Source organism: Hominiventricola aquisgranensis (assembly GCF_040096225.1).
Classification (GTDB): Bacteria; Bacillota; Clostridia; order Lachnospirales; family Lachnospiraceae; genus Hominiventricola; species Hominiventricola aquisgranensis.
In genome coordinates, this window is sequence record NZ_JBBMFC010000010.1 from 57,672 (window position 1) to 104,415 (window position 46,744).

General features: G+C 40.0%; 44 protein-coding genes and 3 pseudogenes (1 of these 47 running past the window's edge). 40 read left to right on the forward strand and 7 right to left on the reverse strand.

The window, feature by feature from the left end; all coding sequences use genetic code 11:
- The 10 genes from WMO62_RS07165 to WMO62_RS07210 form a co-directional block, all read left to right on the forward strand.
- On the forward strand, positions 1 to 4,920 hold the 3' portion of the coding sequence (locus WMO62_RS07165; protein ID WP_435390468.1) for a helicase-like domain-containing protein. It extends 3,780 nt beyond the left edge of the window; only the last 4,920 of its 8,700 coding nucleotides appear in the window; its start codon lies beyond the left edge, outside the window; it ends in the stop codon at positions 4,918 to 4,920.
- A gap of 166 nt (positions 4,921 to 5,086) precedes the next feature.
- Positions 5,087 to 6,115: a PDDEXK nuclease domain-containing protein gene (locus WMO62_RS07170; RefSeq protein ID WP_002596362.1), complete on the forward strand. Its 1,029-nt coding sequence runs from the start codon at positions 5,087 to 5,089 to the stop codon at positions 6,113 to 6,115.
- Positions 6,116 to 6,219: 104 nt separating this feature from the next.
- On the forward strand, positions 6,220 to 10,248 hold the full coding sequence (locus WMO62_RS07175) for a YodL domain-containing protein (RefSeq protein ID WP_014081126.1): 4,029 nt from the start codon (positions 6,220 to 6,222) through the stop codon (positions 10,246 to 10,248).
- Between the two features lie 3 nt (positions 10,249 to 10,251).
- Positions 10,252 to 10,479 carry a transposon-transfer assisting family protein gene (locus tag WMO62_RS07180; RefSeq protein ID WP_014081125.1) on the forward strand — a complete coding sequence of 76 codons (228 nt, stop codon included), beginning with the start codon at positions 10,252 to 10,254 and terminating at the stop codon, positions 10,477 to 10,479.
- Positions 10,480 to 10,664: 185 nt separating this feature from the next.
- Positions 10,665 to 12,779 carry a penicillin-binding transpeptidase domain-containing protein gene (locus tag WMO62_RS07185; protein ID WP_349144244.1) on the forward strand — a complete coding sequence of 705 codons (2,115 nt, stop codon included), beginning with the start codon at positions 10,665 to 10,667 and terminating at the stop codon, positions 12,777 to 12,779.
- Positions 12,727 to 13,968 carry a DUF6070 family protein gene (locus WMO62_RS07190; protein ID WP_349144245.1) on the forward strand — a complete coding sequence of 414 codons (1,242 nt, stop codon included), beginning with the start codon at positions 12,727 to 12,729 and terminating at the stop codon, positions 13,966 to 13,968. The genes WMO62_RS07185 and WMO62_RS07190 overlap by 53 nt, the downstream gene beginning before the upstream one ends.
- Positions 13,968 to 15,239, forward strand: coding sequence for a DUF6070 family protein (locus WMO62_RS07195; RefSeq protein WP_014081122.1), 1,272 nt, complete (start codon positions 13,968 to 13,970; stop codon positions 15,237 to 15,239). Before WMO62_RS07190 ends, WMO62_RS07195 begins: the two co-directional genes overlap by 1 nt.
- Before the next feature lie 27 nt (positions 15,240 to 15,266).
- Positions 15,267 to 16,532: a DUF6070 family protein gene (locus tag WMO62_RS07200; protein WP_349108792.1), complete on the forward strand. Its 1,266-nt coding sequence runs from the start codon at positions 15,267 to 15,269 to the stop codon at positions 16,530 to 16,532.
- A gap of 59 nt (positions 16,533 to 16,591) precedes the next feature.
- Entirely contained in the window at positions 16,592 to 17,032 is a 441-nt protein-coding gene (locus WMO62_RS07205) for a hypothetical protein (protein ID WP_014081120.1), read from the forward strand.
- Positions 17,033 to 17,052: 20 nt separating this feature from the next.
- Positions 17,053 to 18,561, forward strand: a complete 1,509-nt coding sequence (locus tag WMO62_RS07210) for a WD40/YVTN/BNR-like repeat-containing protein (protein ID WP_014081119.1) — start codon at positions 17,053 to 17,055, stop codon at positions 18,559 to 18,561.
- Between the two features lie 90 nt (positions 18,562 to 18,651).
- Here WMO62_RS07210 and WMO62_RS07215 read toward each other — a convergent pair whose 3' ends face one another.
- From WMO62_RS07215 to WMO62_RS07235, 5 genes are all read right to left on the reverse strand, one after another.
- The gene (locus WMO62_RS07215; protein WP_014081118.1) at positions 18,652 to 20,448 is read right to left on the reverse strand and encodes a BlaR1 family beta-lactam sensor/signal transducer; all 1,797 of its coding nucleotides are present in this window, start codon (positions 20,446 to 20,448) and stop codon (positions 18,652 to 18,654) included.
- Between the two features lies 1 nt (position 20,449).
- The gene (locus tag WMO62_RS07220) at positions 20,450 to 20,836 is read right to left on the reverse strand and encodes a BlaI/MecI/CopY family transcriptional regulator (protein ID WP_014081117.1); all 387 of its coding nucleotides are present in this window, start codon (positions 20,834 to 20,836) and stop codon (positions 20,450 to 20,452) included.
- A 231-nt stretch (positions 20,837 to 21,067) separates the two neighbouring features.
- Entirely contained in the window at positions 21,068 to 21,415 is a 348-nt protein-coding gene (locus WMO62_RS07225; RefSeq protein WP_014081116.1) for a helix-turn-helix domain-containing protein, read from the reverse strand.
- 217 nt (positions 21,416 to 21,632) lie between these two features.
- A complete protein-coding gene (locus WMO62_RS07230) occupies positions 21,633 to 23,036 on the reverse strand; it encodes a relaxase/mobilization nuclease domain-containing protein (RefSeq protein WP_014081115.1) in 1,404 nt (467 codons plus the stop codon).
- A complete protein-coding gene (locus tag WMO62_RS07235) occupies positions 22,985 to 23,326 on the reverse strand; it encodes a MobC family plasmid mobilization relaxosome protein (protein WP_002596375.1) in 342 nt (113 codons plus the stop codon). Before WMO62_RS07235 ends, WMO62_RS07230 begins: the two co-directional genes overlap by 52 nt.
- A 551-nt stretch (positions 23,327 to 23,877) precedes the next feature.
- Here WMO62_RS07235 and WMO62_RS07240 point away from each other — a divergent pair.
- The 29 genes and pseudogenes from WMO62_RS07240 to WMO62_RS07380 all read left to right on the forward strand — a co-directional run bounded on the left by WMO62_RS07240 (position 23,878) and on the right by WMO62_RS07380 (position 45,347).
- The gene (locus WMO62_RS07240) at positions 23,878 to 24,207 is read left to right on the forward strand and encodes a helix-turn-helix transcriptional regulator (RefSeq protein ID WP_002596376.1); all 330 of its coding nucleotides are present in this window, start codon (positions 23,878 to 23,880) and stop codon (positions 24,205 to 24,207) included.
- A 541-nt stretch (positions 24,208 to 24,748) separates the two neighbouring features.
- On the forward strand, positions 24,749 to 24,931 hold the full coding sequence (locus tag WMO62_RS07245; protein ID WP_002596377.1) for a DUF6462 family protein: 183 nt from the start codon (positions 24,749 to 24,751) through the stop codon (positions 24,929 to 24,931).
- 107 nt (positions 24,932 to 25,038) lie between these two features.
- Entirely contained in the window at positions 25,039 to 25,221 is a 183-nt protein-coding gene (locus WMO62_RS07250; protein WP_002596378.1) for a hypothetical protein, read from the forward strand.
- A gap of 46 nt (positions 25,222 to 25,267) precedes the next feature.
- Positions 25,268 to 26,500, forward strand: coding sequence for a site-specific integrase (locus WMO62_RS07255; RefSeq protein ID WP_002596379.1), 1,233 nt, complete (start codon positions 25,268 to 25,270; stop codon positions 26,498 to 26,500).
- A 179-nt stretch (positions 26,501 to 26,679) separates the two neighbouring features.
- Positions 26,680 to 27,165, forward strand: a pseudogene (locus tag WMO62_RS07260) (lysine--tRNA ligase); the annotation flags it as partial.
- 292 nt (positions 27,166 to 27,457) lie between these two features.
- On the forward strand, positions 27,458 to 27,994 hold the full coding sequence (locus WMO62_RS07265) for a VanZ family protein (RefSeq protein WP_049946793.1): 537 nt from the start codon (positions 27,458 to 27,460) through the stop codon (positions 27,992 to 27,994).
- 49 nt (positions 27,995 to 28,043) lie between these two features.
- A complete protein-coding gene (locus WMO62_RS07270) occupies positions 28,044 to 28,472 on the forward strand; it encodes a hypothetical protein (RefSeq protein WP_055291182.1) in 429 nt (142 codons plus the stop codon).
- A 145-nt stretch (positions 28,473 to 28,617) separates the two neighbouring features.
- Positions 28,618 to 29,796 carry a zinc-ribbon domain-containing protein gene (locus WMO62_RS07275; RefSeq protein WP_349144246.1) on the forward strand — a complete coding sequence of 393 codons (1,179 nt, stop codon included), beginning with the start codon at positions 28,618 to 28,620 and terminating at the stop codon, positions 29,794 to 29,796.
- Positions 29,697 to 30,212, forward strand: a pseudogene (locus WMO62_RS07280) (hypothetical protein); the annotation flags it as partial. The gene WMO62_RS07275 and the pseudogene WMO62_RS07280, both read left to right, overlap by 100 nt.
- Positions 30,199 to 30,399, forward strand: coding sequence for a helix-turn-helix transcriptional regulator (locus WMO62_RS07285; protein ID WP_349144247.1), 201 nt, complete (start codon positions 30,199 to 30,201; stop codon positions 30,397 to 30,399). The pseudogene WMO62_RS07280 and the gene WMO62_RS07285, both read left to right, overlap by 14 nt.
- A gap of 1,116 nt (positions 30,400 to 31,515) precedes the next feature.
- Positions 31,516 to 33,198 (forward strand): EAL domain-containing protein, encoded by a 1,683-nt coding sequence (locus WMO62_RS07290; RefSeq protein ID WP_349144248.1) that lies wholly within the window; start codon positions 31,516 to 31,518, stop codon positions 33,196 to 33,198.
- A gap of 123 nt (positions 33,199 to 33,321) precedes the next feature.
- Complete coding sequence (locus tag WMO62_RS07295) at positions 33,322 to 34,404, forward strand: GGDEF domain-containing protein (protein WP_349144249.1); 1,083 nt, start codon at positions 33,322 to 33,324, stop codon at positions 34,402 to 34,404.
- 4 nt (positions 34,405 to 34,408) lie between these two features.
- Positions 34,409 to 34,639, forward strand: coding sequence for a hypothetical protein (locus WMO62_RS07300; protein WP_349144250.1), 231 nt, complete (start codon positions 34,409 to 34,411; stop codon positions 34,637 to 34,639).
- A gap of 7 nt (positions 34,640 to 34,646) precedes the next feature.
- Positions 34,647 to 36,155 carry a methyl-accepting chemotaxis protein gene (locus tag WMO62_RS07305; RefSeq protein ID WP_349144263.1) on the forward strand — a complete coding sequence of 503 codons (1,509 nt, stop codon included), beginning with the start codon at positions 34,647 to 34,649 and terminating at the stop codon, positions 36,153 to 36,155.
- 61 nt (positions 36,156 to 36,216) lie between these two features.
- Positions 36,217 to 37,989, forward strand: a complete 1,773-nt coding sequence (locus WMO62_RS07310; protein WP_349144251.1) for a diguanylate cyclase domain-containing protein — start codon at positions 36,217 to 36,219, stop codon at positions 37,987 to 37,989.
- Positions 37,990 to 38,079: 90 nt separating this feature from the next.
- On the forward strand, positions 38,080 to 38,289 hold the full coding sequence (locus WMO62_RS07315; RefSeq protein WP_349144252.1) for a helix-turn-helix domain-containing protein: 210 nt from the start codon (positions 38,080 to 38,082) through the stop codon (positions 38,287 to 38,289).
- Between the two features lie 612 nt (positions 38,290 to 38,901).
- Positions 38,902 to 39,204 (forward strand): annotated as a pseudogene (locus WMO62_RS07320) (VirB4-like conjugal transfer ATPase, CD1110 family); the annotation flags it as partial.
- Positions 39,205 to 39,648: 444 nt separating this feature from the next.
- Entirely contained in the window at positions 39,649 to 39,930 is a 282-nt protein-coding gene (locus WMO62_RS07325; protein WP_007887522.1) for a hypothetical protein, read from the forward strand.
- A gap of 571 nt (positions 39,931 to 40,501) precedes the next feature.
- The gene (locus WMO62_RS07330; RefSeq protein ID WP_349144253.1) at positions 40,502 to 40,939 is read left to right on the forward strand and encodes a hypothetical protein; all 438 of its coding nucleotides are present in this window, start codon (positions 40,502 to 40,504) and stop codon (positions 40,937 to 40,939) included.
- A 32-nt stretch (positions 40,940 to 40,971) separates the two neighbouring features.
- Positions 40,972 to 41,160: a hypothetical protein gene (locus tag WMO62_RS07335; RefSeq protein ID WP_118111386.1), complete on the forward strand. Its 189-nt coding sequence runs from the start codon at positions 40,972 to 40,974 to the stop codon at positions 41,158 to 41,160.
- 617 nt (positions 41,161 to 41,777) lie between these two features.
- Positions 41,778 to 42,233, forward strand: coding sequence for a hypothetical protein (locus WMO62_RS07340; protein ID WP_055196136.1), 456 nt, complete (start codon positions 41,778 to 41,780; stop codon positions 42,231 to 42,233).
- Positions 42,234 to 42,309: 76 nt separating this feature from the next.
- Positions 42,310 to 42,450 (forward strand): hypothetical protein, encoded by a 141-nt coding sequence (locus WMO62_RS07345; RefSeq protein ID WP_015561468.1) that lies wholly within the window; start codon positions 42,310 to 42,312, stop codon positions 42,448 to 42,450.
- Between the two features lie 3 nt (positions 42,451 to 42,453).
- The gene (locus tag WMO62_RS07350) at positions 42,454 to 42,897 is read left to right on the forward strand and encodes a DUF3592 domain-containing protein (protein WP_349144254.1); all 444 of its coding nucleotides are present in this window, start codon (positions 42,454 to 42,456) and stop codon (positions 42,895 to 42,897) included.
- Between the two features lie 39 nt (positions 42,898 to 42,936).
- A complete protein-coding gene (locus WMO62_RS07355; protein ID WP_147334845.1) occupies positions 42,937 to 43,596 on the forward strand; it encodes a hypothetical protein in 660 nt (219 codons plus the stop codon).
- Positions 43,597 to 43,622: 26 nt separating this feature from the next.
- Positions 43,623 to 43,793, forward strand: a complete 171-nt coding sequence (locus WMO62_RS07360; protein ID WP_349144255.1) for a hypothetical protein — start codon at positions 43,623 to 43,625, stop codon at positions 43,791 to 43,793.
- Positions 43,794 to 43,941: 148 nt separating this feature from the next.
- Positions 43,942 to 44,574, forward strand: a complete 633-nt coding sequence (locus tag WMO62_RS07365) for a hypothetical protein (protein ID WP_349144256.1) — start codon at positions 43,942 to 43,944, stop codon at positions 44,572 to 44,574.
- 6 nt (positions 44,575 to 44,580) lie between these two features.
- A complete protein-coding gene (locus tag WMO62_RS07370; protein ID WP_349144257.1) occupies positions 44,581 to 44,712 on the forward strand; it encodes a hypothetical protein in 132 nt (43 codons plus the stop codon).
- Positions 44,709 to 44,864, forward strand: coding sequence for a DUF4176 domain-containing protein (locus WMO62_RS07375; protein WP_308728439.1), 156 nt, complete (start codon positions 44,709 to 44,711; stop codon positions 44,862 to 44,864). The genes WMO62_RS07370 and WMO62_RS07375 overlap by 4 nt, the downstream gene beginning before the upstream one ends.
- 48 nt (positions 44,865 to 44,912) lie before the next feature.
- Positions 44,913 to 45,347 carry a hypothetical protein gene (locus tag WMO62_RS07380; protein WP_349144258.1) on the forward strand — a complete coding sequence of 145 codons (435 nt, stop codon included), beginning with the start codon at positions 44,913 to 44,915 and terminating at the stop codon, positions 45,345 to 45,347.
- Between the two features lie 366 nt (positions 45,348 to 45,713).
- Here the strand turns inward: WMO62_RS07380 and WMO62_RS07385 are convergent, their stop codons facing one another.
- Positions 45,714 to 46,022: a hypothetical protein gene (locus tag WMO62_RS07385; protein ID WP_349144259.1), complete on the reverse strand. Its 309-nt coding sequence runs from the start codon at positions 46,020 to 46,022 to the stop codon at positions 45,714 to 45,716.
- An 81-nt stretch (positions 46,023 to 46,103) separates the two neighbouring features.
- On the opposite strand from WMO62_RS07385, the gene WMO62_RS07390 reads away from it, so the two are divergent.
- Positions 46,104 to 46,268: a hypothetical protein gene (locus WMO62_RS07390; RefSeq protein WP_349144260.1), complete on the forward strand. Its 165-nt coding sequence runs from the start codon at positions 46,104 to 46,106 to the stop codon at positions 46,266 to 46,268.
- Between the two features lie 221 nt (positions 46,269 to 46,489).
- On the opposite strand, the gene WMO62_RS07395 is transcribed toward WMO62_RS07390, so the two are convergent.
- On the reverse strand, positions 46,490 to 46,744 hold a 255-nt coding region (locus tag WMO62_RS07395; protein WP_349144261.1), incomplete at its 5' end, for a transposase.

The window sequence follows — 46,744 nt, forward strand, 5'->3', positions numbered from 1 at the left end:
AAAGAGAAATTCCGACGAAATATAGAAGCAATCCGTACTTTGGAAAAGGTGGAGAGCGAGAACCGTATCGCCACACGGTCGGAACAGCAGATTTTATCACAGTATGTTGGCTGGGGCGGGCTTGCCGATGCCTTTGATGAAAGCAAATCTGCATGGGCGGGAGAATATCAGCAGTTAAAGGAATTGTTATCGTCGCAGGAGTACGCTTCTGCAAGGGAAAGCACCTTAAATGCCCACTATACCAGTCCTGCCATTATCCGCAGTATTTATGATACCTTAGACCGTATGGGATTTGAAAAGGGGAATGTATTAGAGCCTGCAATGGGTATCGGAAATTTCTTCGGAATGCTGCCGGAGAAGATGCAGGAAAGCCGACTTTATGGTGTGGAGCTGGATGGTATTACGGGCAGGATTGCAAGACAGCTCTATCCGAAAGCGGATATTAAAATATCCGGTTTTGAAAAAACAGACTATCCGAATGATTTTTTTGATGTAGCAGTCGGCAACGTGCCATTCGGACAGTATAAGGTAGCGGATAAACAATATGATAAAAATAATTTCCTGATTCATGATTATTTCTTTGCAAAGACATTAGATAAAGTCCGTCCCGGCGGTGTGGTTGCTTTTGTTACCAGTAAGGGAACAATGGATAAAAAAAGTCCGGAGGTCAGAAAGTATCTGGCTCAGCGAGCGGAGCTTATGGGGGCGGTCAGACTTCCGAATACAGCATTTAAGGAAAATGCAGGGACAGAAGTCACTTCGGATATTTTGTTTTTTAAGAAGCGTGACCGTGTGATGGACATAGAACCGGATTGGGTACATTTATCAGAAGATGCAAACGGTATCGCCATGAATACCTACTTTGCGGAACACCCGGAAATGATTGTTGGGAAGATGGAAATGGTCAGCGGTCCCTATGGCATGGAAAGCACCTGCCAACCGGATGCCACAAGACCGTTTGCAGAGCAGTTAATGGATGCGGTCAGCCGGATTGACGGGGAAATCGAAGCAGTGGAGACGGACGAGCTTGCGGATGAGCTGGCAGATGCCACCATTCCGGCAGACCCGGACGTAAAGAATTACAGCTACACACTGGTGGAAGATAAGGTATATTACCGTGAAAATTCCATTATGAAGCCTGTGGATATGTCAGAATCCATGCAGGAACGCATAAAAGGCATGGTAGGAATCCGAAACTGTACGCAAGAGCTTATCAATTTGCAGTTGGAAGAATATCCGGATACTGTGATTAAGGAAAAGCAGAAAGAATTGAATACCCTTTATGATACGTTCAGCAGAAAATACGGTTTAATCAATTCCCAGACCAACAAAAGAGCCTTTAATCAGGACAGCAGCTATTGTCTGTTATGTTCTCTGGAAAAGCTGGATGACGAGGGAAATTTCAAAGGCAAAGCGGATATGTTCACGAAACGTACCATTAAGAAAGCGGAAGTGGTTACAAGCGTGGATACAGCAACGGAAGCTCTGGCAGTATCTTTATCAGAAAAAGCAAAAGTTGACCTTTCTTATATGGCGGAGCTGACCGGAAAAGAGATTGATACAATCAAAGAAGAACTGACGGGCATTATCTTTCAGAATCCGGTCACAGACAGGTGGGAAGCAGCGGACGAGTATTTAAGCGGCAATGTCCGGGATAAGTTGCAAACAGCGAAGATTTACGCCGAAAACCACCCGGAATACAACATAAATGTGCAGGCACTTACAAAGGTGCAGCCCACAGAACTGGATGCCAGCGAGATTGAGGTGCGTATCGGTGCCACATGGGTTGAACCGAAATATATTGAAGATTTCATGCGTGATGTTTTTGAAACACCGCAGCATCTCTTCAACCGGAATACAATGGGGATTCAGTATTCCGATGTGACAGGACAGTGGAATGTAAAAGGAAAAAGTGCGGATTACGGAAACAGTCTTGTAAATATGACTTATGGTACAAACCGGAGAAATGCTTATCAGATTTTAGAGGATTCTCTGAATTTAAAGGACAGCCGGGTGTACGATACCGTGATAGAGGACGGAAAGGAAACGAGAGTCCTGAATAAAAAGGAAACCATGATTGCCAGTCAGAAACAGGAGGCAGTCCGGGAAGCCTTTAAGAACTGGGTATTTGAAGATCAGGAACGTAGACAGGACTTGGTGGCGAAATATAACAAGCTCTTTAATTCTACCAGACCAAGAGAATATGACGGTTCCCATTTGAAATTCCCTGGCATGACACCGGACATCGACCTTAGACCGCACCAGTTAAATGCGGTGGCACACCAGCTTTACGGGGACAATACCCTGCTTGCTCATTGTGTGGGAGCAGGAAAGACTTTTGAAATGATTGCTGCAGCAATGGAAAGCAAGCGGTTAGGGTTATGCCAAAAGAGCCTGTTCGTTGTTCCCAATCATTTGACGGAACAGTGGGCGAGTGACTTTTTGCGGTTATATCCCGGAGCAAATATTTTAGCGGCAACGAAGAAAGATTTTGAGCCAGCCAACCGGAAGAAATTCTGTTCCAGAATCGCCACCGGAGATTATGATGCTGTCATTATCGGGCATAGCCAGTTTGAAAAAATCCCGTTGTCGCAGGAAAGACAGATAGGCATTATCGAAAGACAGATTGATGAGATTGAGCTTGCCATAGAGCAGGCGAAAGCAGATAACGGGGAGCGTTACACCATTAAGCAGATGGAAAAGTCCAGAAAATCCCTTATGACAAGACTGGAAAAACTCAACGATACTTCCCGGAAAGATAATGTTGTAACCTTTGAGCAGTTAGGTGTGGACAGGCTGTTTGTAGATGAAAGTCACAATTATAAGAACCTTTTTCTATACACGAAAATGCGGAATGTGGCGGGCATTGCACAGACGGAAGCACAGAAGTCCTCCGATATGTTTGCTAAGTGCCAGTACCTTGATGAGCTGACTGGCGGAAAGGGCATTACGTTTGCTACGGGTACGCCGATCAGCAACAGTATGACGGAGCTTTACACCAATATGCGGTATCTTCAGTATGGTACGCTTCAGAAGATGGGATTAGGGCATTTTGACAGTTGGGCAGCTTCTTTTGGAGAAACACAGACCGCCATTGAGCTGGCACCGGAGGGAACAGGATACCGGGCAAAGACAAGATTTGCAAAATTCTTCAATCTGCCGGAGCTGATTGCACTTTTCAAGGAGAGTGCGGATATCCAGACACCGGATATGTTAAAGCTGCCTGTGCCGGAAGCAGAATATGAGAACGTGGTGCTGAAACCCAGCGAATATCAGAAAGAGATGGTAACATCGCTGGCAGATCGGGCGGAGGCAGTGCGTAACAGACTGGTAGAGCCGCATCAGGATAATATGCTCAAGATTACCAACGATGGAAGAAAACTGGCACTCGACCAGCGTCTGATCAACGATATGCTCCCCGATGAGGAACATTCCAAAGCAAAAACCTGTGTGGATAAGGCATTTGAGATTTGGGAAGATACCAAAGGGGAGAAATCAGCACAGCTTATTTTCTGTGATTTATCGACACCGAAAGGAGATGGTACATTTAATGTCTATGAGGATATAAGAAATAAACTGATGGAAAAAGGTGTTCCCGCAGAAGAAATCGCCTTTATACATCAGGCAAATACGGAGCTTAGGAAAGCGGAGCTGTTCAGTAAGGTAAGAAGCGGACAGGTTCGTTTTTTATTGGGTTCTACTGCAAAAATGGGAGCCGGGACAAACGTGCAGGACAGACTGATTGCTCTGCACCACCTCGATGTACCGTGGCGTCCGTCTGATATTGAACAGCAGGAGGGGCGTATTTTGCGGCAGGGCAACAGGAATCCAAAGGTTAAGATTTTCCGGTATGTGACAGAGGGAACATTTGACAGCTACTCATGGCAGCTTATCGAGAATAAGCAGAAATTTATCGGTCAGATTATGACAAGCAAATCTCCGGTGCGAAGTTGTGAGGATGTGGACGAAGCAGCACTTTCTTATGCAGAGGTTAAGGCTCTGGCAACGGGGAATCCCTATATAAAAGAAAAGATGGATTTGGATATTCAGGTCAGCAAGCTGAAACTGATGAAAGCCAACCACACCAGTCAGAAATACCGTCTGGAGGACAACATTGCAAAGCATTATCCACAGCAGATAACCATTCTGAAGGAGCGTATCAGTGGCTTGCAGGCAGATATTCAGACTGCAAAAACCAATCTCCCAGCAGATAAGGAGTTTTTCTCTATGAGGGTCGGGAATAAGGTCTATACGGATAAAAAAGAAGCCGGAACTGCACTTGTGGAGATGTGCAAAGAAATCAAGAGCGTTAATGCTCCGGCAGTCATTGGAGAGTATGCAGGCTTTAAAATGGCGGTGTCCTTTGATTCCTTTAACCATAAATTCGTTATGAACATCAAAGGACAGCTCAGTCATAATCTGGAGATTGGTGTTGACCCGCTGGGTAACATTTCCCGTATCAACCATGCGTTGGAAGCCATGACAAAGGAACTGGCAGAAGCATCCACAAAGCTGGAGAATGTGGAGCGTCAGCTTGAAACAGCGAAGGTAGAGGTTACAAAGCCATTTGCACAGGAAGCAGAGCTTTCAGAGAAGTTAGACCGCCTTTCTGCCTTAAATGCCCTGCTCAATATGGACGAAAAGGGAGATGACGGAATAGGTATGGAAGATGATAAATCGGAACTGGGTACTGAGCAGGTGGCAGATACCAGAAAACCGTATCCCATAGAAAATACCCGACATAATTATGCTGTGGAGAATGGAAATCCGCAGGGAATGAGGCTCACAGCAGCGATGGCGGATAAGCCGGCACAGAGGGTATCCTTGAAAGAAAAGCTTGAGACTATGAAAGTAAAGGCTGCGGGGAATAATATAGAAAATTCCGTGCAAAGAGATAAGGGGAAGGAGGAGTATTTGTAATTATTATATTTCTTTTTATGCAAATATGAAATATAATATTAGTTCAAGGGAAATATAGTGATAGAGCGATTTGGAAAAAGCTAAAGAGAAATGGAGACAACGTAATACATAAAAATGGAAATTGAATTTGTCAGACACTGTCTGACAAATTCGGAAAGGATATATTATGAATGATTTAGAGCAGACAAATATGCTTCAGCCATTGGTGGATGAGATTGAAACAGCAGTTTCAAATGCCAAAAAAGAGATAGCTGAAAAAGTAAACAGTGTAATTACAGAGACGTATTGGAAAATCGGAAAATATATTGTTGAGTTTGAGCAGGATGGAAATGTTAAAGCAGCATACGGTTCAAAATTATTAACAACACTCTCGCATCAATTAACTTTGCGATTGGGACGAGGATACAGCCGCCCAAACCTCAACAATATGCGGAAGTTTTATCTTTGTTATGAGAATTGTCAGACGGTGTCTGACAAATTGACATGGTCGCATATTTGTGAGCTGATAAAGATTGATGATGAATTAGAAAGAAGTTTTTACGAAAAAGAATGTTATAAGGAAAAGTGGGATGTAAGAACACTCAGGCGACAGATGGATTCCGCTTTGTTTCTTAGATTAGCTACAAGCAGAGATAAAGAAGGAATTCTGGCACTTGCCAGAGAGGGAATTACTTATGACAAGCCAGAGGATGTTATCAAGGATACTTACACATTAGAATTTTTGGGACTTCCGGAGAAAGAGCGTTATAGTGAGGAAGACTTGGAGCAGAAAATAATAGATAATCTCCAAAAATTCTTGTTGGAATTAGGAAAAGGATTTACCTTTGTGGGCAGGCAGTATCCCTTAACTGTAAACAATATTCATTACCATGTGGACTTGGTATTTTACCACAGAATTTTGAAATGCTTTGTGCTGATTGATTTAAAGAAAAATTCCGTCCAGCATATAGACATCGGTCAGATGAATATGTATATGGGGTATTTCGCAAAAGAAGAAAATATGGCAGATGATAACCCACCGATTGGCATTATCCTGAGTCATAACAAAGATGAACTGCTTGTAGAATATGCAACTTACGGTATGGACAGCAATTTATTTGTTTCAAAATATGAATTGTATCTGCCAAATCGCAATGAACTCCAAAAATTAGTGAACAATATTTTAGAGAAGGATACAGAAAAGAAAGAAGAGTAATAAAAAAGCAATCTAAAAAAGATGCAAATTGAATAGGCATATCGAAAAAGACAATCAGAGATGGTTGTCTTTTTTGCGTGGAAAAAAGAAAGGACAATCGAATTATGGAAGATAAAAATACCGTTTACATGAGTGAAAAGCAAAAAGTCAAAGAGATTACGGATAAGCTGGAAGCTGGTTTGAAAGAGCTTTTTGAGAGTGAAAAATATAAAAGCTATCTCAGTACCATGTCAAAATTTCATAATTACAGTTTTAATAATACGCTGCTGATTGCCATGCAGAAGCCGGAAGCTACGCTGGTGGCAGGTTATCAGGCGTGGCAGAAGAACTTTGAGCGGCACGTCAATAAAGGAGAAAAGGCAATCCGTATTCTTGCACCAGCTCCTTATAAAATCAAAGAGGAACGTGATAAGTTAGACCCTGTAACGGGAGAAATGATGTTTGATGAAAACGGTATGCCGCAGAAAGAGGAAACAGAGGTTACCATTCCTGCCTTTCGTGCGGTATCTGTTTTTGATGTATCGCAGACGGATGGCAAGCCTATTCCGGAACTGGAAGTGAATGAGCTGTTATCTACGGTGGAGGGATATGAGGATTTTGTCCAGGCGCTTATGAATATTTCTCCTGTTCCGATTGCATTTGAAGATATTCCCGGCGATTCCAAAGGGTATTTCAGTACAGCAGAAAAACGGATTGCTGTTCAGGAAAATATGAGCGAAAGCCAGACTTTGAAAACAATGGTGCATGAGGTGGCTCATTCCAGGCTGCATGATAAAGAAGTTAATCAGAGCATGGATATTCCGGTAAAGGACAGGAATACAAAGGAAGTGGAAGCGGAGAGTGTGGCTTTTACAGTGTGCCAGCATTTCGGTATAGATACATCCGATTATTCCTTTGGATATATCGCAGGCTGGAGCAGCGGCAGGAATATGAAAGAGCTGAAATCTTCCCTTGATACAATCCGAAAGACAGCTTCAGAACTGATTACAGGCATTGAGGGGGCAATGCAGGAGCTTCAGCTTAACCGGGAGATGGAGCAGGAACATGGAAAGGAAAGCATTCTGCTGGTACATAACGAGGATTTTTCAGAATACAATCTTGTCAGTGTCCGTGGAATGGACAGTGCAGAACTTATATCCGCTCTTTCTACCATGAATGAAGAGGATAAATCGAATATATCATCTTATCTTGAAAGCAAAGGAGCATGGACTACCGAACTTGCTGACGAGCAGACGGAAGAAGCGGAGGAATATCATATTGATGTCCGCTATAACATGGATACAGACGAGCTTATTGATGTAAAGGAAAGAATGGAACACCCCATTGATACCAATTTATCTGTCATGGGGCAGGCAGAACAACTTATCAATCAGTTGGAAGCAGAAAAAAATATTTTCACGTCTGAGGAGCGAAATCTGATTGTAAATTATGCCTATAAACTTGATGATATGAATAAAACAAGGGAACTTGCAGAGAAACTGGCATATAGGGAGCAGTATGCCCAACAGGATGTGGCATTGACCATAATTGATGCAAAGGCGGAGATTGATGCCCTGCCTGATCCGATGATTGGTTTGTCGGAAATGAGGGAATATGGCTATCAATGGAATGAAATGCTGCCATTAACACAAGAGAAAGCATTGGAATTATTTGAACATGATTTGCCTGTATATTTGCTTCATACTGACGGTGCGGAATCATTGGCAGAAAGCAGGGAGCGTATAGAAGAGCATGAAGGTATCTTTGGGGTTGAAAAGGAAACATGGAATAAAGCATTGAAACAGCAGACTAAGATTACACTTATCTTAATGGACGAACAGGAGCGAGAATATACATACCCGTATCCAGTTGTGGCTGTCGATATAGAAGAAATGGGTGGGGATAGAACTGCGGTATTCAAGACCTCAGAGCCTATTTCAGATACTGATGTGGCAGAAATTCATAATGCTTTTTATGGAACTGATTTGGAATTTGAAATAGAAAAAGAATTAGGTATCACATGGGTGGAATCTATTAACTATGAGGACGGATCTGTTATTACACCTGAAATGGCAAGAAAAGAGCAGCTCCTATATGCTAGTACTGATAAATATGGAATTTATCAATTAAAGCCTAATCCGGAATTAGATTCCTTACGTTTTGAGGGGACGGAATCCTTAAAGCGTATGGGCATTACAAAAGATAATTTTGATGCAATTAAACCAGAGAATTATACACTTTTATATGTGGGCGAATTATCTGAACTGCAAAAAGAGACGCAGGGGGCAACTTTAGAGGCAATCTTTGAAAAATTCAACCTTGACCACCCAGAAGATTTCAGAGGACATTCGCTATCTGTCAGCGATATAGTGGTGCTTCATCAGAACGGACAGAATACGGCTCATTTTGTGGATTCTTTTGGATATACGGAAATACCGGATTTTTTACGGGAGCAGACACCGGAAAAGGAAGAAATGCAGGACACTTCTGGACACAATGTCCAAAAGACAGAACCGGAAATAGATGGAGATGAAATCATTGATCTTGGCGATGAAACAGAACAGGTGCTTGCGGAAATGAAAAAAACTTTGGAAAGTGAACAGGAAACAGAACTGGCATTTTCTATTGCAGACCGTTTTATCAGCATTCAGGAAGTGGATGGCGGTTATGATTATTCCATTATGGGAGCTGATTATAAGGAGATTGACGGAGGAATTTATGATAATCCTGATGTGACGATAAGGGAAGCCTTGCATGATATTTTAGAGGATTTGAAGTCACAGCCGGATTACAATGGTGCAAAAGGAAATATCCAAAGAGAAGATGAACTGATACCGATGGATTATGATGGACTGATGGAAAAAGCAGAGGAAGCAAATCGTATTATTCCGGAGAGTACACCAAGCAGTGTGGTGGCAGATTTTAAGGCAAAGACCGGGGAATTATTCCACGATATTAGTGAAATGAATCCGGAAGAAATCGAGGAAACTGTGAAATGCCATGTGCAGGCGAAGATTGAAGAGTATGATATTAATGCAACAATCGTGGATGTTGCTGTAACAGGAAGCAGATGCAGGGGATTAGAGCATGAAGGTTCTGACCTTGATGTGGTGGTGGAACTTTCCACAGCGGAACGGGAGGACGATTTATTTAATGCCTTTAATGAGGATGGACTTCATATCGGAGAAGTAAAAGTTGACATCAATCCAATTACAGCCCAACGAACAGGTACGCTGGAATCCTATCTGCCACAGATGGAAGAATATTTGGAGGGCGTCAGACAGGTAAGAGAGCAGGAAAAGGAGAGCGCAGAAGTAACTTTAACTGTTTCGGAATGTGGAGAATTTCATAATCTTGGTGAGTGTTATGAGAATATTCCTACGGTGGATGAAGCTATAGCAATCTGGAAGCAGATACCTTCAGAGCGGATGAATGGTATTCCGGCAATCGGAATCAATATCCTAGGGAGAGGGGCGGAACCCTTCGAGGATTACGAGATTGATGTTTTATCTGGAAAGAGGATTGACCTTGGGGTTTTGGACTATGTTCCTGATATTAAAAACAATCCGCAGGCAATGGAAGTCATTACGGAACTGGTGGCTAAATTGCCCGATATGGAGATAGATGGCGTGATGAGTGAAGAAATGGAAGCAAGAGTGTGGGAACTGCGTATGCCGGACTTGCCACAAGAGGAACAGCTTGCAGTAGAACTTGACCGACTTTCCTACGATTATGATACTGTACTGTATCACGATAGTACAAGAAATATGACCGAGAATGTATCAGAGCTTGCAGAATCCATAAAACAGGGCGATACCGGACATTTAACAACGTGGCTTGCAGACATTATTTCGGAGGGAGCTGTACCAGAGGAAATAAAACGAGCAACGGAGCTTCTGGAAAAACTGACAGAGTATAAGCCGCTTGCCAAGATTGAGGAGGCAGAAGAACAGAATTATAATATGATTGATAATGTGCTGAATAATGGTGTTGGGGAGAAAGCCCAAAGGGAAGAAAATAAGAGAATGGAGGAGAAGCCTACGGTAAGGCTTTCCTTAAAATCCCGTCTTGCGGAGAAAAAATCACAGGTAGAAGGGCAATCGAAAGAACATGATGTTCAAGAAAATGAAAAGAAAAGTCAGAGGGAGATGTAAGTGATGAATAAGAGATTTACCGTAGAAGAGAGTAATTTAATCAGTATTTTTATGGAAGAAGGTATAGATTCAGATGTGGGAGGCAGAAAAAATGTCATAAATGGTATCAATAAGACACTGAAACATCTGGAGGATGATGAGATGGTTGAATTGTCATTATGTGTCCTTGCAAAATTAAAGGAATTGACGGATCATGAATTTATGAAGATGGAGTTTGTAGCGGCAGAGTAACATCAAACGTAAGGCAGAACATGGCTTTTGGTGGCTGTGTTCTGTCTTTTTGAATAAGAACTTGACTGATAAATATTACGGGTGTAATATTTATAACGAAAGGGAGTAAATTTTTTTGCTTCAAAATCTTACACTTGTAATATATAAGCGTAGTACATTGATACGAATAAGAAATGGAGGTAACGATGAAGGCAAAACATAGAACCAAAAGAATACAAAGATATAGAAAAATGTTGGGCATTATAGTGTTAATGTTAACAATTACTTTGATTGGAGTAGTTGTGAGTGCAACAGTATTATATAAAAGAAAAAATGCGTGTAAAACACCAGATACTATCTTAGTAGAGTATATGATGCATATTCCAAAACAAGAATACGAAGAAATGTATGCAATGATTGATTTGGAGTCATCTGGATATATCAGTAAGGAAGATTTTCTGAAGAGAAATTCCACTATTTATGAGGGAATTGAAATGCAAAACATGTCGATAAAAAATGTCGAGTATGTGGAGGAAGATAAAAAAGTAACATATTTGACTTCGTTTGATACAGTGGCAGGAACTATCAGCTTTGAGAATGAGGCATTTTTTATAAATGGAGAAGAAGGATATAAATTGGTTTGGGATGATTCCATGATTTTTCCTAATCTGACTTCTGCAGATAAAGTAAGAGTTTCTACTACACAGGCAGAGCGAGGAGAAATTCTGGATAGGAACGGACGTGTCCTTGCAGGAAAAGGTACAGCATCTTCAGTTGGAATTGTTCCGGGCAAGTTGGAAAACAGAGAGGAAGCAATCGCACAGATTGCAGGACTATTGGAAATCACAACGGAAGCGATAGAAAAGAACCTGTCTGCAAAGTGGGTAAAGGATGATTCTTTTGTACCTATTAAAACGATTCCAAGAGTGGAAGAAATTGAGTTAATGTCTATCAGTCCAGAGGAAGAAGTTTTAAAGGAGAAAGAAAGGCATGATAAGTTGCTGGAGATTCCCGGAGTGATGATATCTGATGTTGAAGTGCGTGAATACCCATTAGGGGAAGCCGCTGCGCATTTGGTCGGGTATGTTCAAAGCGTTACTGCGGAAGATTTAGAGGAACATGCAGGAGAAGGTTATACAGCCAATAGTGTAATCGGCAGAAGCGGAATGGAGGGCTTGTTCGAGAAAGAACTGAAAGGCCAGAACGGTTGCAGGATTTACATTGTAAATTCGGAAGATAAAGAGAAGGAGGAACTGGCTTGTATCCTGGTACAGCATGGGCAGGACATCCGGCTTACGATAGATACTGATTTGCAGGTTTCCTTGTACGAACAGTTTAAGGAAGATAAAAGCTGCTCGGTAGCCATAAATCATTATACCGGAGAGGTATTGGCTTTGGTCAGCACACCGGCTTATGACAATAACGATTTTATTATGGGATTATCGAGTGAGCAGTGGACTGTACTTAACGAGGACGAGAATAAGCCAATGTATAATCGGTTCCGGCAAGTGTGGTGTCCGGGATCTACCTTCAAACCAATTATAGCTGCGATTGGTTTACAATCAGGAGCAATCGATCCAATGGAAGATTACGGGAACGTAGGATTAAGTTGGCAAAAAGATGCATCGTGGGGTTCATATCATGTAACAACGCTTCATGCGTATGAACCAGTCATTTTAGAGAATGCCTTGATTTATTCTGATAATATTTATTTCGCAAAAGCAGCATTAAAGATTGGATCGGATGAGTTGGAGAATTCTTTGATACGGCTTGGTTTCAATGAGGAACTACCATTTGAGATTAAGATGGCAGAATCTCAGTATTCCAATACAGAAGGCATTGAAACTGAAATACAGTTAGCTGACAGCGGTTACGGACAAGGACAGATTTTAGTGAACCCGTTGCATATGGCATGTATTTATTCTGCTTTCTGTAATGAGGGAAATGTAATAAAGCCTTATTTGGTATATCAGAATGAAGCGGAAGTTGAGTATTGGATTCCGGGTGCCTTTTCTAACGAGACAGCAAGTCGTGTATTGGAAGGAACAAAGAAGGTTGTGAATGATTCTAATGGAACTGGATATGCAGCCCATCGAGATGACATTCTTTTAGCAGGAAAAACAGGTACGGCAGAAATAAAGGCATCGAAGGATGATACTTCGGGTACAGAATTAGGATGGTTTGCAATTTTTACAGCAGAAGATACGGAATGTCCTATATTGATTATCAGTATGGTAGAAGATGTGAAAGGAAGAGGAGGAAGCGGATATGTTGTTAAGAAAGACAGTCTGCTTCTGGAAGAGTGGTTTAGCAGTCATTAGTTTTGTACTGATGTTTAGTATTTCGGGGTGTAGCGATACACCACCGGAAGAAGATACAGTTTCGGAAACAGTAATTGATGTTCAGGACGTTTCAGAAGAAGAACAGGAGAATGAAGAAGAAATTATAAACATCTGCATAGATCTTTATGACAAGGCAGCAGAGGAAAATAAGTTAGATGATTTGGAAATAATTCGGAGTATTGTAAATCGTCTTGGAGAAAACGAGTATCCTGCTGTTGACAGCAGAAATCAAGTGAATATGACGGAAGCGGAGCAGGTACTGGAATTTTGTGAAAAGGTGGATGCACAGGAAGAAGCAGATATAACGATTCTTGAAGTCGGCTATTTGGGCGGATTTGTAAAATACGATTTGCACACAAAAGACGGAAATGTAGATGTGGTCAGAAGCTATTATGGATACGAAAATGGAGAAATACAGAAAGAAGTTACTGGGAGGTATCAAGCAGAGTATTGGAATTATACAGAAGAAGGTTACCTGATGTTTTCTGGTGTCTGGTTTTCAGAAGAATTATACGTTCTTACATTGAGTGGAGCAGAGGAGCATACCGCATTACGAGTACAGCCATTGGATGAAACATATAGGGAACTGAGTCGGAAATATCTTCTTCCAATCAGCTTTGAACAGAATAATATGTTTATTGTGGATTGGAGTGAAGAAGATTTTGGGGATTTGAATTTCTATGATATGTATGACATTCTTTATCCAAAAGTGAATGGTCAGTATGTTCCTTATGTTGCAGATGACAATTTGTCAGTCAGTGCAGTTTATCGGATTCCAAAAGAGGAATTTGAAAGCGTTATTATGAAATATTTCAATATTGATAGTGAAACGCTGCAATCCAAAACTGTCTATGATTCGGAGGATTCGACCTATGAATACAAACCGAGAGGCTTCGAAGAAGTAGAGTATCCGGAATACCCATATTCAGAAGTAATCGGGTATACGGAGAACAGTGATGGAACAATTACACTTACTGCTAATGTGGTATTTCCATATTCGGGAAATTCCAAAGTATATGCCCACGAGGTTGTGGTTCGTCCTTTGGAGGATGGCGGGGTACAATATGTATCCAATCGAATTATACCCTCCGAGGATAATTCTGAGGAAACATGGCATACGCCACGGTTGACGTTAGAAGAATGGGAAGAATTATACGGAGGCGAATAATGGAAGATGTGAAATGGCTGCTTAGAAGATGTGGTCTTCCGATTTTGCTGCTGTTGATTTTCGTAATAGCCGGAGTGGTCTGTTGGGGAGAACTGCATACAGAAAAGCAAAAGGTGGCAGAAGAAGTATGGGAGCCACCTGTAGAAATCGAAAATAGCGAAGCAGAAACAGAAGAAGCCGAGAATGCGGAAACTTCCACAGAGTCAGCATATTGGTTTATTCCGCAAGCCAGTGATGATCTCCTTACAGAAGAGGAGAAGGAGCAACTGCAGAGTACGGTTTTGTCAGCAGCAGAATCGGTCAGAGAAATCTATAAGGATATTGTAATTGCAGATGCACCAAGCTACTCTTCCGGTATTGGCGAATTTACCAAAGAGCAGAGGAAAGCTGTGGTGGAGCAATTGGGCAGAACCGGTCTGGTAAGTGTTGAAGAAGATACTGCTATGCAAAATCATGAAGCAATCGAAGCATTTTATGCAGATTACCTGGATGGACAAGACTCGATGGTTACGGTATTTGAAGTACAGAGAGATGGGCTGATTGGAGCAGTTACCTTTATCTATCGGAAAGGTGAGTTGCAGACCTATTACATAGGAATTCGGTGGAGAGAAGGTGGTATGCCAGAAATACAGGGAACTTCGGTAAGTAATGTGGCTGAGATTAAACTGACCGAAAAAGGATATTTTATCTACGCATATGAATATGTGATTGCACATGCAAGTTTGAGACAGTATTGGAGAATAGAACCGCTACCAGAAGACTGCCGGGAATTAACGCAAGAATACATATCAGGACTAAGTTATGTGAATTACAATCTGCTCGTTACCGATTGGGATAGCAGCAATGTGGAGGACATTCTGATGCCTTGTATGTATGAAGATGTTTATAGGATTTCTACGGGGGAAAATCTGAAAACTGAGGGTTGGAAGATTCCGGCAGAGGAATATGAAAGGATAATGACTACTTATTTTCCGGTATCGGTAGAACAGTTGAGAGAGCATTGTGGATATGATGAGGGCAGCAATAGCTATGAATATGAGATGATTTATGCCAGTCCATACCCACCTTTCGGAGAAGTAGTTGACTATACCCAAAATGCGGATGGAACGATTACACTTATCGTGGATGGAGTATGGCCGGATTATAATTCTGATCTCGCTTTTCGGAATACGGTTGTGGTCCAGCCATTTGAAGACGGAACTTTCAGGTATCTTTCCAATTCTATAGAACAAATAGAGTTGGAACTGCCGCCAATAGCAAAAGCACATTAAATTTGCTTTGAAAGAAAGGATGATATTATGGCATTAAAGAAAAAAAGCATTTTGCTGATTATGGCATTTCTGATTGGATGCTTCGTATGTGCCTGTGGAAAAGAAGATAGTATTGTGGATGAATCTCTTGTGGAAGATACGGAAGATGTATCTTCCACGGAGGAGATAAAAAGTGCCGAGGAAGAGGCTGCAGAACAATGGGAAAAGGGCTACGACCTTCCGTTAGATGAACAGGAAAGGGAAGAAGCTGAGACTGACTGTAAAAAGCAGATGGAACTTTATCTTGACATTTATGAAACTGCAGATAAAGGGATAGCATCTAATGTTGCTTTGGATGATCAAACAGTTTTGAAAATGCAGAGGAAGCTAAAGGATGCAGGATGTCCGGTTACAACAATGGTAACATATTCTAACATGGAGAATTATGAAAGTGTTGACAGTTTTCTGAAAGAATGTATGGAAGGGAAAAGTGGTTCTGCAGTAATTTATGAAGTCCACAACGATGGTGGATTGGGCAGAATGAAATTCATTTTTGATGGAACAGATATGTATGTTGTAAGTGCAAAAGGAATCTGGAATGCTGATAATAAGCCGGGGATTTCATACATTTCCTATACAAGACTAAAAGAGTGGAAATATACAGATAAGGGATGGTTCTGCTACGAGTTGTGTGTGCCGGAGCCACCGGAGGTCAGTGAAATTGTGGATGGAAGCAGCGTGATTAGAATAAAACCTATGACAGAGGAACAGCGAGAGATGTCTGAGCGCCTCGTCTTGGGACTTGGATATCAGGGACAGAACCTTTTGTGTTCCAACTGGAATACGGAAAATATGAGTGAATTGGATTATAACGGAATGTTTGAATATCTGTATGGAATGAAATATGGAGAAAAGTTCAATTCCGAAGATTATCCAAATGGTATTCCAAAAGAAGAATTCGAAAGTCTGATTATGGAATATCTTCCGATAACAGCGGAGCAGATACGAGAGTACGCAGTATTTGACGAGGAAAACCACACATATGATTGGGCTCGATTAGGATGTGGAAATTATGCACCTACTTTCTTTGGAACTTCTTTGCCAGAGGTCACGGATATCAAAGAAAATGATGATGAGACAGTCACGTTAACGGTGGAGGCGGTTTGTGATATGGTTATTTGCGATGATGCAGTCATAACCCATGAACTTACGGTAAGGTTTGCAGAGGATGGCAGTTTTCAGTATTTGGGGAATAAAATCCTAAATGACGGAATTATGCAGATACCCGATTATCAATACCGAATTAAAGAATGATTTGATAATAGTTGTGTTTTGTGGTAATCTTACAGATGTAAGAAAAGGAAGGAGGACACATGAAGAAATTAAAACTAGTTGGAATATTGGCAGCAGTTGTATTAATAGGCGGTGTGATTTCAATTCCGCTTATAAATAACCACACTGCTTATAAAGTGGAAAAGAAATTATGTGAAACACCACTGCCAGAGAAAACGGAATTGATAGAGTCAATATCACGGGCAGGGAAGCTGACAGGTAACGGAAATGGAATGCAGTATTTCGGAGCAATTCTAATTCGAAGTGACTTGTCTTTGGAAGAATTGGATGCTTACTATTCAAGGTACAGAAGTAATGAGTGGGAATGTTTGGTGAAAATTCAGGAAGGGCAGTCCATTGAGGGGATTGATCACGGGACACTACAATTTGCGGAAGAAATAAAGGACAGGGGTTATTACATTGTATATTCTTGGGGAAGTGAAAATTCTCTATTGGATGAATTGGATATACGTGGACACTAAAAACGAGATGGAGACAAATTATGAAGAAAATTTCTAATATATGTGGTTTTATTGGAATTGCTATATATGCGGTGCTGATGATTCGCATTTCAAATCTATGTCAATACGGTGGGACGAAAGTGGACTTGATTCCAATATTGATTTTGGGTGTTGTTCTTATAGCAACAATCATTTTTGGAATTGTTAGCAGTAGAAAAGAAGAAAAAATTGAAAAAGGTAAACTGTTCTGGGGAAAATGTATTGTAGTTGTTGCCCTGACCATTTTGTTTGGAGGCAGGATTATTTATTCGGCAATCCCTTATAATGGTGCATTGTCATGGAAGATTGACGAATGGCGTAACCAAAAGAAAATTGAACTTACTCATACCAACTTCTTTGAGACAGGTGTAGAAGGAATCTTGGAAGACATTGAGACAGAGTTGGATTTACCGGATGAACTTTATGTTCAAAATAAGTTCCAGCTTTCCTTTGACAAAGATGGTGAAATTCAGAGTATTTATACTTATATGTATGGAAGATATGAAAATGGAGACGAAAATACATTCCTTATTGACTATGATGTGGATGCAGATTCAAAAATGACTGTGTGTATTAATGGAGTTGCGAGCAAATCTTACGATGATGACATGAGATTACAGCCGATGCTTGAAATTTTGAAAAACGCTGATTACAAAACAAGAGTAAATAACTGGGCTGTGGAAGGATATGCAGACGATTATGAAATTCTCTATTATGGCAAGCGGGAATTTAACACAATGGAAGGATTTGTATATCTTCAAGGTGATGTGGATGGTGACGGAGTGGACAACACAGACAATGCCATTTATTCGGAACTGAATGGTGGAGCTGTTTATGGATATGAAGTCTCGCTTCATATTCCAAGTGAATCTGAGGTGACTCCGGTACGTTATTTTATGGAACCGGAAGTGATTCCGTTAGAAACTATCATCGACAGGGAGGAAGAGCAGACTATTGATGATGCTAAAGAAACAGAATCCTGGTATGTAGATAATTCCAACGGTTCTGTATATTACTGGTTGTCTGAGAATAAAGAAATTGGATGGAGATTAGTAGTTACTGATGCGGCAGCAGGAAGCCGTTATTATGAATTGGAAAAGTCATCAGATGGTGGTGAAACATGGAATGTGATAAATGCCAATCCGTTTAACAACAAGATTGGCGTGGCACTGGGAATAGAATTTTACGATGAAAATCTTGGTGTGATTGGTATGACAGGCGCTTCACAGGATGCCTCAACTTTATATGTGACATCAGATGGCGGAGTTACTTTTACACAGATGGAATTTCCAATGGAAGAGGTTACGGAACTGCCGGATATTGCTGATGAACTAGGATACACAATCGCAGATTATGATTACGCAGAGATGCCACAAGTATCCGATGGACAATGGACTGTAATCATCAAGGCAGAATACAGCAGTTACGGAGGCTTGAGATTTACATCTAACGACAATGGAAAGACATGGATGTATGAGGGATTAAGTACAGGCGAAGGTGATTTACAATAAGAAATAAAAGATACGAATAGTGTTAAAACACAAAAAATCGGGTAAAAGATTGTACGACTGACTATGACCTTTACCCGATTTTATTATGTTTTATTTCCAGATATTCATGTCTGACAAGATAGACATGGTTATTTCAGTTGCGTTGCCTCCGGTAGCATCGCTGTCTGCACTAATGTTGGTGGCAAAAAAGTATGTATTATCTGCAGTTTCGATATAACCGATGAACCATCCGTTTACATCCTGTCCATTAACACGGCCAGTTCCGGTTTTTCCGTAGAATGTTCCGGCATCGGAAGCTGAAAGGCAGATGGCATCTTTTACTGCATTGATATTTTCAGGGGCGAAGCCGAAACTGTTATTCTGCAGCTTGGTTAAAAGTTCGACCTGTTCTATTGGAGAGATTTCCAAGGAGGATTCCATCCAATAAGAGGAGAAATCGCCACTCATGTTTTCGTTACCATATCCGATTTCTTGAACATAGCTGTAAACGTCAGAGGTTCCAAGCTGTTCGTCTACTGCTTGAAAATACCAATTCACAGAGGAGTTCATTGCAGACTGTAAGGTCTGATCTGCGTTCCATGCTTCAAATGGATAGGTTTCTCCATTCCATGCAATGAACGAATTTTCTGGTGTAATGACGCCTTCTTCCAATCCGAACAAAGCATCGTATATCTTGTAGGTGGAGTTTGGAGCAACCCGTAAGGTGGCATGCTCCATGTCATGTATACTCCATGCATCGTTTTCCAAATCGTATAAAACAAAGCTGCCTTCGTATTCTCTGAAGTATGTGGAGAGGTCTACATAGGAAATATTCTCAGAAGAGGAATCCCATTGGTAGTGGCTTCCATCTGCTGCGTATGTAGAAATAAAAGGTGCGAATCCAAGGAGAAGGACAGCAGTCAACATGAATGCAGTCATACCTTTTACTCTTTTTATAAATGTCGGCTTCTCATAAGATGCAATGTTGATAATTCTCCGTTTCATCTGCTTCATGTTTCCACCAAGACCGGCGGCAAACGGAAATGGAGTAAGTGAAATCTTTTCCGCAAAATTGATCAGTGTATTACCATAATCTGCATAATCATCCTCCTCAAGCATCTTTAAAACAGAGGTGTCACAGGCAACCTCTCTGTCATTACGCATTTCTTTCAGAGCATACCAGACAAGAGGATTGAACCAATATATTACTCCGGCAAAGTTCATTAGATAGTTGGCAATAGCATCTTTGTGCTTATAGTGCTGTAGCTCGTGTAACAGCATGTATCGCATGTCCGATTCGTTATAATCTGAGATGAGATGAATCGGCAGATAAATACAAGGTTTCAAAAGCCCCACAATAATCGGAGATTTCAAAAATGCAGTACTGTAAACATGGATATTTCTGTTAATTCCCATTTCTTTCATACATCGATGATATAGTTTTCGGACTTCCGGGTTCTGAAGGGGAAGTGCAGATTTTTTCAAGTTCTGTAAGCGGATAGAGGACTTGATTACCAATATAATCATTGCAAGGATGCCTACAAGCCATATTCCAAATAGTATGTATCCGATGCTGGATGGAGTCTCACTATTTACCGAAAGGGCAAAGTCATTCATCCAGTCTGCATTTCCGGCTGGATTGATCCCAACAGCTTCTCCTATGGCGGTTCTGGTGCCAGAAGTAGGAGAACTTTTCAGGCTACTGAGCCACGAGAGGATTTGCGGAAACCCAATTAAACGGAACGGTATAAAAGGAACTACCAACAATCCAAGTAGCAGGAACCATAGATTATACTGCATCCGGCTGGATAGGTTGACTTTGAATATCCGCTTGGCTATCAAAAGAATTCCGATGATACCGCTGATAAATACATTGCATATTAAAAAGCGTATCATAAAATCAGCCATGTTAATTACCTCCTTTTTTTGACCTCTTGGAAAGAAGAGAGCGGAGAGTGTCTATTTCCGTTTCGGACAGTCTGTCATTTTCTATATATGCAGACAGCATGGCAGTGATGTCTCCATCGTAGTATCGTTCTAGAAAAGAGTTACTTTCCTGACCGATGTATTCACTTTCTTTCACAACTGGAGTGTAAACAAACACCCGACTTTGTTTTTCATAAGTCAGAACGCCCTTGTTCACTAGACGTTTAATTAGAGTTTGTATTGTTTTTGGACTCCAGTTCGTAGTCTGTAATAATTTATCAGTTATTTCATTGGTGCTGATCGGCGCATGTTTCCATACGATTTTCATAACTTCAAATTCAGCTTCAGAAATCTGTGGTAAATCGCTCATTTCAAATCCCTCCTTAAATCTTACGGCTGTAATAAAAATATTATAGATGTTATTTGTGTAGTTGTCAATTTAAGAGAAAATAGATTGACTTGAAATCTTACTTATGTAATAATTCAAATATTACATAAGTAAGAATTTAAAAAAGGAGTGGAATCAGGATGATTGAAATTGTAAATAAAGTGCTTTGAAAATAAGAAAACCAATAGAGTCACAAGGAGTCTATTGGCATTCTTACAGAGTTGGATGGTCTTGCTTGTGCAGCAGATCAAGCAGATAACGAACCATAGGCAATAAATCCGCAGCCTCCTGTTCCGTGCAGTCATTCAGCAGGGTCAGGAGTTTTTGGAGATTTGGCTGTTGGTTTGCGTTGGCTGGGTAGAAAATCTTATCGGCGGGTATCTTCAGATATGTAATCAAAGGATACAGCTTATCATATTTGGGGTTACCACGTCCGGCTTCAATATTTAGTATGGTGCGGGTATCCATATTAAGAGTTTCAGCCAGCTTTTCTTGTGAAAGTCCGAGTTCGGTACGGGCTTCACGCACTGCAATGGCAAGAATTTGTTTTATGTCATGCATTATAATTCACCTCGATAGTAGTTTACAATACCTATTAAAACGAGTGAATTGCAATAGAATACAGTGTAGATATGGAGTGTAATACATGGATGTAAAGTATGTGAAAATACATAGAAAAAGAATAGTGAAAAGTTTTGAGATAGCAGCATATTACACACTAAGGTGTATCGCAAAGAAGTATAAAACTTCAACGCGATACACCTTTTTTGTGGGGAAATCAGAGCGTTGTAAAGTCTTTTTCCGGTTTGCGGTTTGTGGTCTGTTCCTGTCCCGGAGTCCGGTCAAGATACTGGTTCAGATTATCCAGTTTTCGGTTGAGAGCCTGTATGTCTTTTTCAGCAGATTTATAGGTTTTCTGCAAGGCTTCTTTCTTGGCATACAGAGCATTGTAATCATTACGAAACTTATCAATATCAAAATGTTTTAAGCTGATTCCAAAGCGTTTCAGCATATTTTCTGCACCGTCATGGAGCAGGAGTTCTGTTTCATGGTGGCGGAGATAAGCGTCAGGGTCTTTCGATTTCCGGTAACGGATGTGATAGATATGATTGCTCTGATATTGTTCAGCGTATTTCAATATCTGTCCTAAATCCTTTAGCTGACGTTCTGTTTCCACAAGACTGTTCCGTGCGGTTTTTGCAAGAACAGACTTACTTTCAATCTGTTTTTCAAGCTCGATGATAGAACCTGCTTTACTGTAACTGCTGGCAGCGATTTTGAGATTTTCAATCGCTGCCCAATGCTGCAGACCGGGGCTTTGCGTGAACTTTTCTTCCGAGGTGTCAATGAGCGTTCGGGAAGAATAATCCTTGATAAGAGGTTTTTTTCGGGCAGGGAATGGGACACGTTTTTGTGTCTGTGCTAAAGCCTTTGTTTCTACCCGTTCCTTAATCCGTTCTTTGGTGTATTCTGCACCCAAAGACTTTAAGCTGCCACGGACAAAATGCTCCCGGTCAAGGGGGCGGAAGGAAATGTACTTTAAGGCGTTTTCTCCAATGGTTTCGCCTTTGATTTCATAACCTTTTGCCCGTATCAGCTCCATGCACTGTTCATATGTATCAGCGTTTTGAATTGCTTCATCAATGTCCTGCTTGAGCTTGATTTTCCACGAGGTGCCATTTCTGCCGGATGTCCATTCTTTATAACTTTTACCACGCTGGTTTGTGGGAGAAATGACGGATAACTGATGCTTGGAACACAGCTCATCATTCAGGCGGCGAATGTGGTAGTAGGTCTGTTTACAGTCATGATATTTTTCGTGATTCACATTATCTGCGGCACAGAAAATGATGTGGTTGTGAACGTGACCTTTATCAATATGAGTGGAAACGATATAAGAAAATTTCCCCTCTAACAGCTTGTCGGCAAGCTCCACACCGATCTGATGTGCTTCCTTATAAGATACCTCTCCCGGAGCGAAAGCCTGTATCAGATGAAAGGCTTTGTTGGGGTCTGCCTGATTTGTTTTTGACAGAGCAAATTTGAAGTCAAAGGCAGCGGTTTCAGGACTGCATCCGAAGGAAGAAATGAGACTACTTTCATCTGTTTTTTGGGAATTACAGATATAGTTTACTGCCTTATGGACGGTTGCCTGGATAGCATGGATTTTTGTGATTGCCATACCTGTTTCATCAGCTCCTTTACTTCGTTTACATCGGCTTTATAGACATTGCCAGTAGCATTCATCCGCTTGGCAATCTGGTTCAGATTATTGCCGATACGGGCGAGCGTGGTGTTGTATTCCCGCAGGTGTTCGTAGTTTACATCGTAGACATAGCCATACAAAATCAGATGCCGAATAAATGCGGATTTGCTCTTCATGCCGGAGGCTTTCCATTTCTGATCTAAGATGTATTGCTCGTCATCGCTGAGATAGATTTTAAGTTCATTTTGTCTTTCTCGGTTTGCCATTGCAGTATCAGTCCTTTCCTTATTTGTATAAAAGATTTTCAAATATGCCGTAGCCGGCGGTTGTTTTTTGCTTTTAGGGGGACAGGGGGATATGCCCCATGCAAGCCAATTTCTGCAAGTTTTCACTTGGTAGAAATTTGCGGAAATGGTGCCTGTGAGGGAACACAGGCAGTGCTTGCTATTCTTCTGCAAATTACCCGTAGGGAATTTGCGTGTTGCGTGAGTATAGGCGAGCGGTTTGCAACACAGTAGGGCGTTACCGCCCTTGTTATGGATAGCGTTGATAATTCGACTTTGCAGTTGGGCAGAAGCAATAAAAAAACTGCCACGGTTCATAAGGGCATTGATTGCCCGTAAAAACTCCATAGCAGTTTGTGTGACTTTTTATGATTTTTGATTCTATCCATAATGATTTTATCAATGGGAAAGGGGAAAGTCAATGGCTGGAGAGAGATAAAAGATTTACAGAGAAATTTAGGGGAATAAGCAAAGATACTGCATATTCTGCATTTAAAATTAGAATTGGAAAACCAGAAGAGAGGGGGTGAAGCATGAATACCGTACATCGTAGAACGGAAATAATCAATATTCTTATTATCAGACGACATACAACAGCGAATGAATTGGCACAGGAATTTGGCGTTTCCATTCGCACGATACAGTATGATATTCAGGCTTTAACTCCGGTTTATCCGATTTATACAAAACAGGGAGAGAACGGAGGAATTTTTATAAGAGAGGATTACAAGCCTTATGCCAATTCGCTGACACCTATGGAAGTAGCTGCCTTGCATGAATTATATGATTGGACGGAGGGCATACATAAAAAAGTTTTATTTCAAGTCCTAAGAAAATATGGACCGGATAAATTACAACTTTGATCTTGTCATTCTGATAAAGCACATAATTTTTACAGAACCGTTCATAGCAGACGGAAGTGTGCTTATGTGCTTTTTAGGCTGACAATTTCAGCTTTGATTTTATCCAAAATGCAGACGATGTCTGCGATTGTACCTTGACAATTTCATAAACCAATGCGTACAGGACGTGTGGAATATGTGGAGCCGCTTTGAGGATACGCCATAAGACACCTGCTTTTGCCTTTGGCAGAGGTGGATACGAAGGAATATTGAAAGCAGATATTGAAGTTAAGGTGTGGAGCGAGAAATATCCGGCATAAATGTGTAGCAGTTACACGGAGGCGTTGATACATATTTTTGATAATGATACTTCCGGCTTAGTCCGGTCAGATAAGATGACGGTGCGATACCGATGTGGGTAGTGTAATGAGCTGCTACCTGTACGGATTTTTTAATATCTTCCAATAAAAGCATATTTGTTTGTTAAGTATGTTTTTATTGGCAGATATGCCATAACCATAGCAAGAGAAAAAGAACACACTTTGAAAAGGTAGGTGGAAGAATGCAGGCAAAAGTGAACACAAAAAATTTTATAAGGTATGACGAGGGTGCGGAGAGGTATTCTATGAGTAAACACAGCTTTATGAAATTGGCACAGGATGCTCGTGCTGTTTATAAAATTAACCGTATCACATTGGTAAACGTGAAGATTTTTGAGGAGTATTTGGAATCTTTTCGGGCGTAGACATGATAAGAAAGAGGAAAACGAATTATTGTATATCAAAAAGTATTTGACTTTTTGATATACAAGTAGTAAAATGAAGTCAGGTTATGAAAGGCAGGTGTTGACGGATGGCAAGAATGGGTAGACCTAAGTTAGAAAATCCGAGAAGTGAAGGTGTATTCATCCGTCTTACAAAAGATGAGCATACAGATATAACAGAGTATGCCAGCTCTCATGATCTGACCATAACACAGACGCTTGTTCAAGGATTTAGAAAGCTGCAAGAGCAGGATAATACCGAGAATGAGTAATGGCATTTGTGACCTCTTTCTTATATTGAGAGGAAGGTGGTACATAATGTCAATGTCGAGAAAAGATTCAAAAGGCAGAGTATTAAGGAAAGGCGAAAGTCAGAGGAAAAACGACGGAAGGTATATCTACCAGTACACCGATTCGACAGGTAAAAGGCGGGTCGTTTATTCAAATGACCTGTTGGAGTTAAGGGAAAAGGAAAAAGAACTTGTTCGCAATCAGTTGGACGGTCTTGAAAGCTATTGCAGTGGAAAGACAACTTTGAACTATGCATTTGACAGGTATATTTCAACGAAGTATGATTTGAAAGAACACACACGGGTAAATTATAAGTATATGTATAACCGTTTTGTCAGAGATACTTTTGGAAAAAGAATCATCAATGATATAAAGTATTCTGATGTGAAATTCTTTTATTGTTCGTTGATGAACATATTGGGGTTACAGGCGAATACATTGGATAATATTCATACGATTCTGCACCCAACCTTTCAGATGGCAGTTAGGGACAATGTGATACGCAATAATCCGGCAAGCGGTGTAATGGCAGAAATCAAAAAGGCGAATGGAAAGAATAAGGGCATAAGACACGCACTTACATTGGAACAGCAGAGAGCATTTTTGAACTATGTATCGAACAGTCCTGTGTATTGCCATTGGTTGCCACTGTTTACAGCACTTTTTGGAACGGGATGTCGCATAGGAGAAATGATAGGGCTGCGTTGGGAAGATTTGGATTATGAGAATAAAACCATTAGTATAAACCATGCGGCTATCTATCGAGTAATGGAGAATGGAAAGAGTGAATTTCATATTTCTTCGCCAAAGACAGAAGCCGGGATTCGTACTATTCCGATGATGCAGGCTGTAGAACAGGCATTTAAGGATGAATACGAAGCACAGAAAGAAACCGGTTTTAATGTGCAAGTGGTTGATGGTATGAGTGGGTTTATCTTTTGCAATAAAGACGGAATTATCCATAAACCCAGCGTAATCAACAGTGCAATCAAAAGAATTTACGAAGCCTACAATGCCGAAGAAATTATTAAGGCAAAACGGGAGAGCAGACGCCCGGTATTGATTCCTCATTTTTCGTGTCATCATATCCGACACACATTTTGCACCAGATTTTGTGAAAATGAAAGAAATCTGAAAGTGATTCAAAGTATTATGGGTCATGCAAATATTGAAACAACGATGGATATTTATGCGGAAGCAACAGATGTGAAGAAAAAGGAAGCAATTAAAGCTCTGGAAAATAATAGTGATATATTTTAGGAAGAAGTCCTTGCAAGGGGACGATTTCCAAGACAAACCTGACATCAAAAAAGTCAGAATACATCAAAATGACATTAGTTTGTTGGATTTTGGTGGACAAATATGGACTGGCGATATATAATGAAAATCGTGTAAAAAAGCGTTTATCAACTTATTTGGACTGTGGTGGATTAGCTTCGGTTATATTCCCGACAATGAAGTCATTAGATGGTGTAAATAAGAAAAATGATGTAAATAATACAGCTTCTGAAGCACCTGAAAAAAATGTAAAAACTGAGTCTGAAAAGATTGATTTTTCTAAGGTAAAGGTAGAGCCTTTATTTGAGGAATTTGTTGATTTTGATACATTCAGCAAGTCAGATTTCCGTGCAGTAAAGGTTAAAGAGTGTGTTGCAGTACCGAAGTCAAAGAAACTGTTACAGTTTACTCTTGATGACGGAACAGGCACAGACAGAACCATTTTAAGCGGTATTCATAGCTTTTACGAGCCGGAAGAACTGGTTGGAAAGACTCTTATCGCTATCACAAATCTTCCACCGAGAGCTATGATGGGCATTGACTCTTGCGGTATGCTCCTCAGTGCTATTCACGAAGAAGAAGGCGAAGAAAAGCTTCATCTTCTGATGGTTGATGACCACATTCCGGCAGGTGCAAAGCTCTATTAAGATGATGTAAAGATGTACCGTTTTACCAAATAAACGGAACGTACTTCATTTGATAAAAAACTGAAAAAACAGCGATTTACATCAAACTTACATCATTTGATGCAGAAATCGGTGCAAGCAAGAAAAAATCGCATAATAAGCAGAATGAATGGGCAGTCCTTAATGGGATTGCCCATTTTTAGAAGAGAGAGAAATGTAAATCACCGATTAGGTTTTCATTGCAGTGGTTATGGAGAACAGTTATAATGGGGATAAAAGAAAACGACAAATTTGAAGTTATGGAGGAATGATAGTGAGTTATATTACAATGGAAATATGGACTGGAATATGGATATTAGTGAGATTATTTCCAATGGCACTTATTATTTTTGCAGGTGTTATGATTATCGAAGTGGGTATTGAATTTATCCAGAAGAAGAAAATTGAAGTTAAGATTTTAAATTGGTTATGTCAATTCTTATGGATTCTAATAGTTGTATCAATATTAAAAATTACAGGAATTATTGGTGGTAGTTTTGGAATATCCTCACCACTTGATAGTTATATTAGTTTTAAATTATTTGAGGATGGATTTAATGCGGCAACTATTTTGAATATATGTCTATTCATTCCATATGGATTTTTGCCAGTATTTATTTTTAAGAATATCCACAAGCATTGGTGGAATGGCGTTATACTTGGAGCAGTATTTTCGATTGGTATAGAATTTTTGCAAACATTTATTGGAAGGTTTGCACAGTTAGATGATGTGATTATGAATACTTGTGGGACTCTCGTTGGATTTTTGATAGGATGCTTGTTACTTCGTATAACCACAAGGAAAAAATAAATTTCAGTCTGTAGGGATGAAAATTTGAATTCGTAGGAGGTATCGAAAAATGAATAGGAAAACTTTATTCTGTTTTCTGACAGCTTTGATAATGATTTTTGTTCTTGCCGGCTGTAGTGGAAAGAATAGTGGTGGGAATATTGACAATGTTCAAATTCCTGATTGGAAACCATCGGAAATATATTCAGACAGTGATATTGAGGCGGCTTTCCAAACAGTAAAAGACTATTTCGGCAACGAATTTGACGGCTGCACACTGACAAAACTGTCCTATCCCGGAGATACATACGCCGATGAATTTGATGAATGGGCTGAACAATATGACGCGGATGAAGCAATCGTAATATTATCATCTTTCGATGTAGACTCATCAGGCGGGGATGGTTCGCTTAATCCGGATTCAACATATGATGATTGGAAATGGATTCTAATTAGGAATGACAGTGGGAATTGGGAACATGTTGACCACGGGTATTAAAGCGACAAATTTCAGTTTGATTAACTCCCTTTGAGAGAGGAATACCCTTTCTCAAAGGGCTTTTTTAATTTATCCGCATATTCGCAAACTTGGGGCAAGTACCTTTTCTTCATATAATAAAGCCAAAGGAAGGAGAGGATTTGATATGAGTAACAGCTTAGCGGCAGTACATCCGGAATTGGTTGCCGAGTGGTCGGAAAAGAATTTGCCACTGACACCGGACAGCATAACTTTCGGCTCGAATAAAAAGGTATGGTGGAAAGGTACTTGCGGTCACGAATGGCAGGCAAGCGTTAAGGCTCGTTCCAATGGAGAAAAATGCCCGATATGTTCCGGTGCGAGAGTGATTGCAGGTATTAACGATTTGGCGACATTAGAGCCATTACTGGTAAAGCAGTGGTCGAAAAAGAATAAGATAAAACCGACAGAGGTTTCTATTGGTTCTCATAAGAAAGTGATTTGGAGATGTGAGAAAGGACACGAGTGGGAAGCTGCCGTTAAGAGCAGGACAATAAATAAAACAGATTGCCCATATTGTTCCCATAATAAAGTGTTGGCAGGATTTAATGACCTTGCAACACTTCAGCCGGATATAGCAGCCGAGTGGTCGGACAGAAATTATCCGTTACTTCCAACTCAGGTTACGGTCTTTGCCAATCGTAAGGTTTGGTGGAAGTGTAAGGATTGCGGCAAAGAGTGGAACACCCTTATTTCTACCCGTTCCGGTGGGAGCAAATGCCCGTATTGCAGTGGGTACATATTCCTGAAAGGGTTTAACGATTTGCAGACAACACACTCTGAAATTGCTTCTGAGTGGTCGGAGAAGAACTTACCATTGAAGCCTGATGAAGTAAATGCAAAGTCGAGGAAAAATGTCTGGTGGAGGTGTAGTAAATGCGGTAATGAGTGGAAGTCAGTTATCAATGCCCGTGTGAAAGGTACGGTATGCCCCGTTTGTGCGGAGAGAGAAGTCCTTGCCGGATATAATGATTTGGCGACAACAGATAATCAGCTTCTTAGCGAATGGGATTATGAACAGAATAAACTGAAGCCGACAGAGGTATCACGAACTTCAGCAAAGAGAGCGTGGTGGAAATGTAGGCACGGTCATTCATGGAGTATGAAGATAAATGAAAGGACGATATTGAATAAAGGCTGCCGAATTTGTGAGCAAGAATATTTATCTCTATTTCCTGCGTTGGCTGTCAGCTATTATTCTAATAAGAAAGGCTTGCAATCTACAGATATGTCACCAAAGGAACCTTTGATGCATACAACTGGTCACTCGTCGAAAATAAGCAGCGTTTCATCAGTCAGGTCATGACAAGCAAGGCGGTAAGCCGAAGCTGTGAGGATATCGACGAGGCAACACTTTCCTATGCAGAGATCAAGGCGGTTGCTACAGGCAATCCTCTGATCAAGGAAAAGATGGAGATTGACAATGATGTCCAGAGATTAAAGCTCTTAAAGGCATCCTATGACAATCAGAGATATGGCTTGCAGGATAACTTTATGATTAAGTACCCGAAGCTAATCAAGACAGCAACAGAAAAGCTTGCTAATGTAAGAGAGGATGTAAAGGAAAGGGATAAAGAGCTGATTGATAATCCGGAATTTGCCATCACCATAGGCAAAGCAACTTACACAGAGCGAGTGGATGGCGGAACGATGATGCTTGAAGCAATCAGCAAATGTAAGACCGGAGAGACAACTGCAAGGGATCTTTATGGCGGTTACCAATAATATCAGAGAAATCCGTGAACAGCGAGGCATTTACCAGGATGACCTTGCCTCTGCTATCGGATGCAGCACCAAAACTGTCGGCAGGATAGAGCGTGGAGACAGCACCCCCTCCGCCGAGTTTATGCTTAGGATTTCAAAATACTTTAATATGCTGGTGGAAGATGTATTCCATGTGAAAGATTGAGTCAGAGCAGCAAGCAAGATTGATGATCCCCTCGGTCTGACCTTTGTTGAAAATAAGCAAAAGATAATTAAAGATCTGATGGAAAAGTAGAAATAAGCAGATTGTGAAAACATGCGTTCACAATCTGCTTTTTTAATACTACAGTTTACGTCCAATATCGGTATTCTCTCCAACTGAAGAGATATTATGACCATCAAATATAATATTTATTAGTAATTCAAAAGATTACATTTTTGATACAAATTCTGCAATTTGACCATCGACATACAGAATGTGATTAACTAACCACTCTGTGAGATATTTAAAATTCCCATGCAAGCTTGTGTCAGGAATTGATGTATGAGTATGAAATTAAAACAGGAGAGGTTGCGCCCTCGGAAGAATATATTCGTTACAAGACAAAAAACGCAAAAAATAATGGAATTATAAATAAGTTAAATCATCAAGATGTATGATTAGCCAAGAGTATGCGAAGAATATAGGTAATCAATTTGCAAGTGAAATTTGTAAACATTTATCTCCAAAAATCCATAATGTGAATGTTATACTACCTCCAGAAGGTGTTAATGTATATAATATGTTTAAGGGTTTTTCTATTGACAGGTCAAGTGAATTGGGACGAATAGCCTTTGAATTAGCGAGATGATGAATGATTCGTATAATGAGGATGAGCTGATAACAGCAAGAAGTTTTAAAATTTATGTGAACATATCATGGTCAGAAAAATGTAACAGAAAGTCCTTACTAACTTTTTGGATTAATAGAGAAACCAATTGTATTGAGTATAAACAATATGTGGGCGTGGAGTCTGATGAAAATTGCGATAGGATGAGACATTTAGGATTGGGAAAATTTATTGTAGATGGAAATCCAAATATAAAGTTTTTTTAGAAGTAAGAAATTTAGGGGAATTACCTCGGGAAAAATAACATAGTGAAAATTTGCACAGAAAATAGTGAATGAAATGTAGAAAAATCAGGTGGGGGCAAGGTCATTTTTGCGTAAAATAACGAAAAAAATAGAGAATGATAAGAATATATTGATGAAAGTGACAAAAGTTGATATAAATAGGATAAGAGTTTCAATGCGATAAGTGAAATAGGGATGGTTAGAGTCATGAGTCAAGATGTATTTACGTTATTGGGAGAAATGACAACTGAAAATCTGATGGAAATTATTTCAGAGAGCATGGATGATTTTTTGTATGTATTTGACATACAGAATAATAAAATAGAGATTTCACAGTCAGCAGTGGATCGGTTTATGATATCCAGCAGATTTTTGGAAGATGCATTGCATGATGTCCTGCCGGCGGTCTTTGAGGAAGACCGGGAGATGCTTGTAAAGCATCTGTCCGATGTGGCATCAGGAAAAGAAAAATTTCACAATCTTCATTACAGATGGCTGGACAAAAAGGGAAAACCTGTCTGGATCAACTGCCGGGGTGTGGTAGTGGATGATGATAAAGGGAATCCGGCATATCTGGTCGGGTGCATGAATGAGACAGGGAATCAACGGAGAGCTGATAATGTTACCGGGCTTCTGGGTGGAAGCGAATTCTGCGAATATCTGCGTTCGCAAAAGGAACATATTTCAGCAGGTTTTTTGATGCACATAGGTATTGATGATTTCTGGAGGGTCAATAGTACCTGCGGACCGGATTACGGTGATTATATACTCAAAAGCGTAGCAGACTGCATGAAAGACTGTATTTCGGATCAACAGCATCTGTATTATCTTACGGGAGACCAATATCTCATTCTCGATCTGCAGAGCCGGAACATGGAAGATGTAGCAGAGCTCAGAAAAAAGATCTGTAAAAGTATATATGAATTTATTGTGTCGGAGCAATATAGAGCAATCTTTACCGTCTCTGTCGGCGCCATAGATGTGCAGTATGCGCTGGAGAGTTATAAAGAATGCAGGAAAAAGTTTGAATTTTCCTTAAAGTGTGCCAAAAAGATGGGGAAAAACAGTTTTTATTTCTTTCAGCAGGAGGACTATAATGCGTTTCTGCGAAAAGAAAAAATCATAGGTGCGCTGCGTCGTTCAGTGGCAGAGCAGTACGAAGGATTTGATGTGCATTATCAGCCCATCATGGATTGCGAAACGGAAGCGATGACCGGTGCAGAAGCATTTATGAGATTTACAATGAATACGGAAGGTGGGACGGAAGTGATCTCACCGATGGAATTCATTCCACTGCTGGAAGAAACAGGACTTATCATTCCGGCTGGAAGATTTATCCTGAAAGAGGCAGCAAAAACGTGCTGCGAGATCCGGCAGTTTATCCCCGGTTTCCAGATGAACATTAATGTATCGTATGTGCAGATCGCACAGGGGAATGTTGAGGATGATATTATAGAGGTAATAAAAAAATATGCCTTAGATCCTTCGGGTATCTGTATAGAGATGACAGAAAGCGGATTTATAGATATGACAATGCCTTTTATCCGGTTCCGCCACAGATTAGAAGAAAACAGGATACACTTTGTGATAGATGATTTTGGGACAGGCTATTCCAATCTCCACTGCATCAGCGATATGAACCCGGATTATATTAAGATAGATCGTGATTTTACGGCGAAAGCCATGGACGGACAGAGAGATTACGAACTGTTTAAAAACATCATTACCATGATACACAGTGTCAATGCCAGAATTTGCGTTGAGGGTATCGAGCAGAGGGAATGGTGTCAGGAAATGAAGAAAATGGGTGCAGATCTCCTTCAGGGATACTTCTATGGAAGACCTTGTAAAAAAAGTGATTTTATAACGAATTACGTAAAAGGAGATTAAATATATGCAGATTATTATGAATCAGTATGTATGCTTTATTGCAATCTGGTGTCTGGTGATAAATACTTATATTGTTTTTTCGTCCAGCAAGGTGAAAGCGCTCGAAAACAAAGAGAAAAAAGGATGGAAAAGATTATATATTTTATCACCGCAGCAATGATGGTATGTGATCTGGATACATATATGTTTGCGGGTATCAGTACGAGATCGGTGTATTGGAATTTAAAGGTCGTAAATTTTTCGCTTTATCTGTTAAAGTATCTGTATCTGACTGTGTTTACAATATATATCATGAAAGAAAGCGGCAGGTTTGCAAAAGTCAAGAAAGTACTATTGGCGGTTTCGATTCTGATTGGGATCACCGGCATGGTCTGTATCTCGTTGCCGGATATCAGGAAAGAGTTTTATTATTTCAGCAGTGACAATTATTTTTATTATGGCAGGCTATACGGTATTGTCAGAGTCCTGATTATATTAGATATTCTGGTATTATTAACTGCCTTGCTGCTGGAGAAGAAGCAGTATAGAAGAAGAACATTTTATCTGTATCTGGGATATATTTTAATTTTGCAGTTTACCGCAGTTGCGGATTATGTGATTGATACCTGGTATCTGCAGAATCTGGCAATTTTCTTTTCGTCCATGATCATTTTTTTAGACAACATGACACAGGTTTCAGATCAGTGGCTGGATGCAAAGAAAGAACTGCTGCTTTCCGAGTACCGGGCGAGTCATGATGTTATGACAGGGCTGTGGAATAAAACCAGTGGAATGGATCAGATCAGAGACTATCTTAACAATATGCTGCAAAGAGATACAGCTGTACTGGGATTTGTGGATATCGACAATTTCAAGTCTGTCAATGACACATATGGACATGAAACCGGAGATTTCTGGATACGTGAAATAGCAGCAGCACTGCAGGAAATATGCGGATCTTCAGACATTGCATGCAGATATGGCGGCGATGAGTATATTCTTTTTCTAAAGAATGTCAGAGATAGGGATGAACTGACAGCACGTATTGAGGGTTTCAGAAAAAAAGTCGTTGATAAAGCAGCAGAAAGAGAGCAGGACGTGCATTGCAGTATCGGACTATACCAGGTAAAAGGGGCAGGAAATAAGCTGGCTGAATGCATCATAATAGCGGATGGTCTGCTCTATCAGGCAAAAGATAAAGGAAAAGATACTTACATAATCGGATAAATAAATGGAAAGAAATGAGGAACAGGAGAATGAACAAAGTCAAAGAACACATCAGAAACTTGAAAGTAGAAGCAAAATTGAAAACGTACCGGATAACGATACTGTGTATGACAGTATTTTTAGTGCTGGTGGCGCTTATTTCAACATTAGTGATCCGGACGAATGTGAGGGAGATTACGGTAGTGTGATCTCCGGCGATAGGATATATTCAGGAATTAGAGACACTGACAGCTAAGTACAGGATCAAGCAGTATCAGCATCTGGCGGAAACAGACGCATCGGCCAAGGCTTCCTGTGAACAGGATATTGCGGGTATGGCAGACCAGATCACAGAGTATGCCAAGAAGTTAGATGCAATTATTAATTCTGAAAAGGAAGCACAGGAAGGAAAAAGCGATTATGAGAAGGCAAGCACTGCATGGAATGATTACAAGGCGGCTTCAGAGGAAATCCTACAGTTGAGCAATGCCGGGAAACAGGCTGAGGCAGCTGAGCTCATGACAGGAAGTGTGTATGAGAAATATACATTATTTGGGGAAACATTCGGCGCACTGCGCGAGGATTTTCAGGTTCAGTTAGAAGCGGCGAAGAAGAGTGCCAATATCTGTACAGTGATCATTTTCATTGTTATTTTTGCAGCAGGATTTGCGATTGCCATTGTTTCAACAATGATCGGAAAGGTGATCGCACATTCGATCACAGAACCGGTAGCACAGATAGAGGCAGCGATTGCAAGCCTGAGAAAAGGCGAGCTGTCCAACATTACAATGCTCACATATGAGTCGGATGATGAGTTTGGCGCGACCATAAAAAATCTGAGAGAAGCCATGGACATTCTTGCGGATTATGTACGTGAGATTTCCAGAGAAGTCAAGAGCATTGCACAGGGTGATCTGACAAGAAATGGTGATGATATCACAGAGTTTCTGGGTGATTTTTCAGAATTGAGGGAGTCGCTTCTGTATATTTTGAAGCGCTTTAACAGTACGTTGTCAGATATCAGCAATATTGCGGAACAGGTGTCATCGAATGCCAAGGATGTTGAAAATGCATCTCACTCTTTATCAGACGGAGCAACAGAACAGGCAGGGGTGATCGAAGAGTTGAACGCTACGATCGACACGGTGGTGGAGCTTGCAACGGATACAGCGAAGGAGACAAAGAGTGCATCTGAAAGAGTAAAAGCTTCCGCAGACAAAGCGAATGCTGAAAAAGAAAAGATGAATGAACTGCTTAAGGAAATGGAACACATTACAGAGATTTCTAAGGAAATTGGCAATATTATTACTGATATTGAAGATATTGCCTCCCAGACAAATCTGCTGGCACTTAACGCATCCATTGAAGTAGCAAGGGCAGGTGAAGCAGGTAAAGGATTTGCGGTTGTTGCAGATCAGATTGGAAAATTGGCAGCAGACAGCGCACAGTCAGCAGTAAATACGCGAGAACTGATCGACAAGACTTTGGTTGAGATCGAGAAAGGCAATTCTATCACAAGAACAACTGCAGAGGCATTTAATCAGATTATCGCAGACATGGAATCTTTTGAAGACATGGCGCAGAATACTATGGAAAAGGCAAATTCGCAGGCAGAATCATTAGCACAGATCGGACAGGGAATCGAACAGCTTTCCGGTGTTGTACAGGGTACAGCAGCATCCTCAGAAGAAAATACTGCAATCAGTATTAATCTGGCAGAGGGAGCAGCGAATATGCATGACCACATAAATGTATTCAAATTGTTTAAATAGTGCCTTATGCAGGTAAAAACAAGCAGGATCTGATATCTGCACTTATAGAGAAAGAATAGAAATGATAGAATATTTAAGGGGAAAAAGCATAAAGTGGAAGATCATCCTTCCGGCAGTGGTTTTTGTGGTCGGAATCGTGACCGTGTATGAAATCGAAGTCTGTAACGACCGGATATATCAGGAGCAGAAGCGCATGAAGACAGAATTAAATGCGGTAAATTATGCGCAGCAGATGATGTCTGAGATGCAGGAAGGGGCAGGTATCACCGAGATAATGGAACAGGTTGTGACAAGCCGGCAGGGAGATGGAGATTATTTTTCTGCGGTTGCGGAGAATCTGACCGCTAAGTATGTGCAGAGCATCCAGCTAGCACCGGAAGGTGTTGTGACATATATTTATCCGGAAGAAGGCAATGAGGCGGGAAAGATCGATCTGATCCATGATGAAGAACGCGGAGAGATCACCCGGTACGGAATCGATCATGATGTGATTGTCATGCAGGGACCGTTTGATCTGGAACAGGGCGGAAAAGGAATTGCTATCCGCAATCCGGTCTTTCTGAAAGATGAGAATGGGGAAAAGAAATTCTGGGGACTGACGATCGTAATTATCCGTGTGCCGGAAGTGTTTGATGATTCGATCAACAAACTTACGGAATTCGGCTATGACTACAGATTGTCGAAGACATCTTCGCCATTGACTTCTGAATACAAGGAGATTTCTGCTTCCGGTGGGACTATGGAACAGCCGGTCGTCTATCTTTTTGATCTGGGCGGATGTTCCTGGAAATTAGAAGTGATGCCAACGGATAGATGGAAGATGGATCATAGTTCCCGCGTGATCATATTCAGCGGACTCTGTATTGTGATTCTTTTGACAGTGCTGGTGGCAGTATTGATGGGGCTGGCAGAGAGCAGAAACAGATTAAAAAAACTGTCAGATACCGATCCGTTGACCGGACTTTTAAACCGCAATGGTTTTGATGAGCAGGTGGATCGCTATATGCAGAAACATCCAAGGGAGCATTGTGTATGCGTAGAGTTGGATATTGATGATTTCAAATTTATCAATGATCTGTATGGACATTCCTGTGGAGACAGGGTGTTACAGCAGCTGGCAGAAAGCATGAGAGAAATGTTCCCGGAAAATGCTATTCTGGGAAGAAATGGTGGAGACGAATTCTGCATCATCTTAAAGAACTGCGTCTGCAAAGATGTAGTGGAAAAAATCGGTCAGTTCACGCAGCTTCCAAGGACATTCCGTTATAGCGGAAGGGAGCATGAGTTTAGCATTTCTGTCGGCTATGCTGAAGCGCCGGTTTTTGCAGGAAACAGGACAGAAATTTTGAAGAATGCAGACACTGCGCTTTATGAAGTGAAGCTTCAGGGAAAGCACGGTTGTATGGCTTACAATAAGAATCTGCAGATCGTTAAGCGTACGCAGTTAGGATTCGGACTGAATGACATTTCAGATTATCTGCCGGAAGCATTTTTGATCTATAAAGCTGATCTGGACAACGACCAGATCTTGTTTTCCAGCAGAGAGATGATTTGTCTTGCGGAATGCAGTGATATGGACGAGTTTTTGGAGCTGACGGAAGGAAGATTCCGGAATCTGGTCGCACCAGAAGAAAGGGATAGCGTTGAGAATACTGTCCTGAAGCAGGCAGCTGAAAAAGCGCCGGGGGTGATCATGCATGTGGATTTCCTGTTGAACGGAAAAGACGGATGCAAAAAATCAGTGGCTGCATCCAGCAGACTGGTCGAGAACCAATATTATGGAAGCATATTCTATGTTGTTTTTTCTGAAAAAATGAACAGGCATGAGGGATAAAAATTCCGCAATATATCAAAACAAAAAAATCAGGTCATAAGAGAGAATTCTTATGACCTGATTTTTTTGCATGAAATGAGGTGGGATCAGATGGCAGAACGTATTGGAATTTGTAGGCAAGCCCTGTCTGCCATCGAAAATGGAGGAGTGTTTAAAACTCAGACATTGGAAAAGCCGGTCTCAGTTCTAGGTACTTCAGAAAGAAATATTTTACATGGTAATGATACAGATTGTGAACTGATTACGGAGGTAATGCTTTACTGCAGGGAATGGATGAATTGCAGCTCAGACAGTGTTTAGCAATGATAAAGGCAAGGCGTCGTGAAATGCACAGCAGCTCGTCTGTAGTTCCTTAGTATGCGGGGCGAATAGGATAAAACGCATACCTACATGCTTAGCATTAAGCATAGCCATGTAGACTGTATCACTTTCAAATTCAATTTCTGTCTATATGGCACTAACTTGAAGGAGGATAAAGTGATGATTGGATTAAGCATACTGTAAGCATACAGGAAGAAGCTGCTACAGAGATAGTAACCGGGGCGGTTAGTCAGGAAGATAATAAAAAGGCTGATTCTAAGGAGCAGCAGAGATCTGATGAAAATACAGCAGATTCAAGTAATAAGCAGAATAACAATAGTGCAGAAACCAAACAGGAAGCTGCTAATACGGACAATTCCGATAACGGTAACGCAGGCGATGACAATGGCACAGCAAATGCACCAGCAGACAGTGGAAATGCAGGACAGGATAGTGGCAGTCAGCAAGCCACACAGACAGCAGTTTCATACAGTCCACAGACTGTTGTGTCATTGTCCATTCCAAAGATAAAAGCAGAAGGCAAGCTTATTTTATCAGAGGAAGCAGCTGGAAACAATCGGAGTGCTTGGCAGTAAGAAGGAAGATGGTACGCATGTAGTCGATCTGTTGCAGAATTACACAGCAACCACAATGCTTGCAAACTCAGAGTTTGTAGCTCTCTTAAAGCAGGCGAACACAGACAGTTCCAAGATGGCGGAGGTTATCGGAGTATCAGAGGCACAGCTTCGGTTCGTAACTAATACCGCCTCTGGAATGGGACTTATTAAGTGTGGTTCGGTAGTAATTCCCTTTGATAATCAGATCAGCAAGGATACGGATTTGTACAGGCTGTATAATACCAACATTCATGAGAAGATTGCGGAACAGAAGAAAAAAGAAGCAATGTTGCAGTGATAACAGATGAATTTTTATAGAATCTATAGTATAATCAAGAGGTCGGATGAATATCCGACCTTGATGATAATAAAATAGATATTCCCTATTTTTAAGAAAAAAGCATATAAGATTCGATATGAAAAATAAATAAGGAAGCAGTTCTAAAATGTATCATTTGTACCGGAGAACATATGGCTGGATTTTAAGATATGCATATCGTATACTTTGACGAGAATATGTTGATTGGGGATGCAGCGGATCTGGATGCATTTATGGAAATGTATGGTGTGGAAGCAATTTCCAAGGAATATTTGTAATTATTAGGGAAAAGAAAATTTGAATTTTGCTTTCGATGACTAGAATGAAAATCGTTACCGTTGCGCCTGTTTTCACAAGCGTTGCGTGACATAAAAAGAATTCTATTTTAATATCAAAGTATCAAAAACAAAGGAGGTTCTTTTTATGTTGAAGGAATTAAAGAAAAACAAAATGAGTGTTGTTGCAACTGGAATTTTATTTGGTGTTATGGGGGTATTAATTATTCCTATGATAGCAGTAATTGTAAAAATATCGAATGCATTATCCCAAAAACATCCTAGGATATACAAGTATAGTATGATTGCTTTTATCGGTATGTTATTGGCAATTAGCCTATTTTGCGTTGTTATTAAACATCAGATGAGTTTTCTTGTAATAGTTGCTTGTTTAGCAATAACATTATGCGACACTATTAAAAACAGATAATAAATGGAGTACAACTATGGAAATATCAGATTTGATTAAATCAGCCAGAATTGAAAAGGGCTTAACCCAACAACAACTGGCTGATGTTGTCTTTGTTACGCGATAGACAATTTCGAAATGGGAATTGGGAAAAAGTGTTCCTGACCAAGCCTCTCTTATATTGATATACCAGTATTTGGACATCAAGGATAATGAGAAAAAACAGTTATCAAAGCTTATTTTTAATAAGCAAAATATTATATTAATTTTGATTGCAATCTTATTTTCTCCTATGGTTATTGGAGTACGTTTTATCTGTTGTAAAATTGATAAGATTGAAAATCGAAAAATTAAAGCGGTAATCAAGGTTATTGGCTTTGTTGTATTCTCATCGTATCTAGTATCTTTAAAAGAAAATGTGGCGTATTTGTTAATTGGTATATTTTCTCTGGTGTATTTGTTATATCAATTCTATTTGAGTGGATTGGAAACTAAATGATTTGTGTCAGCAAGTTTAAGGCAAGCGATAATTCATGAAATTCCAGTTTGGAGAATTGAGAAAATCGGGATTTGATAAGGAGCGAAAAGAAAAATGTGTGAAGAATGTTACTCTGATGAAAATAGAATAACACCATTACTAAATCCCTTGGACTGCTTAGAAAATCACACTCAATATATTTGTGGAACTTGTGGACGTTGCATTTGTATTGAACATGACCCAAACAGAGGATTACAAAGATGGAAATTTCCTTTTAAGTCATTGGAAATTGCAAAATATTATTTACGAACAGCCGATTACACAACGAAAGGTTCGTGTGGTATTTATGAGATAGAGAACAGTAAAGGCAGAGTATCTTATAAAATATTCGCCGGGAATGAGGATTTACATCTATTCTTGAAAAAGAATAAAGACAAGAAATGCAAACAAATGACACCTGTGTTTAATGTTGGAGAGTATAAAGAATATCCACATGCAGAAATACGAAAATTGACTTCTGATGAAATAAAACAATATATGAGTGAACGTTAAATTCCAGTCTTGGTGTTTAGGAGATTACAAAAATGAAAAAGCTTTTTGATGTACCAGATTCATATAAAGAACACATAACTAAGTTTGATAGTAGTGATGGCTTTTTAGCGTTGGGGATAATAGTAACATATTTTGTTGTTATGACTATTTCTGGTATAATTGTACAATATATTTCTCAATTGCAAATCACTATTATAGGTGGAGAAATCAATGTGTTTTGATAGCATTTGTGGCATTGCTCATAGGTATGGTCGTCAGCACTTTTTTCAATTTTGATGGGAGTGATATCTTTGTTTGTCTGTATTATGTTATAGTAATATTTATAGCTGGAGCATGCGTTCTGACAGAGAATGCAAATATAAGACAACTGAGAAAAAAGCAGGTGTTACAGTATGATGTTGTACTTGTGCAAAAGCAACCAGTGATTGAGACGGAGTCTTATGGCGCTGAAAATATCCGGGATACGAAGCGGTTTTACCCAATATTGGGAAGGGATGTACATTCGGGATATGAGAGTACGTGTTTCCTTTCAGAAGAACACTATAAGAAAAGAGAAATTGGTGACACGATAACAATGACACGATTTATATGGAAGTAGGGAATGATTGCTGATGTATCCATTGCATTTTCTGGGGTAGTAGCATCAAGTGTATTGATTACAAAACGTAGATCGCATTCTAAATGAGATTTTCTTATATGATCTCTCGGAAGGGAAATATAAAAAAAGATCTGGCGATTATGTTTAACCACGGAGATATCGGCGAAATTGTCTGCAGAGGATACGAAGATGATGAACGGAGATTCCGCTCGTTATTTTTAAATACAGGAGCATAATGTGATGAAAAAGATGTATTTCCTTAAAGATAGAAAAGAGGCGGTTATCGATCGACTGACCTATATGAGTAAACATAGACAGGAGTATCTGCAGGATAAGGAACATGGCATGATAACGCTTCAGTTCAAGCAAGGCATGCCGGTGATTCGTTTCTCATCAGGCAGGGTAACATCATATTGGGATTTTTCTTTTGATGGGAAAAAGATGACCGTGCAGCGAAGGTGTTCTTTATCTGATAAAATTATCTGGGGAACACTTTTGATTATAGATTTGTTTATTTTATATTTGTTCAGACAGTCGATATGGCTGGGGCTGGCATGGTTTTGTGCGTTGCTGTTACTGGAAGTATTACCGTTCTATGCGCTGGAATCTTGTGTTACTTTTAGACATGTGAAAATGTTTGTGACTCATTATCTGGCTGATTATATAGGGGAAAGCGAGGAAATCTACGAAATGTAAAAGTTAATGAAAGGTTTGTGCCTGATTCTGGCACTGTTCATACTAGTGTGTGATTGCGGAATAGAGACCTATGCCGATGCGTGGGATGGGAGGAGCGAGACAACATTATGTGGAGTACGATTTTAAAGAGAATGTGCTGGCTCCATTAGACGAAGTAAAAGTGGTTGATGGGAAGGTTGTTCCTAAAAAAATAGAGTATACAATGATGGAGAAATAGAAAATGATTATTGCGATTGTAATAGGCGTCTCATGTCTGTTCTGGATCATAGCTGCCATATTGTTTGTATGTGCAAAAGGTGTGGATCGCAGGATTAGTGAGTCGAAGAAAGACTGCGTGGAGAAGACGACTGCGACAGTTGTGGATGTGGAAGAAGTCTACAAGAGAAATGTGGATACCTATAATTACACATGGTATCCAGCATACGAATTTTATGTAAATGGCGAACGGGTAGTACAAAAGAGTGTGATTGGAACAGAAAAAAATTCTGTTCAAACAGGGCAGCAGACAATCTTATATTATAATCCGGAGAATCCACATATGATATATGTTCCGGCAGAAAATCAGACGTCTGTATCGGCGATCCTGAAAATAATAGGGATTGCTTTTGTGATTTGCGGATGTTTAGCGGGAATCATTGGTTTCGTTGTGTCTAAGAATATGTAAACATATAGCGTGAGTATTTATATGAAACGGGGGTACACATTGAGAAAAATAAATTGGGTAATACCTGGTGGCAGAAGCAAGCGCATGTTTCTTATGCTAGGATGTGTGTCATGGATACTTATGCTTCTGTGTAGTTGCGGAAGAAATCTGCCTGATTCAGAACAGGTGATTAAACGATATTTGAAGGAAAAATACAATCAGGAGTTTCAGATTGTACATACTGAGAGAAAAAATATTGGTCAGAATTTTGGTGAGTTCATAAATACTGGGGAGGCAGTATCACTAAATGAATCAGATGATGCTTTTTCATTTACGATTTATGAAGATGGAAGAATCACAGATAATTATCCCAAGGTGATACTTGGGAATCAGATCAAACAGGATATTTATTCAATATTAGATCACGGGAAACTAGAATACACAAATGTTGATATTCGTTTCATAGAGAGTGATCAGGAATATGTTACTTTTGAGGATTATAAAAGCAACCATAATGTTTTAATATTCAGTGACTTGAAAGGTTTGGAGACCAATGTCGATAAGAATATTGAAAATGCATATGACCTTTTATGTGCACTGAGAGACCAAGGCTATTATTTTTGTTTGACAATAGATATTGATAAAGCCAGTAAAACGATTATTTATGATCAAGACAATGAAATGATTTCCAAAGATTCATTCATTCAGAAGTTCAGTTAACCGGAATGTATGCAAGGTGGATTGCTATGCCGAAAAATAGTAATAGTGGAAGTGATTTGGCAACATATATTGCAAGCAATGCGGAACTATTGACAGAGCAAAATTATACAGATATTGATGCGTTGGTCTTTGCAGAAATTATTCATAGGGGGGTTACGGATGAGGAAGGTGAAGTTTTTACGAATAAATATTATTAATTTCTTATTGTAAGAAGAGATGATAGCCTACAAAAGTAGTAATGAGAAATCGTACGTGACTATCTGAAAAGATATGAAGGAATGAATCATGAGTACATAACTTGATATTATCTTATTGATCAGACGATGGGAAGGAATACAAAAGGGAATGTATCGATTGAAAGTGCAGCATATATTGTATTTGATAGCAGTAGTGTTTGGTGTAATTGGCTTTTTGAATTTTCAGAGCTCTATGCGTACATCATCCTATGAGAAAGTATCTGGCTACATAACGGATGTAGAGGAAACATCAGAATTGACGAAGGCAGGATATAAGCCAAGATATAATTATATTATTCATTGGTTCCGTGATGGTGAGGAATATCAACGAGCTGTATATGAAGCATTATCGGAGCCGGATGAGTCCGCAACAGAGTTTTGGGCAAGCCTGGATAATACAGACGCTATAGCTTCTGAACCGGCGGGTATTCGGACAGAGGCTTATCTGAACTGGCTGGTTGCCGCTTTGAGTGCGATCCTGGGGGGGATGATAGATGCCAGAAATAGCAGGAAAACGGGAAAAAACAGAAGCAGACGTAGAGATGAAAGGGAAAATGCGCAGATTCTATGGTCAGTTGTTGCATTTTGCATGGCTATTGGTGTTGCTATTACAGGATTTTCACTATGGATTTCGTATAGAGACGGTTATTACATAAATTCGGTTATGAAGGATTTACTTCTTGTTTTTGCCATTGGATTCATTGGCTGTCTGATCGGAGTGAAAAAGAACAAGACAAAATAGGGGCTAGTGATAGACCCGGCAGGAACAGCTATTGGAAAAATTGTTGGTTCTGCGGTTGGTGGAGTGGTAGGAAACGGTGTTTCTATAGCTATGAATGTGGATTTAGATGGTGACGGAGAAACTGGAAAAGAGTTATGATTTATGGGAGAAAACAGAAACATTTGGAGTCGAACAAAGAGTACGACTATATTGCATGTTTATATCCGGAGGGCAATCTGAGAGCGGATAAATGTGTTTTTTTCAATAATGAGGATATTGCAGAAATTATTCATAGGGGGTTTTACGGATGAGGAAGGTGAAGTTTTTACGAATAAATATTTGACTGCTGGGGTGAGACAATGAAAAAAATCCAAACGAATCAGACGAAAGAGAAATTCTATGAAAAATTGAATATGGAATATCAAAAAGAGCGTAACCATGACAAATGGCATCCGTGTACACATCTGATAAAAAAAGATGGGAAGTATTATGTATATTATCGTTCAGGAAAAAATGTCTATAAATGGTCTGTGCAATACTTTGAGAATCAACAGATCATTGAACTGCAACATGTGTGGAATATAGCGGATTATGTGATGTGGATTCCGTTAGCGGCAATGGATGTATTTTTTGCGTGCTTTTGTGTGTTCAATAAACTATGGCAGTATATACCTGTATTATGCATGGTAATTGCAGTACTGGAATTTCTGCCCTATTATGTGTTTGTGGCTCGTTTAGGAGAAAATGTAGTGACGAAGTATATAATAAGCTGTTTGGAAGACAAGGATCTATAGAACAGATACTAGGATGAATGATATGCTGAAAGCAAGGAAATCTACGAAATGTAAAAGTTAATGAAATGTTTGTGCCTGATTCTGGGCAGCAGACAATCTTATATTATAATCCGGAGAATCCACATATGATATATGTTCCGGCAGAAAATCAGACGTCTGTATCGACGATCCTGAAAATAATAGGGATTGCTTTTGTGATTTGCGGATGTTTAGTGGGAATCATTGGTTTCGTTGTGTCTAAGAATATGTAAACATATAGTGTGAGATATTTACGGACCATTTTTTGTGGTTTTGGTTCTTTTATGTCTTAAAATGAGATATCAGGGAATTGAAACAATAGGGTTAAAAGAAGGAAATATTTTTCCATCATAAGTCAATCCCCATTTCCGGATCGCCGCCGTTTTCTATGAAACGGATTCCTTCGGCGGTAAGTCTGATAACCGCATCGTCATCCAAAGCACTGAACGCATCTGAATTATTTGAGAACTGAATCAGATTGCACTGCTCTAAATAATAAAGCTGATCGGAAATGTCAGGTGTGGTAATCAAACCACATGACATCATTTTGTTGGTCAATGTTTTTGTCGAAAGGGAAAAATGATATCCTTTTACAAGGCTTCTCAATATGTACCCTCTGATTGAAGCATTGATCCCAGAATTAGAAAAACCACCCATTTGCATCGCTCCTTTCTCTCGTCATACAAGCTATTTTTGCTTGCGTTAAATATCGTTGACTTATTTTGGACTAAGTTTAAGATGTTTGAGAAAAAAGCAACCTCAACGGATGGTTTTTCACGTTTTGTAGGGAACTTCACAGCAGGTACGAATATCCCTATCATGAAAGCCGCCAAGGAGTTACAGACCTTTAAGAATACTGCTGAGAAAAAGCTCCCTGATAAGGATATTGAAGAATTTCATTAAACAGTTATTCCAGGAATATAATAAAACGTATGCCTGTGGAGAGCCTGCAGACATACGTTTTATTAAGAGACCGTTTCAAGTTTTGTGTAAACGTTAAAAACTGATATAAGATTTGTGAATAGTTACAAATGGGCAGAGCCGATTTTCCGGATTCTGCCCATATCTGCATTATACAGGAGTTTTTGGGCATGTCAATAAAACCTGCCTAAAACAAGCTGTTTTTACAGGTTGCGTCCGATTAGACGTTCTTCAAAATAGATTTCCAGCTGGGAATGGATCTGCCCCCAGTCCTGCCTGTGTCCGGTCCATTTTTTCGTGATATCCATAGTTGCCAGATACAGCATTTTTAAAAGGCTATCATCTGACGGAAAAACTGTCTTGCTTTTGGTCACTTTCCGAAGCTGGCGGTTGAATCCTTCAATGGCATTTGTAGTGTAAATCAGGCGTCTTACTGCTTCTGGATATTTGAAATAAGT

What these genes read in the sequence shown, in the direction of transcription:
- WMO62_RS07340 (WP_055196136.1), top strand. Translation starts at nt 41,778, where the DNA reads ATGAAAAAGATGTATTTCCTTAAAGATAGAAAAGAGGCGGTTATCGAT.
- WMO62_RS07205 (WP_014081120.1), top strand. Translation starts at nt 16,592, where the DNA reads ATGAAGAAATTAAAACTAGTTGGAATATTGGCAGCAGTTGTATTAATA.
- WMO62_RS07325 (WP_007887522.1), top strand. Translation starts at nt 39,649, where the DNA reads ATGTTGAAGGAATTAAAGAAAAACAAAATGAGTGTTGTTGCAACTGGA.
- WMO62_RS07185 (WP_349144244.1), top strand. Translation starts at nt 10,665, where the DNA reads ATGAAGGCAAAACATAGAACCAAAAGAATACAAAGATATAGAAAAATG.
- WMO62_RS07360 (WP_349144255.1), top strand. Translation starts at nt 43,623, where the DNA reads ATGCCGAAAAATAGTAATAGTGGAAGTGATTTGGCAACATATATTGCA.
- WMO62_RS07375 (WP_308728439.1), top strand. Translation starts at nt 44,709, where the DNA reads ATGATTTATGGGAGAAAACAGAAACATTTGGAGTCGAACAAAGAGTAC.
- WMO62_RS07170 (WP_002596362.1), top strand. Translation starts at nt 5,087, where the DNA reads ATGAATGATTTAGAGCAGACAAATATGCTTCAGCCATTGGTGGATGAG.
- WMO62_RS07335 (WP_118111386.1), top strand. Translation starts at nt 40,972, where the DNA reads ATGAAAAAGCTTTTTGATGTACCAGATTCATATAAAGAACACATAACT.
- WMO62_RS07250 (WP_002596378.1), top strand. Translation starts at nt 25,039, where the DNA reads ATGGCAAGAATGGGTAGACCTAAGTTAGAAAATCCGAGAAGTGAAGGT.
- WMO62_RS07180 (WP_014081125.1), top strand. Translation starts at nt 10,252, where the DNA reads ATGAATAAGAGATTTACCGTAGAAGAGAGTAATTTAATCAGTATTTTT.
- WMO62_RS07295 (WP_349144249.1), top strand. Translation starts at nt 33,322, where the DNA reads ATGGAAAAGATTATATATTTTATCACCGCAGCAATGATGGTATGTGAT.
- WMO62_RS07285 (WP_349144247.1), top strand. Translation starts at nt 30,199, where the DNA reads ATGGCGGTTACCAATAATATCAGAGAAATCCGTGAACAGCGAGGCATT.
- WMO62_RS07270 (WP_055291182.1), top strand. Translation starts at nt 28,044, where the DNA reads ATGAATAGGAAAACTTTATTCTGTTTTCTGACAGCTTTGATAATGATT.
- WMO62_RS07210 (WP_014081119.1), top strand. Translation starts at nt 17,053, where the DNA reads ATGAAGAAAATTTCTAATATATGTGGTTTTATTGGAATTGCTATATAT.
- WMO62_RS07385 (WP_349144259.1), bottom strand. Translation starts at nt 46,022, where the DNA reads ATGGGTGGTTTTTCTAATTCTGGGATCAATGCTTCAATCAGAGGGTAC.
- WMO62_RS07380 (WP_349144258.1), top strand. Translation starts at nt 44,913, where the DNA reads ATGAAAAAAATCCAAACGAATCAGACGAAAGAGAAATTCTATGAAAAA.
- WMO62_RS07365 (WP_349144256.1), top strand. Translation starts at nt 43,942, where the DNA reads ATGTATCGATTGAAAGTGCAGCATATATTGTATTTGATAGCAGTAGTG.
- WMO62_RS07195 (WP_014081122.1), top strand. Translation starts at nt 13,968, where the DNA reads ATGGAAGATGTGAAATGGCTGCTTAGAAGATGTGGTCTTCCGATTTTG.
- WMO62_RS07330 (WP_349144253.1), top strand. Translation starts at nt 40,502, where the DNA reads ATGTGTGAAGAATGTTACTCTGATGAAAATAGAATAACACCATTACTA.
- WMO62_RS07390 (WP_349144260.1), top strand. Translation starts at nt 46,104, where the DNA reads ATGTTTGAGAAAAAAGCAACCTCAACGGATGGTTTTTCACGTTTTGTA.
- WMO62_RS07345 (WP_015561468.1), top strand. Translation starts at nt 42,310, where the DNA reads ATGCGTGGGATGGGAGGAGCGAGACAACATTATGTGGAGTACGATTTT.
- WMO62_RS07225 (WP_014081116.1), bottom strand. Translation starts at nt 21,415, where the DNA reads ATGCATGACATAAAACAAATTCTTGCCATTGCAGTGCGTGAAGCCCGT.
- WMO62_RS07315 (WP_349144252.1), top strand. Translation starts at nt 38,080, where the DNA reads ATGGCAGAACGTATTGGAATTTGTAGGCAAGCCCTGTCTGCCATCGAA.
- WMO62_RS07220 (WP_014081117.1), bottom strand. Translation starts at nt 20,836, where the DNA reads ATGAGCGATTTACCACAGATTTCTGAAGCTGAATTTGAAGTTATGAAA.
- WMO62_RS07300 (WP_349144250.1), top strand. Translation starts at nt 34,409, where the DNA reads ATGGAAAGAAATGAGGAACAGGAGAATGAACAAAGTCAAAGAACACAT.
- WMO62_RS07215 (WP_014081118.1), bottom strand. Translation starts at nt 20,448, where the DNA reads ATGGCTGATTTTATGATACGCTTTTTAATATGCAATGTATTTATCAGC.
- WMO62_RS07230 (WP_014081115.1), bottom strand. Translation starts at nt 23,036, where the DNA reads ATGGCAATCACAAAAATCCATGCTATCCAGGCAACCGTCCATAAGGCA.
- WMO62_RS07175 (WP_014081126.1), top strand. Translation starts at nt 6,220, where the DNA reads ATGGAAGATAAAAATACCGTTTACATGAGTGAAAAGCAAAAAGTCAAA.
- WMO62_RS07240 (WP_002596376.1), top strand. Translation starts at nt 23,878, where the DNA reads ATGAATACCGTACATCGTAGAACGGAAATAATCAATATTCTTATTATC.
- WMO62_RS07200 (WP_349108792.1), top strand. Translation starts at nt 15,267, where the DNA reads ATGGCATTAAAGAAAAAAAGCATTTTGCTGATTATGGCATTTCTGATT.
- WMO62_RS07275 (WP_349144246.1), top strand. Translation starts at nt 28,618, where the DNA reads ATGAGTAACAGCTTAGCGGCAGTACATCCGGAATTGGTTGCCGAGTGG.
- WMO62_RS07310 (WP_349144251.1), top strand. Translation starts at nt 36,217, where the DNA reads ATGATAGAATATTTAAGGGGAAAAAGCATAAAGTGGAAGATCATCCTT.
- WMO62_RS07350 (WP_349144254.1), top strand. Translation starts at nt 42,454, where the DNA reads ATGATTATTGCGATTGTAATAGGCGTCTCATGTCTGTTCTGGATCATA.
- WMO62_RS07245 (WP_002596377.1), top strand. Translation starts at nt 24,749, where the DNA reads ATGCAGGCAAAAGTGAACACAAAAAATTTTATAAGGTATGACGAGGGT.
- WMO62_RS07190 (WP_349144245.1), top strand. Translation starts at nt 12,727, where the DNA reads ATGTTGTTAAGAAAGACAGTCTGCTTCTGGAAGAGTGGTTTAGCAGTC.
- WMO62_RS07290 (WP_349144248.1), top strand. Translation starts at nt 31,516, where the DNA reads ATGAGTCAAGATGTATTTACGTTATTGGGAGAAATGACAACTGAAAAT.
- WMO62_RS07235 (WP_002596375.1), bottom strand. Translation starts at nt 23,326, where the DNA reads ATGGCAAACCGAGAAAGACAAAATGAACTTAAAATCTATCTCAGCGAT.
- WMO62_RS07255 (WP_002596379.1), top strand. Translation starts at nt 25,268, where the DNA reads ATGTCAATGTCGAGAAAAGATTCAAAAGGCAGAGTATTAAGGAAAGGC.